Source organism: Arthrobacter ruber (genome assembly GCF_002954225.1).
Lineage (GTDB): Bacteria > Actinomycetota > Actinomycetes > Actinomycetales > Micrococcaceae > Arthrobacter_D > Arthrobacter_D ruber.
Genome location: NZ_PPTH01000006.1, coordinates 1 through 45,411 on the forward strand (window position 1 = coordinate 1; position 45,411 = coordinate 45,411).

Annotated in this window: 33 protein-coding genes and 1 pseudogene; 12 read left to right on the forward strand and 22 right to left on the reverse strand. The window is 68.6% G+C overall.

Annotated elements, in window-relative coordinates; all coding sequences use genetic code 11:
- Positions 1 to 334: 334 nt before the first annotated feature.
- The gene (locus CI785_RS00345; RefSeq protein ID WP_157940090.1) at positions 335 to 1,267 is read right to left on the reverse strand and encodes a glycosyltransferase family 2 protein; all 933 of its coding nucleotides are present in this window, start codon (positions 1,265 to 1,267) and stop codon (positions 335 to 337) included.
- Positions 1,268 to 1,363: 96 nt separating this feature from the next.
- Positions 1,364 to 2,227, reverse strand: coding sequence for a glucose-1-phosphate thymidylyltransferase RfbA (gene rfbA, locus CI785_RS00350; protein WP_105030152.1), 864 nt, complete (start codon positions 2,225 to 2,227; stop codon positions 1,364 to 1,366).
- 211 nt (positions 2,228 to 2,438) lie between these two features.
- Here rfbA and CI785_RS00355 point away from each other — a divergent pair, with 211 nt between their 5' ends.
- The gene (locus CI785_RS00355; protein WP_240614913.1) at positions 2,439 to 3,104 is read left to right on the forward strand and encodes a glycosyltransferase family 2 protein; all 666 of its coding nucleotides are present in this window, start codon (positions 2,439 to 2,441) and stop codon (positions 3,102 to 3,104) included.
- Positions 3,105 to 3,108: 4 nt separating this feature from the next.
- Complete coding sequence (locus tag CI785_RS00360; protein WP_105030127.1) at positions 3,109 to 3,462, forward strand: DUF2304 domain-containing protein; 354 nt, start codon at positions 3,109 to 3,111, stop codon at positions 3,460 to 3,462.
- A 73-nt stretch (positions 3,463 to 3,535) separates the two neighbouring features.
- Here CI785_RS00360 and CI785_RS00365 read toward each other — a convergent pair whose 3' ends face one another.
- A complete protein-coding gene (locus CI785_RS00365) occupies positions 3,536 to 4,420 on the reverse strand; it encodes a glycosyltransferase family 2 protein (RefSeq protein ID WP_105030128.1) in 885 nt (294 codons plus the stop codon).
- Between the two features lie 193 nt (positions 4,421 to 4,613).
- Here CI785_RS00365 and CI785_RS00370 point away from each other — a divergent pair, with 193 nt between their 5' ends.
- The 4 genes from CI785_RS00370 to CI785_RS00385 all read left to right on the forward strand — a co-directional run bounded on the left by CI785_RS00370 (position 4,614) and on the right by CI785_RS00385 (position 8,525).
- Complete coding sequence (locus CI785_RS00370; protein ID WP_105030129.1) at positions 4,614 to 5,342, forward strand: glycosyltransferase; 729 nt, start codon at positions 4,614 to 4,616, stop codon at positions 5,340 to 5,342.
- On the forward strand, positions 5,335 to 6,327 hold the full coding sequence (locus tag CI785_RS00375; protein WP_105030130.1) for a glycosyltransferase: 993 nt from the start codon (positions 5,335 to 5,337) through the stop codon (positions 6,325 to 6,327). Before CI785_RS00370 ends, CI785_RS00375 begins: the two co-directional genes overlap by 8 nt.
- On the forward strand, positions 6,324 to 7,238 hold the full coding sequence (locus CI785_RS00380) for a glycosyltransferase (protein ID WP_105030131.1): 915 nt from the start codon (positions 6,324 to 6,326) through the stop codon (positions 7,236 to 7,238). The genes CI785_RS00375 and CI785_RS00380 overlap by 4 nt, the downstream gene beginning before the upstream one ends.
- 78 nt (positions 7,239 to 7,316) lie before the next feature.
- On the forward strand, positions 7,317 to 8,525 hold the full coding sequence (locus tag CI785_RS00385) for a lipopolysaccharide biosynthesis protein (RefSeq protein WP_105030132.1): 1,209 nt from the start codon (positions 7,317 to 7,319) through the stop codon (positions 8,523 to 8,525).
- A gap of 54 nt (positions 8,526 to 8,579) precedes the next feature.
- Here CI785_RS00385 and CI785_RS00390 read toward each other — a convergent pair whose 3' ends face one another.
- The 6 genes from CI785_RS00390 to CI785_RS00415 form a co-directional block, all read right to left on the reverse strand.
- Positions 8,580 to 10,625, reverse strand: coding sequence for a DUF6541 family protein (locus tag CI785_RS00390; RefSeq protein WP_157940091.1), 2,046 nt, complete (start codon positions 10,623 to 10,625; stop codon positions 8,580 to 8,582).
- 33 nt (positions 10,626 to 10,658) lie between these two features.
- A complete protein-coding gene (locus CI785_RS00395; RefSeq protein WP_105030134.1) occupies positions 10,659 to 11,390 on the reverse strand; it encodes an ABC transporter ATP-binding protein in 732 nt (243 codons plus the stop codon).
- A 1-nt stretch (position 11,391) separates the two neighbouring features.
- On the reverse strand, positions 11,392 to 12,285 hold the full coding sequence (locus CI785_RS00400) for an ABC transporter permease (protein ID WP_105030135.1): 894 nt from the start codon (positions 12,283 to 12,285) through the stop codon (positions 11,392 to 11,394).
- Position 12,286: 1 nt separating this feature from the next.
- The gene (locus CI785_RS00405) at positions 12,287 to 14,188 is read right to left on the reverse strand and encodes a glycosyltransferase (RefSeq protein WP_105030153.1); all 1,902 of its coding nucleotides are present in this window, start codon (positions 14,186 to 14,188) and stop codon (positions 12,287 to 12,289) included.
- A gap of 95 nt (positions 14,189 to 14,283) precedes the next feature.
- Complete coding sequence (gene glf, locus CI785_RS00410) at positions 14,284 to 15,471, reverse strand: UDP-galactopyranose mutase (protein ID WP_105030136.1); 1,188 nt, start codon at positions 15,469 to 15,471, stop codon at positions 14,284 to 14,286.
- A 399-nt stretch (positions 15,472 to 15,870) separates the two neighbouring features.
- Positions 15,871 to 17,946 carry an acyltransferase family protein gene (locus CI785_RS00415; RefSeq protein ID WP_105030137.1) on the reverse strand — a complete coding sequence of 692 codons (2,076 nt, stop codon included), beginning with the start codon at positions 17,944 to 17,946 and terminating at the stop codon, positions 15,871 to 15,873.
- Between the two features lie 202 nt (positions 17,947 to 18,148).
- On the opposite strand from CI785_RS00415, the gene CI785_RS00420 reads away from it, so the two are divergent.
- A complete protein-coding gene (locus CI785_RS00420) occupies positions 18,149 to 22,201 on the forward strand; it encodes an FtsK/SpoIIIE domain-containing protein (RefSeq protein WP_105030138.1) in 4,053 nt (1,350 codons plus the stop codon).
- A gap of 55 nt (positions 22,202 to 22,256) precedes the next feature.
- On the opposite strand, the gene CI785_RS00425 is transcribed toward CI785_RS00420, so the two are convergent.
- Positions 22,257 to 22,679, reverse strand: coding sequence for a hypothetical protein (locus CI785_RS00425; protein ID WP_105030139.1), 423 nt, complete (start codon positions 22,677 to 22,679; stop codon positions 22,257 to 22,259).
- Positions 22,680 to 22,917: 238 nt separating this feature from the next.
- Between CI785_RS00425 and CI785_RS00430 the strand changes: the two genes are divergently transcribed.
- Positions 22,918 to 23,166, forward strand: a complete 249-nt coding sequence (locus CI785_RS00430; protein ID WP_043441485.1) for a WhiB family transcriptional regulator — start codon at positions 22,918 to 22,920, stop codon at positions 23,164 to 23,166.
- A gap of 162 nt (positions 23,167 to 23,328) precedes the next feature.
- Here the strand turns inward: CI785_RS00430 and CI785_RS00435 are convergent, their stop codons facing one another.
- The 4 genes from CI785_RS00435 to CI785_RS00450 all read right to left on the reverse strand — a co-directional run bounded on the left by CI785_RS00435 (position 23,329) and on the right by CI785_RS00450 (position 31,798).
- Positions 23,329 to 24,807: a sensor histidine kinase gene (locus CI785_RS00435; RefSeq protein WP_105030140.1), complete on the reverse strand. Its 1,479-nt coding sequence runs from the start codon at positions 24,805 to 24,807 to the stop codon at positions 23,329 to 23,331.
- A gap of 135 nt (positions 24,808 to 24,942) precedes the next feature.
- Positions 24,943 to 29,784 (reverse strand): NAD-glutamate dehydrogenase, encoded by a 4,842-nt coding sequence (locus tag CI785_RS00440; RefSeq protein WP_105030141.1) that lies wholly within the window; start codon positions 29,782 to 29,784, stop codon positions 24,943 to 24,945.
- 47 nt (positions 29,785 to 29,831) lie between these two features.
- Positions 29,832 to 31,145 carry a CpaE/TadZ family protein gene (locus CI785_RS00445; RefSeq protein WP_105030142.1) on the reverse strand — a complete coding sequence of 438 codons (1,314 nt, stop codon included), beginning with the start codon at positions 31,143 to 31,145 and terminating at the stop codon, positions 29,832 to 29,834.
- Entirely contained in the window at positions 31,142 to 31,798 is a 657-nt protein-coding gene (locus CI785_RS00450) for a CpaB family protein (RefSeq protein ID WP_240614915.1), read from the reverse strand. Before CI785_RS00450 ends, CI785_RS00445 begins: the two co-directional genes overlap by 4 nt.
- Before the next feature lie 182 nt (positions 31,799 to 31,980).
- On the opposite strand from CI785_RS00450, the gene CI785_RS00455 reads away from it, so the two are divergent.
- A complete protein-coding gene (locus CI785_RS00455) occupies positions 31,981 to 32,208 on the forward strand; it encodes a helix-turn-helix domain-containing protein (protein WP_105030143.1) in 228 nt (75 codons plus the stop codon).
- Between the two features lie 13 nt (positions 32,209 to 32,221).
- Here the strand turns inward: CI785_RS00455 and CI785_RS00460 are convergent, their stop codons facing one another.
- Positions 32,222 to 32,779, reverse strand: a complete 558-nt coding sequence (locus CI785_RS00460) for a hypothetical protein (RefSeq protein WP_105030144.1) — start codon at positions 32,777 to 32,779, stop codon at positions 32,222 to 32,224.
- A 119-nt stretch (positions 32,780 to 32,898) separates the two neighbouring features.
- On the opposite strand from CI785_RS00460, the gene CI785_RS00465 reads away from it, so the two are divergent.
- Together CI785_RS00465 and CI785_RS17395 are read left to right on the forward strand one after the other, a co-directional pair.
- On the forward strand, positions 32,899 to 33,729 hold the full coding sequence (locus tag CI785_RS00465; RefSeq protein ID WP_157940092.1) for a LysM peptidoglycan-binding domain-containing protein: 831 nt from the start codon (positions 32,899 to 32,901) through the stop codon (positions 33,727 to 33,729).
- A 238-nt stretch (positions 33,730 to 33,967) separates the two neighbouring features.
- Complete coding sequence (locus tag CI785_RS17395; RefSeq protein ID WP_240614916.1) at positions 33,968 to 34,570, forward strand: Rv3235 family protein; 603 nt, start codon at positions 33,968 to 33,970, stop codon at positions 34,568 to 34,570.
- Here the strand turns inward: CI785_RS17395 and secA are convergent, their stop codons facing one another.
- The 7 genes from secA to mtrA form a co-directional block, all read right to left on the reverse strand.
- Positions 34,571 to 37,279, reverse strand: a complete 2,709-nt coding sequence (secA, locus tag CI785_RS00475) for a preprotein translocase subunit SecA (RefSeq protein ID WP_105030146.1) — start codon at positions 37,277 to 37,279, stop codon at positions 34,571 to 34,573.
- A gap of 132 nt (positions 37,280 to 37,411) precedes the next feature.
- The gene (locus tag CI785_RS00480; protein WP_338064862.1) at positions 37,412 to 38,623 is read right to left on the reverse strand and encodes a winged helix-turn-helix domain-containing protein; all 1,212 of its coding nucleotides are present in this window, start codon (positions 38,621 to 38,623) and stop codon (positions 37,412 to 37,414) included.
- Between the two features lie 92 nt (positions 38,624 to 38,715).
- Positions 38,716 to 39,462, reverse strand: a complete 747-nt coding sequence (gene hpf, locus CI785_RS00485) for a ribosome hibernation-promoting factor, HPF/YfiA family (protein WP_105030147.1) — start codon at positions 39,460 to 39,462, stop codon at positions 38,716 to 38,718.
- A 105-nt stretch (positions 39,463 to 39,567) separates the two neighbouring features.
- Complete coding sequence (locus tag CI785_RS17320; RefSeq protein ID WP_105030148.1) at positions 39,568 to 40,671, reverse strand: ComF family protein; 1,104 nt, start codon at positions 40,669 to 40,671, stop codon at positions 39,568 to 39,570.
- 61 nt (positions 40,672 to 40,732) lie between these two features.
- Positions 40,733 to 42,487, reverse strand: a complete 1,755-nt coding sequence (locus CI785_RS00495) for an LpqB family beta-propeller domain-containing protein (RefSeq protein WP_157940093.1) — start codon at positions 42,485 to 42,487, stop codon at positions 40,733 to 40,735.
- Positions 42,474 to 44,300: an MtrAB system histidine kinase MtrB gene (gene mtrB / locus CI785_RS00500; protein ID WP_105030150.1), complete on the reverse strand. Its 1,827-nt coding sequence runs from the start codon at positions 44,298 to 44,300 to the stop codon at positions 42,474 to 42,476. Before mtrB ends, CI785_RS00495 begins: the two co-directional genes overlap by 14 nt.
- Before the next feature lie 64 nt (positions 44,301 to 44,364).
- The gene (mtrA, locus tag CI785_RS00505) at positions 44,365 to 45,042 is read right to left on the reverse strand and encodes an MtrAB system response regulator MtrA (protein WP_105030151.1); all 678 of its coding nucleotides are present in this window, start codon (positions 45,040 to 45,042) and stop codon (positions 44,365 to 44,367) included.
- A 163-nt stretch (positions 45,043 to 45,205) separates the two neighbouring features.
- Between mtrA and CI785_RS17325 the strand changes: the two are divergent.
- A pseudogene (locus tag CI785_RS17325) lies at positions 45,206 to 45,411 on the forward strand (hypothetical protein); the annotation flags it as partial.

Here is a 45,411-nt window from a genome sequence, read left to right on the forward strand (position 1 = left end):
CACCAACAACGAAACCTGCACCACCAGTCGCTGCACCCAAACCTTCCAAGGTGGCACCCTCACCTGGACACCCACCAACGGCACCACCATCCGCTACAAGTAAGTGCTCGGGGGATGCTACGGCGTAAGCCGTAGCATCCCCCGAGCAGCCTCAAGCAAAGAAGAGCACCCCTGACCTTTCGGGTCAGGGGTGCTCTTCATTCATCTCCCGGGTTCCCGGCTGTCGTGGACGACCCAGCCCGCTTCAGCGCCAGGGTCTTTGTCCATCGGCACAAGCCTCGACGAGTGACAAATCGCTCAACGAGTCGGCTGTGACCGTGGAGCCAGCGGACCGCTAGCGGCGCACCTGCGCCTGTCGATCGGCCGGCAGGGTCCCGACCAGTGTGCCGATCGACTCTTCCCGTGGCGTTCGGAAGACAGCTTCGAAAACGCCCTTGGCGACCGATTTCGCCCACAGGGTCTTATCGGCAGCGTGAGAACCCTGTTTCAAGGCGTGGACGACGTAGAACGTGGAATCGAAGATCTTCCTCGGCAACGACAGTTCCGGATTGGCCTTGATTACCCAAATCTGATTGCGAAGATGGTAAAAGAGGCGCCCCTTCATGTCCTTCGAGCCACCCGCGTTCATCGGGTGCTTGATCCTGCTCCTGCTCACCATCACGGCAGGAGCCAGCCTCGAAAGGCGAAGGGTGTATTCCATGTCGTCGATCCAGATGAAGTAGTCGCGCTGCGGCAAGTGGGTGGTCCGCGCGATGGCGACATTGACGAGCACGCCCACGAAAGTGGCAGCGCGGACTGCGATCGTGCCAATCTCCTGCGCCTTCAACTGATGCTTCATGTCGCTGCTGAGCACGGGCAAGTTGCCGGCGTTGGGCGAGCCGTCCTCATGGGTTGTCACCATGGAGGCAGCGAACGACAGTTGAACGTCGCTCGACTCGACCGCGCCCATCAGCTCTTCGAAGGAATCGAGGTCCGGCTCGCCGTCGTCATCCATGAGCCATACGTAGTCGTGACCGCGTACCGCGGCGAGTTCGACGCCCCACGCGAACCCCCCTGCTCCACCCAGATTGGCTCCCGTCTCGAACAGGAACACCTGAGGAAACAGTTCGCGAACCATATCCGGTCCCCCATCGGTGGAGCCATTGTCCACCACGATGACTTCGTCCAGGGGCCGCGTCTGCTGAGTCAGCGCGAATAGGCATTTCTCAAGCAGTTCCCTCCGGTTGTAGGAAACAACAACTGCTGCATTCGACATGATTTCCTTCACTTCTTCCCTTGCATCAACGCCTCGAGACTGTCGGGCACAGGTTCCCGACAGCTCCGGGCTGAGGGATTGCTCGTACTGCTGTTCTCGGATGCCGTCCTACTGCTCGAGCAGTCCCATCAGGTACCGGCCGTAACCACTCTTGATGAGCGGCCTGGCACGCTCCTCGAGGTCGTTGTCCGAGAGGTTACCGAGCCGCCAACTAATCTCCTCCGGGCACCCGATCGACAGCCCTTGACGCTTCTGAACCGTCCGGATGAACTCGGACGCCTCATTGAGGGAGTCGAAGGTGCCCGTGTCCAGCCAGGCCGTGCCCCTGGGCAGGATCTCGACTCGCAGTTTCCCGCGTTCGAGGTACACCCGGTTGACGTCGGTGATTTCGAGTTCGCCTCGTGGCGATGGCCGGAGGTTCGCAGCGATGTCGATGACGTCGTTGTCGTAGAAATACAGGCCCGGCACCGCGTAATGGCTCTTTGGCTGCTCCGGCTTTTCCTCGAGCGACACGGCCCGCCCGTCGCCGTCGAACTCCACGACGCCGTACGCGGTCGGATCTGCTACCCAGTAGCCGAAGACGGCTCCCCCGTCGATGTCTGCGAAGCGGCGCAGCTGCGTCCCCATCCCCTGGCCGTAGAAGATGTTGTCACCCAGCACGAGGGCGACGGGACCGGACCCGATGTGATCGGCACCGAGGATGAAGGCCTGCGCCAGCCCATCCGGCGAAGGCTGTTGCGCATAGGTGAGACTGACCCCGAAGCGGCTTCCGTCGCCCAGCAGACGCTTGAACTGCTCGGCGTCGTGCGGGGTGGTGATGATCAGGATGTCCTTGATGCCCGCGAGGATCAGCGTCGACAACGGATAGTAGATCATCGGCTTGTCGTAGACAGGGACGAGCTGCTTGCTGACGCCAAGGGTGATCGGGTGGAGTCTGGACCCGGTCCCGCCGGCAAGGATTATTCCGCGCATGATCGCCATCATCTCGGTCTTCCGCTCGGAACAGCAAGTTCGGCGCGCGCTAGCAGCAGAAGTCCGTCGCGCGCTAGCAGCAGAAGTCTGTCGCCCGTCATTCATGCACTGCTGCAGGAGACGGTCCGGCAGCCGGGGAACGGGCGGCCGTTGCAGAGCCTCCAGACGCCAGGCAGCCGGGCGAGCGCAAGCAATATGGGATACTGAGGCAGTGAATCGCACCTGGGTCGTCATACCGATGTACAACGAAGCAACCGTCGTCGGCTCGGTCATCCAGAGCCTTCGCACTGTGTTTCCGCAGGTGGTATGTGTCGATGACGGCAGTTCCGACGGCTCACAGGACATCGCCCGGACAGCTGGGGCGGTCGTCGTGCAGCACCCCATCAACCTCGGCCAGGGGGCGGCCCTTCAGACCGGCATCGAGTTCGCGCTACAGGATCCCGGGATGCGCAATGTCGTGACGTTCGACGCCGATGGGCAGCACCGCATCGTCGACGCGGCAGCGATGGTGGCGCGACTGGACGCGGGAGAAGCGGACATCGTCCTCGGGTCCAGATTCCTCGACGATAGGACGCAGATCGGGCCCATGAAGCGGCTCGTGCTCAAGACCGCCGCCGTGCAGTCCCGCATGGCGACGGGACTCGATCTGACCGACGCCCACAACGGCCTGCGAGCCATGAACCGTGAGGTCGCCTCGAAGCTCCACCTGACCCAGAACCGCATGGCCCATGCCTCAGAACTGGTCCACCAGATCGCGGAGATGAAACTGCGGTGGGTGGAGCACCCTGTCGAGATCATCTACACCGATTACTCCAAGTCCAAGGGGCAGTCGCTGCTGAACTCCGTCAACATCCTCGCCGAACTCTTCTTTAGGTGATCCCGTGCTGCTGATAGTCCAAATCGTCCTAGTTCTCGCCGTCATCCTGGTGTCGTTCGTGCTGATGCGCGGCGGAGCCAACGCCCGTCACCTGGCGATCCGCCGGATCATGCTCATGATCTTCGCCGTGGCAGCCGTCGCCTCGATCTTCTTCCCCCATGTCCTGACGTCCTTGGCGTCCTTCCTGGGGGTCGGCCGGGGCACCGATCTGGTGCTCTACGCGACGATCGTCAGCTTCTTCGTCTTCATGGCGACGACGTACCAGCGCTTCCGGCACGCCGAGAACGCCCTGACGGCACTGTCCCGGCGGATCGCGCTGGACGAGGCTCCGAAGCCCTGGGCAGACGACCGCCGCTGATCCCGCACCCCACGACGTCCCGCCCGCGTCCATCCCGCCGAGCGCGGCTCCTAGCTGTCCTGACTCAGTACGCCTAGCGGACGACGTGCCGCGTGAGGCTCGAGATCGACGCCTTGCGCCCCTTGAACAATGACGTTGCGAGCAGAGCCGCCGCGTTCAGGCGCGATGTGATGTGCAGCGACGCCGCTCGGGCTGCCTTGGGCCAGCCGAGGGCCGCGAATCGCTCGGCCTCGATCTCGAAGAACCGGCGTTCCTCGTCGAACCGTCGGCCGTCGAGCGCCCGCACGGAGGAGTCCGATCCCGAGTGGCGGCGGTACAGGAAGGCCAGCTCAGGCTGCAGCACCATCGTGCCACCGTCGGCGGCGATGTCGAGCAGGAGGGCAAGATCCTGCACGACGTCGAACTCCGGGCGGAAGCCGATCCGGGTGATCGTCCCGGAGCGCCACGCCAGGGACGGGAAGTAGTGCCAGCCGGCATGCAGCAGGCTCGTGGCGAGGCGCTCGCCCTGCAGCACGGTCGGCGTCGGAGCGCCCGGCATCGCGACGCTCTTCACCCGGTCCACGAGCGGCGCTACGGCGGTGCCGTTCTCGTCGATGACCTGCACACCCGGCTGCACGACGTCGGCGGCAGGGAATGCGGCGAAGGTGTCGACGACAGTCTGCAGGTAGTTCGGCAGCATCAGGTCGTCGGCGCCCATGATGACGGTCAAGGGCGCCTCCACCAGCTCGAGTGCGCGCCTGTAGTTCGCGTTCGCCCCGAGGTTCGACGCATTGCGCTGGTAGGAGACCCGTTCGTCGTCGAGCTCACCGAACCAGCGGGCGGGCTCCGGGTCGGGGTACCCGTCGTCCACCACGACCAGCCGCCAGTCTTGGAACTGCTGACTCAGAACGCTGCGTGCAGCCTTCTTCATGAGTTCGACATCCCCGTAGTAGGGGAACAGGACGTCAACGGAGGCCATGGAGAACTTTCTGCAGGAGAACGGACGGGACAGATACATCCCGAACAACAGTTCAACTATAGGGATGGAGATTGTATGAAGTGAAAAAGCACGTTGGGTAGACTCGACCGGGATCATCAACGGCTAGGACAGGATGGGCATGGGAGCGGGCCAACACTCCGACGAGGAGAGCAGCGTTCGCGCCAGCGTATGCATGGCGTCCTACAACGGATCGGCTCATGTGGTCGAACAGCTGGAATCGATCCTGGCCCAGCTGGGACCGGAGGACGAGGTCGTCGTGGTCGACGACGCCTCCACGGACGCCTCGGCCGACGTCATCGCGGCTCTTCAGGACGGACGCATCCGTCTCATCCGCTCCCCCGCGAACCGCGGCTACGTGAGGACCTTCGAAGCCGCGCTGACCGCGAGCCGGGGTCGGTACATCTTCCTCTCGGACCAGGACGACATCTGGCTGCCCGGACGCCTCGACCTCATGCTCGACGCACTAACCGTGTCGCCCGTCGTCGCCAGCAATTTCTCCTTCTTCGGCCAGGCCCCCCGCGCCATCGAGTCGCTCCGCCTCAAGGCGGCGGACAGCACGAGGAGGTGGACGAACCTGCTGCTGCTCTGGATCGGGGTGCGCCCCTACTACGGGTGCGCCATGGCGTTCCGTCGCGACATGGCCCCCTTGATACTGCCGTTTCCCGTTTTCCTTCAAGAGACCCATGACCAGTGGATCGCCATGGTCGGCAATCTTGCCGGTGGCATTCGGCACCTCGAACAGGACACGCTGTCGCGCAGGCTGCATGATACGAACACGACGCCGAAGACGGTCCGGTCGCCGCTGCTGATTCTTCGCTCCAGGATCATGCTCGCCCGGGCGTTCCTCGTCGCGGTGCAGCGTGTCCGGCGGTACCGGAGGCAGGAGACACCCCGTGGATGATTTCTCCGGGAGCTTCGGGATCGTGGCGCTCGCCGCCTATCGGCCACCCGAGCGGCTCTTCGCACGCCAGCTGCTGTCCATCCAGGCTCAGACGCACAGGGATTTCCGGTGCCTGATCTCCGTCGACGGGGACCACGAACAGGTCGCGAGGACCGTCGAACGGATCTGCGGCGGGGACGAGCGCTTCGAGGTGATCGGCTTCGACGACCGACAGGGCTTCTACGGCAACTTCGAGCGCGTGCTCCGGGCGGTTCCACCGACGGCGCGGTGGATTGCCCTCAGCGACCAGGACGACTACTGGTATCCCGAGAAACTGGCGGCACTGCTGCCCCACCTCGCGGAGAACTCGCTGGTGTCCGGGCAGGCGCGCGTGGTGGGCGACGACGGACGCGTGCTCACCACCTCCACCGGGCGGCGGCGGGTGCAACTCGTCGATCTCTTCACGGAGAACCAGGTCACCGGTTCGCTCAGCGTCCTTCGCGCCGACCTCCTATCCGTCGCTCTCCCCTTCCCACGGCTCAACACCCCAGCGCAGTACCACGACCACTGGCTGGGTGTCTGCGCCGGTGCCGCCCGGGGCTTCACCGTGGTCGACGCCCTCGTGCAGGACTACATCCAGCACGAGGACAACGTCGTGGGCGAGAATCGCACAGGCGTCACGCATCTCGTGTCCCGGGTCCAGGAATTGGGGCGCCGGTTCGAGGGATCGGCGTCGCCTGCGGCGCTCGCCCGGTTCCTCGCCGCGGCCGGAATCGGTTGGCGGTCCCTGATGGCCGACACGCTCGCGGCGAGGACACCGGTGAGGACTGCGGAGCTCGGCACGGCGGTGGCCGCCTACTCGTCCGGCGCACGCCGCGGCGCCGCAGCCCTCGCTGTCGCTCGCGGCGTTCGGCGGGGGACGGTACCGCTGCGGCGCGCCGCCGAACTCGCGGCGAGCCTCGCCGCTGCCGCCGTCGTCGGCCGGCGTGTCGGAGGAAGGCCGTGAGCGGCCCGGTCGTCGTCGCGGTGATCAGCAGCTTCCGCCCGTCCGAAGCCGTCCTCGTACGGTATGGGGCCCTGGTCGGCCAGGTCTCCGCCGTCGTGGTCGCGGACGACGGCTCCGGGCCGGCCGCCGAAGGAGTCCTCGGGAGCCTGGAGGCGTTGGGAGCCGACGTCGTCCGACGGGACACCAATGACGGGATCGCCGTCACCCTGAATGCCGGGATCGCCCGGGCACGCTCCCACCACGGCGCCGAGTGGATCCTCACGCTCGACCAGGACACGAGCCTGGCTCCCCACTACGTCGAGCAACTGCTGGCGACTGCCCGCGCGGCGCTCGGGGCGGGCCTGCCCGTGGGCAGCGTCTCCTACGCCGAGCAGAACGGGCGCCCGGTGGCCCGGCTCGGGACCGAGCACGGCTACGACCTAGCCTACGACCCCATGCAGTCGGGTCTCCTCCTGCCGGTCTCCACTCTCGACACCGTCGGCGGGCTCCGCGAGGACCTCTTTATCGACTGGGTGGACACCGAGTTCAACGAACGGGTGCGTGCAGCCGGCCTCTTGACGATCGTCGCCCCCGGTACCGATCTGGACCATTCACTTGGCTCAATGCGGCCCCTGACAATCCTGGGGCGCCCTGTGACGCGCCATGGGAAGCAGCTGTCGGTCGCCTATCATCCGCCCTTCAGGACCTATTACATGAGCCGCAACGCCGTGCTGGTCACCCGGCGTTCGTTCTCCCGCCATCCGCGCTGGACCGCATCACGGCTCGCCCACGACCTGATCGGGCACGCCGCAAGAGTCGTCGTCGGGCCGCAGCGCCGGGGCCACCTGCTGGCCATTGCGGCAGGCGCGCTCCACGGCCTGCGCGGTCGATCCGGCAAGATCCCGGCACCACTCCTCCAACACCTGTCCTGACCGGTCCGCGAGCCTGATGGCCCGCGTCCGACCGGTACCGCCTCCCTGAGACCCGTTAGGCACCATGTGAGACCGTTGATGGCGCGACTCGGCACGTACACAGCGGCCGTCGCTATCACCAGCATCGTCGGACTACTGGCGATTCCCGTCGTCGTCACCCAGGCCGGGGATGTGGCGTGGGGCGTCATCGCCGTCGCGCAGACCCTTGCCGGGCTGCTGGGAGTCCTCGTGTCATTCGGTTGGGGCACGACGGGACCTGCGATGGTCGCCGGCATGCCGGCCGAGGATCGACCGCAGATGTTCATGGAGTCCCTCGCATCGAGACTGTACCTCGCCGCCGTCGCTGTACCGTTCGCGATCCTGATCCCCTTCCTGCTCACCACCCCCGAGTACCGGGGGATGATGATCGCTGCCTGCTGCGCGTACCTGATCCCCTTTCTCGGCGGAGCGTGGTACTTCGTGGGTGAAGCGCGACCTCGGCGGCTGATCCTCTTCGATTCGCTGCCGATCAGCATGGGGACGCTGGCGGGGGTGGCAGGCATCCTGCTCACCCAGAACATCTACGTCTTCATCGCCTGCCAGGGCGTTTTCAACATTGTCGCCGTCGTCGGTACGGCCTTCGTAATCCGGCGGTCCGCCGGCAGGACGGCCCGCGCCGATCCCTCACCGCGCGCCGCCTTCGGCCGCTTGCCGCGCCAACTCCACGGGGTCATCACGGCCGCCACCTCGTCGCTGTATGTCGGCGCACCGCTGATCATGGTGTCCGCCTTCCTCCCCGCCTTCAGGGAGGTGTATGCGATGGCCGACCGATTCATCAGGTACGGCCAGATCGCCCTCGGACCCGTCGTCCAGGTGCTGCAGGGATCCATTGCATCGACGGACAAGGCGGTCGAACGCCACCGCATCGGGCGGACTACTCTGATGGCCCCACTGCTCGGCGTGCTCGGCGGCGCGGGCATCGCACTGGTCCTTCCCTGGGGAAGCATGCTCCTGTCGAACGGCAGGATCAGCGTGGGGCTCGGGCTCGCTCTTCCTATCGGCGTCGTGTTCGCCGGGGTCGCCGTGTCGTCCGTCGTCGGGCTCGCGTGCCTGATCCCCCTCGGTCAAGGGAGGGCGCTCGCCGCTTCGACCGTGCTCGGCGCAGCGGTCGGCGTACCGTTGATCGTCCTCGCTGCGGCCTTCGTCGGACCGGCATCGGTCGCGTGGGCAGTCGCCCTGTCCGAGCTCACTGTCGCCGGCTACCAGGTGGCAGTAGTCCGGCGGGTCCTGCGGCACGGCAGGCACTGAACCGCCGGCTGACCGGAGCGGCCGTGCGCCGCCGATCGTGGCATCCCGCCGGTACTACAGTCCGCACGATTCGATCTTGTAGACAGCGGCACCGTCGTCGCTGCTATCGACCAGGGAGAGATCCTCCGGGGCTAGCCCTGCCGCGGTCAGCCCTTCCATGTTCTTTCGGTGGATGATGTCCGGCAGGTAGCGTCCGTCGTCGTCGTAAAAGTAGGAGACGTTGTACTGCCGAATCAGTTCGCAGACGCGAGGATCGCTGTCCAGACGGTCGAAATTACGGCCGAGATACTCAGCATCCCGATCCCAGGCGCCCATCATGGTCGGAAAGACAGCATCGCGGCCGGCAAGCGAGTACACGAGGGCCGCACCCGACGTCGGGTCGCCGAGCACCACCGCATCCTCCGGCAGTTCCTCGTCGAGCCGTTCGATCATCCGCAGCTCGGACAGGCTCGCGATGCCACCACTCCATTCGAGGTGTCGCCAGTAGTCCGCGGCCAGCCGTTCGGACCGCGCATCCGCGCGCAGCTCCCCGGTGTGGGGGTACAGGACCGCGGCCAGTCCCACCACCAGTGCGAGTGTCGCGGCGCCTGCCGCCGGCGGGCGGGCGAGGACCGGAAGTCGGGCGGCGGTCACCGTGATGGTGGATTCCACCACCCGGGTGACGCAGAACGCCGCCAGGAGTGATGTGAACAGCGGCACCAGCCCCCCGAGGCGGACGGGATCGGAGTACCACAGCCCGACCACCGGGCGCAGGAACGTCTGTTCGCCCGCCGCAACGACGTACAGCAGAATGGCGATCATCCAGCTCACGGACACCCACCGGCCCTCCCTCACGGCGATCGTCAGGATGAATCCGCCGATGGCGAGGAGGCCGCCGACCCAAAACGGCTCCGTATTGCCGTGTGCGAGCGGGGCGAGCATTGTGTCGAACACCGCGGCACCGAGGGCATTGGTTGCCGGCCCGACGGGAGTGGTCTGGAAGTAGAACACCGAGCGGACGCTCGGAACGGTGATGACCGCGGCGAGGAAGAGCACGACGGCGAGCACGGGCACCACGACCAGTGCGGCCGCGAGGAGTTTCCGTCCACGGCCGAGAGCCACCCGGACGACCCCCGCGTAGCGGTGGAGCAGGAACGGCAGTCCCAGGTAGCCGGCGGCGATGGTGGCGGTGGGATGGCACAGCGTTGCTCCGGCGAGCGCGATGAGCAGCAGTAGCAGGAGCCGGACCCTGGCGGCGGGGGTGGTCCGTGTCGAGGTGACGAGGAGCAGCAGGGCGAGCAGTGCGGGCAGGATGGCCGTGCCCATCGCGGCGGGCCACACCGTGCCGTAGGACATCATCCGGGCCGGGAAGGCGATGAAGCCTGCGGCGATAACCGGGGCCAGCAACGGCATCCATGCCAGGCGCGGGAAGGCGACACGCGCGAGGTAGGCCACGGACAGGGGCCAGATGACGCAGGCCATGACCAGCGCCGCGACGTTGATGCTCACGCTGATGGGCAGGGTTCCGACCGTGAGGCTGACCAGGTCGTGCCAAGCGCCGGGGTAGAACCGGGCTGCCTTGTCGTTCGACGCGACGGCCCCTAGGCTCAGGCTCGACCCGTTCCCGGTCTCGATGATGTACCGCACCGAGCTGTGGTGGTGGACGGAGTCCCAGGTGAGGGCAGGGTAATCCGGCCACCGTATGCCGTCCTTCAACGGTGTGAAACTTACGACGGCGGCTACGACGACCCCCACCAGGGGTGCGATGCTGCCCGTTACCACCTGCCGCCAGGACCGGGTGCGCGTTTCGGCGGGGACCGCCGTCGACCCACCTGCACGCGCGGTGGCTCGTCTCCCGGGGAGGGACGCCAGCACCCGGGCGAGGACGAGGACGGCGACCGCTACCACCGCCGTGAAGCCCAGGTAGCTCCACAGAGTCCAGGTGATGCCCGTGAGGGCCAGCAGCACGGCTCCGACGCCGGCCAGTCCGAGGGACAAGGCCGGCGCGAGGGCGAAGGTGGCGAGGCTGCGGATACCCGCGGCCAGAGCCACCAGCATGCCCGGGAGGAAGAAGCAGGCCAGCGTCGCGAGCGCAACCGGGAGTGCGTCCGTCCAGGTCATCCCCATGTCCCCGTGCATGGGTCCGTGCCTGTGCTAATGACGACTCCTGAGTGTGGAGACGGCATCGTCCACGGTCGAATCGAGTACGACGCGCCCGTGTTCGAGAAGCACACCCCGCTCGCAGACCTGCGAGATGAGGTCGAGGTCGTGGCTCACGACGACCAGTGTCTTGCCCGCTGCGGCCAGCTCCTTGATCTTGGAGAGGCACTTCTTCTGGAAGGGCTCGTCACCGACGGCGAGGATCTCGTCGACGAGGAAGATCTCCGGGTCGGTGTGCACCGCCACCGAGAAGGCGAGCCGCAGGTACATGCCGGAGGAGTAGAACTTGACCTCCGTGTCGATGAACTGCCCGATCTCGGAGAACTCCAGGATGCTTTCGAAGCGCTCCTCAATCTGCTCCTCGCTCATGCCCAGGATGGCCCCGTTCAGGTACACGTTGTCCCGCCCCGACAGGTCCGGGTGGAAACCTGCACCGACCTCGATCAGCCCGGCCACCCTTCCCCTGGTCCGCACGGTCCCCGTGTCCGGCAGCATCACCCCGGAGATGTGCTTCAGGAGCGTCGACTTGCCTGAACCGTTCAGCCCGAGCAGGGCGACGGTCTCACCCTGCTCGATCGTCAGGCTGATGTCGTCGAGGGCATGGAATTTCTTGGACAGGTCACCCTTGCGTCCCTTCACGATCCACACGAACGCCTCCTTAATGGAGCGGGTGTGCCGCAGGACGAATTCCTTCGAGATACCGCGGACTTCGATCGCTGTCGTCATGTCACAGCTCCTGTGCGAAGCGGCCCTCGAGCCGTCTGAAGGTGAACTGTCCAGCCAGAATCACGAACACCGAGATCGCCACCCCGATCGGCATCCACAGGTCGAGGAGATTCGCCGGGACAGCAGCTAGCTGGTCCGTCACGCCGATCGTCGTCGTCGGCATCCAGAACGCGAAGTGGAAGAGCTCGACGGCGATGGTCAGTGGGTTGACCTGGTAGATCGTGTGCAGCACCTGTCCGGCACCAGCACCGAAAGCGTCGAACAGTCCGTCCCGCACCATGGTCCAGGAGTAGAGCACCGGCGAGGCCCAGGTGGCGATCATCAGCAGCATGTCGACGAAGTTCTCCGAATCACGGAAGTACACGTTGACGGCACCGAAAAACAGCCCCAGCCCGATCGCCAGCAGCGCAACGATCAGGAAGCCGATGAGGCCCGCCGCGATCTGCGCGAACCCGGGCTTCCACCCTGCGATGAAGCACGCGATGAGCAGGACGAGGAGCTGCGGTACGAAGTGGATCGCCGACACCCAGACGGATGCCACCGGGAAGAGCTCACGCGGCAGGTAGATCTTCTTGATTAGCCCGCCGTTCCCGACGATCGACCGTGACGCGTTGCCCAGCGCCTCACTGAAGAAGTTAATGAGCACGATTCCGGAGAACAGGTAGATCGGGTAGTTCTCGGTGTTGCGGTTCATCCCGAGGAAGATGCCCAGGGCGAACCAGAACACGACGAACTGGACGCCCGGCTTGACGTAGGACCACAGCAGGCCGAGGATGGAGCCGCGGTAGCGGACCTTCAGCTCCTTCTGCACGAGCAACTTCAGGAGGTACCTCGAACGCAGCACGTCCCTGAGGCCACCCCCGAGGCCGGGGGTGGTCAGGTTGATGGTGCTCAACTTACTTGCCCTCCCCTGAGTGCTGGTCGAATGTTTTCTTCCAGGACTCGAAGGACGTGATGTCGTCGAGCGCCGCCTTGTACTGCTCACTGAGCTGCGGCCACCTGCGGAGGATCTCGGCGTTGAGCCGGCCGGCCTCCGACAGGAGGGCGCGGAGCTGCTGGGGATCCCGGCGGTACCAGGACGCACCAGTACCCTCGGCGTTGGAGACGATGGCGCTGTCGTACTGCGACATCCGCCACCACTTGTTGTCCTGGTGGGCGACGAAGGCCTGCGGCCGCTCCTTGCTGGACGGCGCGACGGGCCTGCTCAGCTGCCGGGCGACGGTCTTCAGCGCCCATGGGACGAGTGTGGTGTAGGACGGTGCCCTGAACCCCTGTCCGTGCCGCGGGGGCTTGTCCATCTTGGGCGTCGGGAAGTCGTCGGGGTCCGGTTTCAGCTGGGCGTCCGAGTGGCCCTCGCTGAGCGCCCGGATCTCCGGGAGCTTCGTCGCCAGGATCGAGTGCAGCTGGTTCGGACCCTGCAGGACGTCGCGCATGGCCATCACTCGTCCACGGGCTGTGTAGTACTGCATGGACACGAGGTGCTTGATGTCGGAATATCCTGATTCGCGGACGACTCGTCCTCCGCGTTCGTACGGACTGTGAATCAGGGCCGCGATCATGCGGTTACGCGTGTGGAAGTAGGCCTGCCAGCCGACCATGTCGTCCTTGTCGATCCAGGAGACATGCCAGACGGCGGCCCCCGGCATCGAGACCGTCGGATAGCCGGCCTTCTTGGCACGCAGGCCGTACTCGGCGTCATCCCATTTGATGAATACGGGCAGCGACAGACCGATCTCGCGGATGACCCGCGTCGGGATCAGGCACATCCACCACCCGTTGTAGTCCACGTCGATACGGCGGTGAAGCCACGGCGTATGGCGTAGGTTGGAGCGCATGAAGTCGTGCCCCAGCGTCTGCTCGGCCACGGGCTGGTCCGGCTGGAAGCGGTAGGGATTCACAATCTCACCGAAGGTGTGCAGCACCGTACGGTTGTAGAGATCGAACATGTGGCCACCGACGATGGTCGGGGTCCTGCAGTGATCGGCGAACGTCAGCAGCCTGATGATGCTCTCGGGTTCCATGACGACGTCGTCGTCGAGGAGCAGGGCATAGTCGCTGCCGTTTTCGACAGCCTCGTACATTCCACGAGCGAAACCTCCGGACCCTCCGAGGTTGCCCTGGTCGATGATGCGCAGCTTGCCCTTGAGCGCGTCGCGGATGGCCGGGAACGAGGGCTCGTCAGCCACCTTCTTCGTGCCCTGGTCCACGATCAGGACTTCCTTCACGTTCTCCAGCACGTCCGGGTTCTCGCCCAGGATGGAGAGGTTGTTCGCGCAGAAGTCGGGCTTGTTCAGCGTCGTGATCTCGAGGGTGATCTGTCCAGGCTCGGGAGCCTCGCCCGGTGCCTGCCACTCGGCCTTGTTCAGGATTAGGGGCGCTGAACCGGCCACGAGGTCGAACCAGTACCAGCCTCCGTCACCGAACGGCTGCAGCGAGAGGTCGAACACGCTCGTGGCCGCACCGGTGACCCGCTTGGTCTCCACATGCTGGAGGGAGCCGCGGGCATTTGATTTGTAGACGCTGATGCCGCCGGCGCCGGAGGTCCCGACGGACAGCCGGACGTTCCGGACGTCCGTCCAGCGACGCCAGTAACTCGCGGGGAAGGCGTTGAAGTAGGTGCCGAACGACACCCGCTCACCAGGACGGACGGACGTGGACCGCCGGGAGCGGAAGTCCTCTACGTGGAGCTCCTGCCCCGGCGACGCGAGGCCGCTGCTGTCGGAGGTGCTGCCGTCGTTCGTGTTCACCCTGACGCCGACCGCACTGCCCGTGTCGACGTAGAGGGCCGCAGTGTCCATCTGGCTCTGGTTCGGAAGGACGACACGTTGGATGGTGTGCCAGGTATCGGTTCCCTCGGCCCTGTCGGCGACCGGGCGGGCCAGCGTCGCCTCGCTCACGCGTCCACTCCGCCGCTCTCGAGCTTCTGGCCACTGGTGAAGTGGGGGGCGATCTTGTTGTCGAACATGGAGAGCGCCGACCCGATGGCCATGTGCATGTCGAGGTACTTGTACGTGCCGAGCCGCCCGCCGAAGAGCACCGACTTCTCGCCCTTCGCGAGATCGCGGTAGGCCAGCAGCTTCGCCCGGTCGTCGGACGTGTTGATCGGGTAGTACGGCTCGTCGTTCTTCTCGGCGAAGCGCGAGTACTCCCGCATGATGACCGTCGCATCCTTGGTGTAGTCCCGCTCGGGGTGGAAGTGGCGGAACTCGTGGATGCGCGTGAAGGCTGCGTCCTCGTCCGGGTAGTTCATGACCGAGCAGCCCTGGAAGTCCTCCATCGGGAGCACTTCCTCCTGGAGGTCGATGGTCCGCCAGGAGAGGTCACCCTCGGCGAAGTCGAAGTACCGGTCCACGGGGCCCGTGTATATGACGGGTACCTGTCCGAGCGTCGACGACCGCGAGTACTCCTGGCCCTCGTCAAAGAAGTCCGTGTTCAGGTGCACGTCGATGTTGGGGTGATCAGCCATCCGCTCGATCCAGGCGGTGTAGCCGTTGACCGGCAGTCCTTCGTACTTGTCGTTGAAGTACCGGTTGTCGTAGTTGTAGCGCACGGGCAGGCGCGAGATGATCTCGGCCGGCAGGTCCTTCGGATCGGTCTGCCACTGCTTGCCCGTGTAGTACTTGATGAACGCCTCGTAGAGCGGGCGCCCGATCAGCTGGATGCCCTTGTCGTTCAGGTTCTGCGGATCCGTCCCGGCGAGCTCGCCGGCCTGCTCCTGGATGAGGGCGCGGGCCTCGGCGGGACCGAGGGCGGCGCGGAAGAACTGGTTGATCGTGCCGAGGTTGATCGGCATCGAGTACACCTCGCCCTTGTGGCGGGTGTAGACCTTGTGGACGTAGTTCGTGAACTCCGTGAAGTTGTGGACGTAGTCCCAGACTCGCTCGTTCGAGGTGTGGAACAGGTGCGCGCCGTAGCGGTGCACCTCGATGCCGGTCCGGGCCTCGTTCTCGCTGTACGCGTTGCCACCGATGTGGTGGCGACGGTCGAGCACCGCGACCTTCAGGCCGAGCTGGGCCGCTGCCCTTTCTGCGATCGTGAGTCCGAAAAATCCGGAACCGACGACGACGAGATCAACGTTCACAAAGTCTCCTGGGTTGTTTTGGGCAGACACCAGCGACGGCGACCTGCGGCTTAAGGCTACCCGACGTTCCTCGGTGCCCTTTCTACCGACAGGCCACTGCCACGAAACGCCGGGCGGATTCGGGGAGACGCGTGCTCGCCCGCATCGTCCTGGCCCGCCGTCTTGAGACGGCGTCGTGAACCGGGGTCAGGTGGGCACATCGCACCAGGCGTAGGTCTGCCGCTGCCCGAGTGGGACCGTCGGGGTGATCAGGAGAACCGTCCGGAGGACCGGCGCGACGATGCCCGGGCTTCAGCCTGTGACGAGGAGGGGTTCAGGACCCGCCACCTATCCCGTCCCTGTAGTCCCCCGGTTCCTGCGGGAAGTTCGCCGGTGGTGACGCGCGATGGTTCGTTGCTCCTATGGTCGCGCCTTCCGTGCCGTAACGCTCCGTGAGGTCACCGCTTCCCACTGTCGTCCGAACTCTCGTGTCAGCGTTTCAAGGTAGGTTCTCGTCAGATGATTCGTGTCCAAGTACACGTAGACGTTGCCGATCACGGCGGGACACGTGTCCGGGAGACAGATGGAATCGCTGAGGTCGAGGACCGCCATGCCCGGAACCAACCGCTTCAACTCGTCCGTCTTGACGGGCGCGGGCAAGTGCAGAGCCCGGTCCCTGTTGCATTCGGCAGCATGCACCCCCTCCTTCTCGACGCATTCTCTCGGGCTGAAGTCGAAACGGGGATTGTCCCGGACGGCAACGACGTCGATCCCCGCTCCCTCCATCGCCCGGGCCGCCTCGGGAAATCCGGGGAGCACGTCTTCCATGCCCGCCGCGTTCACTGCAGTTCCCACCGCCACGACGTAGTCGGGGTCCTGCTCCTCTATGTATTCCTTGGCGAGCTCGTTCCACTCATCACACTCGGGGATGCGCCCGTAGCCCTGTTCGCCGAACGAGCAGCCTCCTTTGAAGATGAGGCTCACCACCGCACCCTCGTCCTCCGCGATGTGGCGCAGAGGCACACCCCATTGCTGTGAATGGGAGTCACCCACGACGATGATTTTCTTGTTCCCCGTACCCTTGGGCCGGATTTCTCCACAGCCACTCGCCAACAGATCGCTGGCCGGCCTGTTGTCCTCCGAACAGGGTCCGTCAAGTTTCACGGCCTCATCCTCGAAGCGGGCGACGGCAGGGATGACGGGCGCGTCGTCATCCGACCGGTCCACGAATCCCGGCTCGAGGGCGATCGCTCCCGGATTGTTGCGCAACGCGTTCGCGGCGATGCGCTCAGCCTCGACGCGGAGGCTCTGCTGCCACCCGGTCAGCGGGGCCGCAACCAGACCTAGGCACACGGCGAGGACGATGACAGCACGACGGCGACGCCGGTCCGCCCAGGTGAGTGCTCGCAGCGGCCGTTCGACGAAGCGCATCGTGAGATAGGCGAGACCGAGCGAGAGGGCGATGACGACGAGTCCGCCGAAGACACCCGGCGCCGGCGCGTCGCGCCAGATCAGGAAGAGCACAAGCACCGGCCAATGCCACAGGTACAGGGCATATGAGAGGTCCCCCACCCTGACGAGCGGTTTGGAGGACAGTAACCGGTCCGCCCCCACAGGGCTGCCGGTCTGCCCGGCAACGATGATCAATGCGGCGGCGATCAGGGGCCACAACGCGACGTAGCCGGGGAACTCGCCCTGGACGTCCAAGAGGAATCCGCCGCTCACCATCGCTGCCAGGCCCACCCAGCCCGCGACGATGCGCAGGAGGCGCGGCAACCGGATATAAGGGAGCGCGAGCGCCAGAAGAGTGCCGAAGGAGAATTCCCACAGGCGGGCTCGGGTATCGAAGTAGGCATAGGCCTGGTTCGTGTACGTTTCCCAAATCGAGAAGCCGAGCGACGCACCGAAGAGGACACCGAAGACCAGCAGAACGACGCCACGAACGCGGAGCCGGTAGCGGCGAGCGAGAAGGGAACTCGTGAGAAACAGGAGCGGCCACAGGATGAACACCTGACCCTGCACGGAGAGGGACCAGAAGTGCTGGAGAGGGCTGACCAGACTGTGATCATCCGCGTAGTAGTCCACAGCGTTGGACGCGAGGACCCAATTCTGAACGTAGAAAAGGGACGCCCACGACTGCTCGATGATGTCCGTCCATCTAGACTTCGGAACGAACAGGTAGGTGGCTCCCAGCGTCACGAGGATCACGACGACGACTGCGGGCAGCAGGCGTTTGAACTGGTGCAGCCAGTGCCGGGCGAGATCCAACGGTTTGCCAGAATCCACCTTGCGCAGGAACGACAGCGCCAGCAGGAATGCTGATATCAGCAGGAAGACATCCACTCCGCCGGACACCCGACCGAACCAGATGTGGTAGGAGACCACCATCAGTACAGCAAGTGCCCGGAGGCCCTGGACTTCGGGCCGGAACCGAGGATTTGCACCCTCAGCAATTACGCGTGGAGCCGCTGGACGACTAGCTTCAGCGACGGGCATGAGGGACTTCCGGGGTAGACACGATGATCAAGTGTAGCGGGAACACCTGCATGCACCCGTGATACCGGACCCCTCGGCGACGTGCTCGTGCAGGTCCCGCGCGCAGGGCCAGGCAACCTTTCTCCACAACGCCGCACTCCCCAACCCGATGACACCCGTTCCGCTTTAGTCTCGGAGCCAACCATCGTCCGAGGAGGCCGCCGTGGATCTGCACGTCACGCTCGCGAGCGCTCCCCCGTCCGGCTTTGCCTCCCGGGAGATCGTCGTCGACACCACCCGACTGCCCACCGGGGCCGCACTCGCGGAACGGCTGGAAGCCGCCGGATATCAGGGGCCCTTCTCGATCGACGACACCCCGCTGGAGACGGCGACGGCGCACGCAGGAGCCCTGACGGACGGGGCCATCATCGTCTGCGGACCACGCCCGGCTCCCGCGGATCCGTCCCGCCTGCCGCATCTGCTCTTCGTCGTCCATTCCGGCCCGGACGCGGGACAGGTGATCCCTCTCACACGTGGCGCGTACATCCTCGGACGATCGGCCGGCGGTATCGCCATCGCCGACCCCGGGCTGTCACGGCGTCATGCCCTGCTCACGGTGACCGGGGACGCCATCATCCTCGAGGACCTCGGGTCGGCGAACGGCACGTTCGTCGACGGCGAGCGCATCGACGCCACGGAGATCACGGTGTCCGCGGATCTTCGATTCGGCACGAGCCGGTGTCGCATCGAACTGCTCGACGACGACGGCTGGCGACACGTCTCCCCCGCAGAGGTCCTCGAGGCCCTGCCCGTCGGACCGGATCCACCCAAGCGGCCGTCCCGCCTCCTGATCCTCACCGCCTTGCTGCCGCTCGTCCTCGGTGTCGCCCTGGTCCTGACGACCGGCATGTGGTTCCTCCTCGCCTTCAGCGCCCTCTCGGCGGCCACCGGGGTCGTCCCCCTGCTCACCTACCGGAAGGAAGCACGAGTCTTCGGGGAGGCGGTCCGGGGCGCTGCGGGGCGGGACCGGGAGCGTCGGATGGCATCCGTCCCCGACCCCGGGCAGACGGCGCTCGACGTCCTGCGTGCCCGCCGGGACGCCACTGCAGGACCGACAGTGGGAGCACCGTCCTCACCGGTGATCCTGCTGAGACTGGGCACCGCGGATCAGGCGGCGAACCTCCGCATCGGACGCGACGACGGGTCGCTCGCCCTCCCGATCCTCCCGGACCTGCCACTGGTGCTGCCGTGGCTGCCGGACACCGCGACCTCGAGCGTCGCCGGCACCTCGGGCAGGACTTTCACCATCACGGGTGAGACCGCACCGGTGCTGGGTCTTCTGCGCGCCATGCTGCTTCAGGTGGCGCATCCTGGCCAGGTATCGATCCCCGTCGTGTGCTGGGGATCGGTCCGGCATCTCCCGATCCACGCCCGCTTCCTCCCGAACGTGCGACTCACGCAGGACCCGCTCGTCCTGGCCCTGATCCTCGAGCAGACCGATGCGCTGCTCCTCCTCCACGTGTCGGGGGAGCTTCCCGAGGTCGCCCGACGACGGACCGTCCTCATCGTCCGCTTCCTGATGGAGCAGGCCGGTTCCGCCGGGACCGCCGTACCGGACGACGGGATGACGATCACCGCCGACGGGGCCCTGGCGCGCGTGAAGGGGCGGGAGTACCGCGTCGTTCCGGATGGCGTCTCGGCCTCGTCGTTCGAACGGACGGCGAGGCTGCTCGGCCGCGTGGCCGGTGCCCGCCCGGCGCCCCAGGCAATCCGCCCCGGTGCAGGGGGGCGCCCCGGCGGAGCCCTTCCGCCGTCCGTCTCCCTGTGGTCGGAACACTTCAGGCCGGACACCCTCGCGACGTCGATCCCCGGGCGATGGGCTTCGGCCGATGCGGGGCGCCCGACCGTGTTCATCGGACTCTCGACGACCGGCGCCGTCTCGATCGACCTCGTGAGGGACGGGCCGCACCTGCTGGTCGCCGGCACGACGGGGTCCGGCAAGTCCGAGTTCCTGAGGACCCTCGTGCTCGGGCTGGCCCTCGATCAGCCTCCCTGGCACCTCACCGCGCTCCTCGTCGACTACAAGGGCGGATCAGGGCTCGGCGCACTCGCGTCCCTCCCTCACTGCGTGGGATGCCTGACGGATCTGAGCCCGGAATCGACGGCACGCGCCCTGACCTCACTGCGCGCGGAGCTGCGGCGCCGAGAACAGCTCTGCGCGGATCATGGCGCCCGGGATCTCGACGAGCTGCGCACCGCCTCGCCGTCGTCGTGTCCTCCCCGGCTGGTCGTCGTGATCGACGAATTCCGGATCCTGGGCGACGACGTGCCGAGCGCGGTGCCGGACCTGATGAAGATCGCCGCTCTCGGCCGGTCCCTGGGCATCCACCTGATCCTTGCGACGCAGAGGGCGCAGGGGGCGGTGACCCCAGACCTCCGTGCGAACATCACCTCGTCGGTCCTCCTGCGGGTCCAGACGCCGATGGATTCGCACGACATCCTCGGGTCCGGGGTGGCCGCCGACATCCCCGTGGATGCTCGGGGCAGGGCCTTCCTCCGGCGCGGGACGGAACCACCCGTGGGCCTACAGGTCGCGGCTGCCTCACACCTGCCGACGACGGACGGGTCCCCGGGCTGGCAGGACGTCGCCGACTACCTGGGTGAAGACACGGGCAACAGGCACCGGCACACGGCCGAAGGGGACCCGGCAGGTTCCGAGCGGGACCTCCTCGAGCGGGCGGTGGCCGGTCTCGTCGCCGCACACGAGGTAGCCGGTGGATCACGCAGCGGAGCAGCCGGCCGGGCTGACGGCCGACAGCCGTCCCGCCCGGTACTGCCCCCACTTCCGACACAGATCTCGGCCGCGGGATGCGCCGCTTTCGAGCCCGCCGACGCGGATGTCGAAGATCGTCCTGTCCCCTCCTCCGAGACCCGCGTACCGTTCGGAGTCGCCGATTTCCCCGAACGCCAGGCCCAGCGGCTCCTGTGCTGGCGCCCCTCGGCCCACTCCCACCTGGCCCTCGTCGGCCTGCCCGGCAGCGGGGCGGCCGAAGCCCTCGCAGCGGTCGCCTCCTCACTCCCGGCCTGCGACCCCGACATACATCTGTACGTGCTCGACGGCGACGGCACTCTGGGGCGGTGGTCCGCGCTCCCGCAGGTGGGCGCATATGTCCCGTCCCACGAGACGAAGCGGGCTTGTCGCGTGCTCGAACGGCTGGCGGCCGTGCCGGACACCGCCCAGGGCGGCGCTGCATCCATCGTCCTGGTGCTCACCGGTTGGGGCCGGTGGAGCAGTCGGTTCCGCGACGGACGCCTCGCACGGGCGGAGGATGCCCTGCATGCCATCGTGCGGGACGGTGTGCACAGCGGCGTCGCCGTCCTCATCGCGGGAGACCGCGAGCTGACCGCCTCACGCTTCTTCGCACTCCTGCCCAATCGCGTATACCTTCCTCTCGGCGCTCACCAGGAGACCACGCTGACGTGGCCCAAACTGCCGCAGATCAACGCTGTCCCCGGTCGCGGCTTCGCCCAGGGACGCATCACCGGCGCCTGGGGGGACGGCACGTGCCAGCTGCTCGCGGCCACGGGGTCCGGCACGCCGCCGGCCCGGCCTCCCGCTCGTTCCCCGTTCCCGGTGCATCCCCTGCCCCACGAGGTGCAGCTGAGGGACATCGTTCCCGCCGACACGTCCCCGGCACTGGATGATCTCCTGCTCGGGGTGCACGACGACGACTTGCGGCCCTTCACCGTCACCGTTCGTCCGGGTGAGGTCTACCTCGTGCTGGGACATCCGGGGAGCGGGCGTACGAACGCACTGCGGGTGCTCCGGGCCTCGGCGGAACACGTGAATCCCGGGCGCACCATCCTCGCCCCACCCGCGGGCGAGGCGGGGTCGGCGGCGTCCGCCTACTGGCGGGGCCTGGGCGAGCGCAGCGCGGGACGGGGTTCGGCGGATGACTGCCTCCTGCTGGTCGACGACGCGGACCGGCTGTCCGCGGACGTCCACCAGGTGCTGTCGGGCCTCGTCGCTCGGGGCGCCGCCGCGGCACTCTCCGCCGTCCCCGGTCCTGCGCTCACGGTGCGCGTGCCGCTCGCCCTCCAGGCCCGCGCGGCGGGCCGTGGGCTCGTCCTCGCGCCGAGGACCGCGGGCGACGGCGATGTCTTCGGTGTACGCCTCGACCTGGACGGGTCGCCGATTGCCGGCCGTGGCTACGCGTGCGAACCAGGCGTAGTCCTCGAGGTGCAGGTTGCCCGTGCGTCGGGTGATCGGCCCTGATGGGGCTCCGGTTCATACAGCCGGCCGTCGGGCTCCCAGGGGGATCCGGGGGAGCCTACAGAGCCTTGCCCGTTCTACCCGTCCGCACGGTGTACCGCACGACGGGTGCGGAGAACAGCGTGACGATGACGGCGGCGGCAGGTACCAGCAGTGCCAGTCCGATGAGCGGCGAACCCAAGGAGAAATAGGGGAATGCGAGGATCACCAGGAACAGCTGCACGACGAGCGAGGGTGACCGCGGCCAGCGGAAGCCCGCCATCAGTTGGCGTGCCATCGCAGCGAGGCCCGCTCCGACCAACAGCAACAGGACCGCCATGAAGACCGACCCTCCGACGGAGAGTGCGTCGGCGCTGAAGATCGTGACCACGAATCCGACCGCGATCACGAGCAGCGTGATCGCCTCCAGGACCAGGACAGCTGCGATCAGGAGGACGCCCCGGGGCCTGCCCGCACGGGGAGGAGCTTGATCTGGAACCACCCTCGAACCCTACCCGAAGCACCGCACGCGCCCAGGGCCATCGTGGAACGGCATCGCTGTGACTAACCCCTCACGTGTCGGATCAATCGGACGCGTAAAACCCTTGTTTACCCGTTGGTAACGTGACAGCCTTAAAGAAGTGGAAACCCGGGGGGCCCAAAGTCGGCCCCCTTTACTATGAGCCCCCTCGTGAATATTTTCACAAACGATGAGGAAGGCTGAAGGAGAATGTGATCACATGGATTGGCGTAGTCGCGCGGCCTGTCTGGACAAGGACCCGGAACTGTTCTTCCCGGTCGGCAATACCGGACCAGCGCTCCTCCAGATCGAGGAAGCGAAAAGCGTCTGCCGCCGCTGCCCGGTCCAGGACACCTGCCTGCAGTGGGCCATCGAGTCCGGGCAGGATGCCGGAGTGTGGGGTGGACTGAGTGAGGACGAGCGCCGTGCGCTCAAGCGTCGGGCTGCACGGGCCCGCCGCGCCTCCTGATCGACGCCGGGCGTGAGCCCGGCCCCGATCCGGCAGAACGAGAAGAGGCCGCCCGTCGGGCGGCCTCTTCTCATTCCCGGGAACGCCCCAGCGGCAGGATCCCCGTCGACGGACACCCGGCGGCGGCCGCCGAATCGGGGGTGCTCCCCTGGTCAGGCGTGGTCAACTCCCCTGGTTCAGGCGCAGACCGAGCTCGATCGTGACCGACGTCCCGCCACCACCACGCGTGCGCCACTCGATGGTCCCGCCCAGCTCGCTCGTGACCAGGGTCCGGACGATCTGCAGCCCGAGCCCCTCCGCGTGCCCGCCCGCGGGCAGGCCGACGCCGTCGTCCGCGATGGTGACCCTGAGGATCTCCTCCCCGCCGGCCTCCATGCGCCGGTTGGCCATCAGCCAGACGGTCCCTGCACGCCCGGACAGGCCGTGCTCGACGGCGTTCGTGACGAGCTCGTTGATCACGAGGGCCAGCGGGGTGGCGAGATCGCTCGGAAGCTCGCCGAAATCGCCGCTACGCTCGGTGCGCACGGCCTGCGACGGTGATGCGACCTCCGCGGAGAGTCGGAACTGCCGCGAGATGAGCTCGTCGAAGTCCACGCTCTGTGCCAGGCCCTGGGAGAGCGTCTCGTGCACCAGGGCGATCGTCGACACGCGCCGCATGGCCTGCTCGAGTCCGAGCTTTCCCTCCTCGCTGACCATCCTGCGGGACTGCATCCTCAGCAACGCGGCCACGGTCTGCAGGTTGTTCTTGACCCGGTGATGGATCTCCCGGATGGTCGCGTCCTTCGACACGAGCTCCATCTCCCGCCGCCTGAGCTCCGAGACGTCACGGCAGAGCACCAGGGCCCCGAACCGCTCCTTCTCGTCGCGCAGGGGGATGGCCCGCAGGGAGAGGCTCACGCCGCGCGAACCGATCTCGGTGCGCCACGGCATGCGACCGGTGACCACCAGCGGGAGCGTCTCGTCGACCATCCTGCGGTCCTTGAGGAGCGCCGTCGTGATCTCCGCGAGCGGGCGCCCCTCGAGGGTCTCGACGTCGCCCAGGCGGCGGAACGCCGACACACCATTCGGGCTCGCGTACTGCACGATCCCGTCGACGTCGAGCCGGATGAGCCCGTCCCCCACGCGGGGGGCGCCGCGCCGCGACCCGGTGGGCGTCGCGAAATCGGGCCACAGGCCCAGCGTGCCCATCCGCAGGAGGTCGTACGCGCACTGCCGGTAGGTCAGTTCGAGCCGCGACGGCATCCTCGAACTGGACAGGTCCATGTGGGTCGTCACGACGGCGAGCGTGCGGCCGTTGCGCACCATGGGCACGGCCTCGACGCGCATGGCCATCTCGGTGGTCCAGTTCGTCTCGCCCGAGCGCTCGATCTTCTGGGACTCCCAGGCGACGTCGACGAGCGGTTGCAGATCGGCCCGGATCCGCTCGCCCACGAAGTCGCTGTGGAAGACGGTGTGCGACGTCGAGGGACGGGCGTGCGCCAGCGCTACGTACCCGCCGCCGTCGAGCGGGAACCACAGGGCCAGATCCGCGAACGCGAGGTCGGCCACCATCTGCCAGTCCCCCACCAGAAGGTGCAGCCACTCGGCGTCGCCGGGCTCGAACCCGGTGTACTCGCGGATGGGGTCAGTGAAGATTGCCATGGGATCTCTCTGTTGCTCGGGTCGAACGCGGCATCACGGTCCGGTGCCGCCGCCAGGACGGACCGGACCTGCGGCATCCAGTACCGCAGGTCCAGTCTGTCACTCACGGGCGACGGCGACGGAACAGGCCGCGCCCTACCGGACGATGGACCGCAGGAGCCGCAGCGCCACGGACAGCGATGAGATGTCGTCCCGTTCCAGCTGGTTGACCTCGGCGAACATGTTGCTGGCGCGCTGCAGCTGGTCGGCGTTCTGATCCTGCCAGGTCTGCAGCCTCTCCCCCGCATCGCCTGCCTGCATCTCGGGTGTCGCGCGCAGGACGGCCACGGTGATGTCGGCGACCGTCGAGTAGAGGTCGTCGCGCAGGGCGGCCCGGGCGAGGGACTGCCAGCGGTCCGTCCGCGGGAGCTTGGTGATCCGCTCGAGCAGGTTGTCGACCTCGAAGCGGTCGTACACCGCGTAGTACACCTGGGCGATGTTCTCGACCGGCTCCTCGACCCTGCGGGTGCTGTAGGCGATATCCAGCAGCGCGAAGGACTCGAACTGCTCCGCCCAGTGCCGGCCGAGCTCCTCGGGAAGGTGCCAGGCCGTCGCCGTCGCCGTCGCCTCCCGCGCCCGCTCGAGGTCGCAGCCGCGCAGGTACTCGGACAGGCGCGTCCGGATCGGTGCGACGAGGGGCTTGAAGGCGTCGATGTCCTGGTTCACCGTCGTGCCCTGCTCGACGTGGTTCACGAACCAGCGGACGGCCCGGTCGAGGAGCCGGCGCAGGTCCAGGTGCAGCGTGGTCCAGTGGTCCGTGGGGAAGTCCGCGGGCAGGGCCGCGAGCGCGTCGACGGTCTCGCCGAGGGAGTAGATCTCGCGCAGGGCCACGAAGGCCCGGGCGATCACCGGCTCGGCTACCGAGGTCTCCTCCATGACGCGGAACGCGAAGGTGATCCCGCCGAGGTTTATCATGTCGTTGGCGATGACGGTGGAGATGATCTCGCGGCGCAGCGGGTGCGTGTCGAGCTCGTCGTCGAAGCGCTCCACGAGCTGCTGCGGGAAGTAACGCCGCAGCGTCCCCCTGAAGTAGGGGTCGTCGGCGAGGTCGCTGGCGGACAGGACCCTCGTCAGCTCGATCTTCGCGTAGGCGGCGAGCACGGACAGCTCGGGCGAGGTGAGTCCCTGCCCGGCGTCGATCCTCCGGCGCAGCTGCGCCGTCGTCGGCAGGGCTTCGAGGGTCCTGTCGAGGTCCACCTTCTTCTCGAGCCAGTCCATCATCCGCTCGTAGCTCGGGCTCGCCTCGATGATCCTCTGGCGGTCGTTGAGCAGCAGCACGTTCTGGTCGATGTTGTCCTGCAGCACGAGCCGGCCGACCTCGTCGGTCATGGAGTGCAGGAACTCGGCGCGCTCCTCGGGCAGCAGGCGCCCGGCGCGTACCATCCGGTCCACGAAGATCTTGATGTTGACCTCGTGGTCGGAGCAGTCGACGCCGGCGCTGTTGTCGATGGCGTCGGTGTTGAGGATGACCCCGGCGAGGGCCGCCTCAATCCGGCCGCGCTGCGTCATGCCGAGGTTGCCGCCCTCGCCGACCACCCGGGCACGCAGCTCGCTGCCATTGACCCGGATGGCGTCGTTGGCGCGGTCGCCGACCTCGCCGTGCGTCTCGTCGGTGGCCTTGACGTAGGTGCCGATGCCGCCGTTGTAGAGCAGGTCCGCCGGGGCGCGCAGGATGGCCTTGAGCACCTCGGGAGGGCTCAGCTTCGTGACCGACGCGTCCAGCCCCAACGCCTCACGCACCTCCGGGGAGATGGGGACGGACTTGGCCTGCCGCGGGTAGACACCGCCGCCGCGACTGATGAGGGTGGCGTCGTAGTCCTCCCAGCTCGACCTCGGGAGGTCGAACAGCCGCCGGCGCTCGGCGAAGGAGGTGGCCGCGTCGGGGTTCGGGTCGAGGAAGATGTGGCGGTGGTCGAACGCGGCCAGGAGGCGGATGTGCTCGGACAGGAGCATGCCGTTGCCGAAGACGTCGCCGCTCATGTCGCCCACGCCCACCACGGTGAAGTCGTCGGTCTGCGTGTCGACGTCGAACTCGCTGAAGTGCCGCTTCACGGACTCCCACGCGCCCCGGGCCGTGATGCCCATGGCCTTGTGGTCGTAGCCGACCGATCCGCCGGAGGCGAAGGCGTCACCGAGCCAGAAGTCGTACTCGGCCGAGAGGGCGTTGGCGATGTCGGAGAACGCCGCGGTGCCCTTGTCGGCCGCCACCACGAGGTAGGTGTCGTCGTCGTCGTGCCGGACCACACGGGCGGGAGGCACCACCGACTCCGTGGCGCCGTCGGTGGCCACGTTGTCCGTGATGTCGAGCAGCCCCCGGATGAACGTACGGTAGCTCGCCTGGCCCTCGGCGAGCCACGCCTGCCGGTCGGCGGTGGCGTCGGGAAGCTGCTTGGCGAAGAAGCCGCCCTTCGCGCCGGTCGGCACGATCACGGCGTTCTTCACGGTCTGCGCCTTCACCAGGCCCAGCACCTCGGTGCGGAAGTCCTCACGTCGGTCGGACCAGCGCAGGCCGCCGCGGGCCACCTTGCCAAACCGGAGGTGCACGCCCTCGACCTGCGGCGAGTAGACCCAGATCTCGAACTTCGGGCGCGGGAACGGTGCACCGTCGATCCGTGAGGTGTCGAACTTGATGCTGACGTGCCGCTTGTCCTGGAAGTAGTTGGTGCGCAGGCTCGCCTCGATGAGGTTCGCGAACGTGCGCAGGACCCGGTCGGCGTCGAGGGTCGGGACGTTCTCCAGTCCCTCGTCGAGCGCCGTCCGTGCCGCATCGGAGGCGACGGTGCGATCGCCCTCGAGGTCGGGGTCGAAGCGGGCGGTGAACAGGGCCACGAGCGCACGGCTGACCACGCCGTTGCGCAGCAGCGTGTCTGCCACGAAGCCGTACGAATTGGTGTTGCCCATCTGCCGCATGTACTTGGCGTAGGCGCGGAGGATCAGCACCTGGCGCCACCCGAGCTCCTCGCTCAGCACGAGCCGGTCGAAGGCGTCGGACTCGCTGGACCCCGTGACGGCCGCACCGAACGCGTCCTGCAGCAGGGCCGCAGTGCCGAGCGGCGAGAGGCCGGCGGGGTACTTCAGACCGAGGTCGTACAGGAAGAAGGCGCGCCCGTCCGATCGCGTGATCTCGAACGGTCGCTCGTCCAGCACCTCGAGGCCCAGGTTGTGGAAGTACGGGAGGATCTGAGTGAGGCTCTTGGCCTCCATCAGGTACAGCTTGAGGCGGGCGTCCTCCGCGTGGGCGGAGTCCGGTCCGTGCTGCGGCACGTACACGTGCACCTGCGGCGCCCCGGTGCCCGAGGCGGCGAGCTCCTCGAACCGGGCGATGTCCTCCAGTGCGTCCTCGACCTCGTAGTCCACGCGGTAGCCGGCCGGGAAGGACTCCGCCCAGAGTGCGGCGAGCCGGTGCGCGGTGTCCTGCTCGAATCTCTGCTGGGCGACCTCGATGATGCCCTCGGGCCATGAGCGGGCTGCGCGGACGAGGCGGTCCTCGAGCTCGGCGGCGTCGACGGCGGGGATCTCCGCGCCGCGCTGGAGCCGGATGCGGAAGAACAGGCGAGCGAGGGCGGACTCGCTCATCCGGGCCTCGAAGTCGATGGAGTCGGCGTCGAGCGCGGCTCGCAGCTCCTCCTCGATCCGGAGGCGGACGCTCGTCGTGTAGCGGTCGCGCGGCAGGTAGACGAGGGCGGACATGAAGCGGCCGTAGACGTCCGGCCGCAGGAACAGCCGTGTGCGGCGACGCTCCTGCAGGCGCAGGATGCCGAGTGCGGTGGCCACGAGGTCGGCCACCTCGATCTGGAACAGCTCGTCACGCGGGTAGGTCTCGAGGATCGAGAGGAGGTCCTTGCCCGAGTGGGAGTCGGACGGGAAGCCGCAGCGGCGCAGCACCTCGTCGACCTTGTCGCGCACCAGGGGCACGTTACGGACCGAGCCGGTGTAGGCGCTGGTCGCGAACAGGCCGATGAAGCGCCGCTCCCCGTTGACGTTGCCCTGGGCGTCGAAGCTCTTGATGCCGATGTAGTCGAGGTACGCCGCGCGGTGGACGGTGGACCGGGAGTTGGCCTTCGTGATCACGAGGGCCTGGCGCTCCCGCGCCTTCGCGCGCCCGGCCTCGGTGAGCTGCTGCACCTGCCCCACCCCGCTGCCGTGCCGCAGCAGTCCGAGACCGCTGCCGTCCCGCACCCGGAGGGCGTCGGCGCCCGCCTCGTCGGTCACGAGCTCGTATTCCTTGTAGCCCAGGAAGGTGAAGTTGCCGCCGTCGAGCCATTGCAGCAGTTCCTGTGCCTGCCGCAGGTCGGGGATGGCGTCCGCGCCGGCGATCGAGTCCAGCGAGGCCTCGGCGGAGCGGACCATGTCGCGCATCGCCGGCCAGTCCTCGACGGCGGAGCGGACGTCGCCCAGCACCCTGTGGAGGCCGTCGATGACCGACGCCTTGGCCGCGGCGCCGGTCAGCCTCGAGACCTCGACCGAGATCCATGACTCGATGTGGGTGGTGCGTCCGTCCAGTCCGGCGAACTCGGCCACGTTGGGCAGCGCAGCGGTGTCGCCGCTCGAGGCACCCGCCGTCGACGGCACGCGCCGGAGCGCCGCGAGGGCGTGGGATCCGTCCTCGCGGACCGCGAGGAACGTGGGGTGGACCACGAGCTGGATGGCCGCTTCCTGCCGCACCAGCTCGGCCGTGACGGAGTCGACGAGGAAGGGCATGTCGTCGGTGACGATCATGACGACGCTGGAGTTGCCCTGGTCCATGATGCCGACAGCGGCGGTCCCCGGCTCGCGGGCCTCGGCGAGGTCCCGGTGGGCGAAGGCCCGTTGCCGGAGGTCGGTGGGACGGTACCCGACGGCGTCCTCGCGTGCGAGATGCTCGAAGTAGTGCTCTACGAAATCCTCCCGCGACGTGTCCGAGCTTGACTGATCCGTTGTCCTGGATCCAGACGACATGGGGAGGGCCTCCGTAACGAAATTAAAGGCCGCGTCATTGCGACCTCTTACCGTGGAAGCCTATCGGTGTTGCCAGAAAATCTCACGTCGCCCAGGCGCCGTCCCGGCGCGCGGCCACGCCCTCCTCGGACGGGTACCCCGGCGAGTTCGGCGATGGCCAGCCGCAGCGACGATCCGGGCGCCGTCTCCAGCAGTGCCGTGCCCGCCAGTAGGGCCCGGTCGGCGGCAGCGGGGTCGGCGGGCAGGAAGGCGGAGATGGGCGTCGACGGCCCGAAGCGCTCCCACGCCTCGCGCAGCTGCGCCTCGGGGGTGTGGCCCACGGCCGCTGCGCGCACCCTGTTGAACACCACGCGCGGCGCGGCCGTCGGGACCGCGTCGGCGAGCTCTGCCAGTGCCTTCACCAGACGCGGGACGCCGATCGTGTCCGCACCCCCGACGGCGATCACCGCGTCGGCCGCCTCGAGGCATCGCAGCGTCGCACCGTTGCGGCGCGGCGCGAGAGTGTCGAAGCTCAGTTCCTCGTCCGCCTCGAGGCAGAAGCCGCAGTCGACGACGGTGACGTCCACGAAGGAGCGCGCAGCATCCAGCACCCGGCCCAGGGCTACTGGACGCAGCTCGGGCCAGCGGTCCGGCCGGGTGATACCGGTCAGGACCCGCAGTCGGCCGCCCTTGATGGCCACGCTCACCGCCACCCGCCCCAGCGCACGGGTGGAGAAGCCGCCCTGGTCGGCGATCCTGCAGGCCTGGGCGAGCCCGGCGGACTCGTCGAGCAGGCCGAGCGACGCGCCGATGCTCGCCCCGTAGGTGTCGGCATCGATCAGCAGGACCGAACTCCCGGCTGCGGCCAGCTCAGCGGCCAGGTTGATCGCGACGGTGGTGCGACCAGGACTGCCCGATGGTCCCCACACGGCCATGATCCGCCCGTCGCCCGGACCGTCGGGCACCTCCACCGGGGGCGGCGCAGCGGCCACCGGCAACTGCAGCGGGCCGGCACCGGCGCGCGACCGGGCGGCGTCGTCGTCGAACCGATCGACGGCCCGGGAGACCGCCTCGGCGAGCACGGCGGGCTCGACCGTGGACGCGACGTACTCGAGCCCCTCGAGCGTCTCCCCGGCGGGGGCACCGTCGGTCAGCGCGATCACGGCGACGCCGACGGACCTCAACCGGTCCACCAGGGAGGCGGTCAGGTCCGTGGTCCCGGGGCCGAGGATGGCAGCCCGTGCGAGGCCCGTCTGGCACGCAGCGACGAGCTCGGGCAGGTCCTCGCAGCGGCGCACCACCGTCACGGGCCCGCGCAGCCGTTCCAGGCCCGGGACGTAGGCGCTTGCCACCGGTCCGAGCGTGATGACCGGGATGCTCACGAACCGGCGCCGGGATTGAGGACGACGGCGATGCGCGCATCGTTGGAGAGGGCGTTCAGCAGGTCGGGCATCGAGGCGTCGTCGACGAGCACCTGCACGCGCGTCGCCGCGCTCGCACCCAGGGCCGACTCCCCCACGGTCAGTTCGGCCACCTCGGCGGCCTCGAGCAGGAGCCGGGGCTCCTCGTACGTATTGGTATCCGTCCGGAGGGACACCCAGACGTCGACGCGGTCGCCTGCCGCCGTTCCGCTGGGCAGCGGGTCCTCGACCGAGAGACCCACCGGCTTCCGGTCCAGCGCGTCGGCGCTCCCGAGGACGGAGGAGGGGACGAGCTCGCCCTGCGGCACGAGGCGCGTGGCGACGGAGCCCTCGGGGATCCCCTCGGAGACCGGCAGGTATGCTCCGGACGAGGCCCCGAGGCGGACCGGGACGGCCACGAGATCCTCGGAGGTCACGGAGGAGCCCACCGCGATGTCCCCGCGGGCCGCGAACACCTCGGTGGTGGTGTTCTGGCTGTCCAGGAGTGTTATGACACCCACCGTGGAGGCCAGGACCAGGAGCAGCCCGACGAGGAGCCGCGGGTCCTTCCAGGACGGCTTCTTCAGGCGCGGAGCATCGGCTGGCAGCTGTGTGGCGCGTGTGTCGGTAGTCACCTGTTGTCCCCCGTACCACCGGCGCCTCCCCTCTCGGGCGGCGTTTACCGGCAATTCTTGTCCACGAGGGGACCGAAAGGAACCGACGCGGCCCGAATCCGTCCAAAGTGTGGATATCACCCTCGGGCATCACGGGCGGTGGCAGACTTGTCGTACACCGAACAACCAGGAAAGGCGGACCCGTGACCGAGCGGCGTTTCCTCACCCTCGCCGATGTGGGCGAGGTGCTGAACATCAGTTCGTCCCAGACCTATGCCCTCGTCCGGTCCGGTGAGCTGCCCGCCATCCAGGTGGGCGGACGCGGCCAGTGGCGCGTGGAGACGCGGATCCTCGAGGAGTACATCGCGAAGGCCTACGAGAAGACTGCCTCTGCCGTGAGGACCGACGCCGAGAGCACGCCCATCCTCTGAGCCGGTCCCCCGCTCATCCGGCCGGTCCGGCCGCCTCGAGCGAGTCGACGGCGTCGAAGGGCACCGTGAGCACGTCGCGGATATTCGCCGCGCGCCTCTCCTCCCCGGGGACCACGAGCGCCACCTCGAAGAAGTCCGCACCGACCCGGTCGATCACGCCGTCGTAGCGCGACGGCGACGTCAGCCACAGCGACACATGGGCCCGGTCCCGTGACAGCGCCCGGAGAGCGGTCCCGAGCCCCAGCTTCGCCCGAACGCCCGCCGGCGCCGGCGCCACTCCGCGTCCCAGCCCGCGGAGGGACTGCAGCGACGAGAACGGCACGATGACCGACCTTCCCTCCACCGTCAGCGAGATCCACCGCGAACCGACGTGGGCCAGGGTGCCGGAGAGGAAGCGCCCGGCCCTGGTGGAGACCTCGACCGGCAGGCCCACCGAACCGAGGAGTCTCTGCACGAGCGTCAGGCGGGACTGCTCGACACGCGTCCGATCCCGGATCTCGCTCTCCTGCCCGGCCTCGACAGCCGCCTGCAGTTGCGACTCCAGGTCGTCGAAGAGGGCATCCCAGCGCATTCCCCCAACCTAGGACGCACTCACTGGTCGGTCAACAGACCCAGTAGGAGCCCAGTGAAAGCAAGTATGGACAAATCTCCTCAAATGGCATCAAACTCATGCCAGAAGGGAGAATGACCATGAGGAGCAACGAGGCCGTACCGGCCGGACTGGCGCTGGCCTGCGGAGTGGTCCTGGCGGTGGCAGGACAGGCCCTGACACACGGGCATCGGCCGGTGGATGCCATCGGCATCGAAGGTGTCGTGGGACTGGCACTCTCGGCGCTCGGGGTCGCGACCATCGTCCTCTGGGTCCTGTCGCTCACGGTCGCCGTCCTGGCCGAGGTGCTGCAGCGGCACGGCCCCTCGACGGTCGCGACGCTGGCGGCGCGCTGCACGCCCGCCTTCATGAGGCGACTCGCGGTCGCCCTCCTCGGTCTGAACCTGCTCGCGGTGCCCGCCCTGGCCCAGGCAGTGCCGGGCGCACCGGCGGGCGATGGACCCATGCCACCTGCCGCCGGGGCGCTCGTCCCGGGGACCACGGGACCCCCGGAAACCGGCGAAGGTACGACGTCCGACGCCGCCGAGCCGACGCCGCCGCCTGGATCACCCTATTGGTCTCCGATGGACCTCAGCGGGACCGACGGGGAGGCCCGTTCCCCCGGCCCGGCCGCCACCCCAGCACCCGCCGGGGGTGTGCCTCCGGTGCCGTCGGCATGGACACCCGCCCCCATGCCTGCCGACGGAGGGCTCCTGATACGGGCGGAGGCCCGGCCGGCGGCGGGTGGGGCGGAGGTCGTGGTGGCACCGGGCGACTCCCTCTGGTCGATCGTCGCCGGCCGGCTCGGGCCGCTCGCCACCGCCGCCGAGGTCGCGGAGGCCTGGCCCGCCTGGTACCACGCGAACCGGACGACCATCGGCGGGGACCCGTCGCTCCTGCTGCCGGGGCAGATCCTGACGAGTCCGCCCTAGGCCCGACCCCCGGGGTGGCGCCCGGCGTGCTCGACATCCACCTCCCGACATGCGCCGCGTGCGACGGGCCCGCCCCCGGCCGGCGCCGGCGGAGGAACCGGCGGCGCACCCGAACACGACACCTGAACAAGGCACCCGGACGGCGCGAGGACGCACCGGGCGACACACCAGGCTCACCGCCTCGGCGACCGGTTCACCCGCACCGGAATCCTGCACAGCACCCTGGAGAGGACATCTCATGCATGCCGTAACGCAGCTCCACCGCACCGCCACCGAGCAGCTCGCCGAGGTTAGCGGATCCCCGCGTCCTCTCCTCGCCGCGCCACCGCGAGGGGCGGCTACCGGGCCGGCTCCCGTCATCGACCTCCACCCGGCCGCCGACCCGTACGGGCCGTCCAGCCGTGAGGAGGCGCCAGAAGCCGGGGCGGCAGGCGTACCCGGCGGGCATGCACCGGACGGACGCCAAGCCGCCGCGGACCAGGAGTCCGTCCGACGGATCTCGGCCATCGCCCGGTCCGTGACGCAGGGCGCCCTCGAGGTCCTGGGCGGTTCACGGCCCCTGCAGCAGCTGTCGCGCTGGCTGGATCCCGAGAACTACGAGCGGCTGCAGCTACGGGCCAACCTCGTCCGGTGCATCGCCGACACGCCCTCCGGCCGGGCCGCCACGACGGCGAGTGCGCACCGCCGCGTCGTGGTGCGCTCCGCCAGGGTGTGCCCCGTCAGCCACGGTATCTACGAGGCGTCGGTCGTCGCCTACGACCAGAAACGGGTCCGCGCCGTCGCCCTACGGATAGAGCAACGGCGCGGAGCGTGGCGGGTGACCGCCCTGGAGATCGGCTGACTACTTCCGCTTCGCCTTCTTGCCGCCCGTCGGCGCGGCCTGTTCCCTGTTGCGCTCGACGTGCACCTCGGCCTCGCCCTGCGCATTGGGTGCGATGAAGTTGAGCGTGGCGGGCTTCGCAGGGGCGTCGAGTCCGGCTGCTTTGATGGTCGGCGTCTGGACGACACTGCGTCCGTCGGTGACGCCCGGGAGCCCGGTCTGCGCGGGGGCCGTGGTCTCGACCTCGAGGTTGAACAGGTAGCCGATGCTCTCCTCGCGGATCGATTCCATCATCGCCTGGAAGAGGATGAACCCCTCACGCTGGTACTCGACGAGCGGATCCCTCTGGGCCATCGCACGCAGCCCGATGCCCTCCTTCAGGTAATCCATCTCGTAGAGGTGCTCCTGCCACTTCCGGCCGATGACCGAGAGCACGACGCGGCGCTCCAGCTCCCGCATCGCCTGCTCACCGAGCGCCTCCTCGCGTGCCTGGTAGGCGAGCTTCGCGTCCGAGAGGATCTCCCCGTGCAGGAAGTCGCGGGTCAGCTTCGACTTCCCGCCGGCCTCCTCGATGACCTCGTCGGCGGTGAGCGTGATCGGGTACAGCGTCTTCAGGTTCGTCCACAGCAGCTCGTAGTCCCAGTCGTCCCCGTGGCCCTGCTCCGTGGCCTCGTCGACCATCGCGGTGATGACGTCCTCGAGGAAGTACTGCACCTTCTCGTGCAGGTCGCCGCCCTCGAGGATCCTCCGGCGGTCGCCGTAGATGGCTTCGCGCTGGCGATTGAGGACGTCGTCGTACTTCAGGACGTTCTTGCGCTGCTCGGCGTTCCGACCCTCGACCTGGCCCTGCGCACTCTCGATCGCCTTCGACACCAGCTTGGACTCGAGGGCGACGTCGTCCGGCATGGTGGCGCCGTTCATGATGCGCTCGGCTCCCCCGGAGTTGAACAGCCGCATGAGGTCGTCCGTGAGCGACAGGTAGAAGCGTGAGCGGCCCGGATCGCCCTGGCGCCCGGACCGGCCGCGCAGCTGGTTGTCGATGCGCCGGGACTCGTGGCGCTCGGTCCCGAGCACGTACAGGCCCCCGAGGTCGCGGACCTCGTCCTGCTCGGCCTTGACCGCTTCCTTCGCGGCCTCGAGGGCATCGGGCCACTTGGCCTCGTACTCCTCGGGGTTGTCCGCAGGATCGAGCCCCTGCTTCTCCAGTGCCGCGACGGCGTTGAACTCGGCGTTGCCGCCGAGCATGATGTCGGTGCCTCGACCGGCCATGTTGGTGGCGACGGTGACCGCTCCCTTGCGGCCGGCCTGCGCGATGATGGCCGCCTCCCGCGCGTGGTTCTTCGCGTTCAGGACCTCGTGCCGGACCCCCGCCTTCGCGAGCTGCTTGGAGAGGTACTCGCTCTTCTCGACGCTGGTGGTGCCGACGAGCACCGGCTGGCCGGTCTCGTGGCGCTCCACGATGTCCTTGACCACGGCGTCGAACTTGGCGACCTCGTTCTTGTAGATGAGGTCGGAGAGGTCCTTGCGGGCCATCTCCCTGTTGGTGGGGATGGGCACGACGCCGAGCTTGTAGGTCGACATGAACTCGGCCGCCTCGGTCTCGGCGGTACCCGTCATGCCCGAGAGCTTGTCGTAGAGGCGGAAGTAGTTCTGGAGCGTCACGGTGGCGAGGGTCTGGTTCTCCGCCTTGATCTCCACGCCCTCCTTCGCCTCGATGGCCTGGTGCATGCCCTCGTTGTAGCGCCGGCCTGCGAGGATGCGGCCGGTGTGCTCGTCGACGATCATGACCTCGCCGTTGAGGACCACGTAGTCCTTGTCACGCTTGAACAGCTCCTTGGCCTTGATGGCGTTGTTCAGGAAACCGATCAGGGGGGTGTTGGCGGACTCGTACAGATTGGAGATGCCGAGGTAGTCCTCGACCTTCTCGATCCCGTCCTCGAGCACGCCCACGGTGCGCTTCTTCTCGTCCACCTCGTAGTCGGCGTCCACGGAGAGCTTCTGGACGACCTTGGCGAACTCGTTGTACCACCGGTTGACGTCGCCCGACGCCTGGCCGCTGATGATGAGGGGTGTGCGGGCCTCGTCGATGAGGATCGAGTCGACCTCGTCCACGATCGCGAAGTTGTGACCGCGCTGCACGAGTTCGGCGGCGCTCCACGCCATGTTGTCGCGCAGGTAGTCGAAGCCGAACTCGTTGTTGGTGCCGTAGGTGATGTCCGCCGCGTACTGCTCGCGGCGCATCGCGGGATCCTGCTTGGAGAGGATGCAGCCGCTCGTCAGGCCGAGGAAGCGGTAGACGCGGCCCATGAGGTCCGACTGGTACTCGGCGAGGTAGTCGTTGACCGTGACGACGTGGACGCCCTTGCCGCTCAGCGCGTTCAGGTAGGCGGGGGCGGTCGCGACGAGGGTCTTGCCCTCGCCCGTCTTCATCTCGGCGATGTTGCCCAGGTGGAGGGCCGCGCCGCCCATCAGCTGGACGTCGAAGTGTCGGAGGCCGAGCGTGCGGCTGGACGCCTCGCGCACGGCGGCGAAGGCTTCCGGCAGCAGGTCGTCCAGCGTGGCGCCGTCGGCGTAGCGCTTCTTCAGACGGTCCGTCTCTCCACGCAGCTCTGCGTCGGACATCTCGCGGAATTCGTCCTCGAGGACGTTGATCGCGTCAGCGTAGTTCCGGAGTCGCTTCAGTGTCTTCTTATCGCCGGTGCGTAGAACTCGTTCAAGAAGTGATGGCACTGGTATCTGCTCCCAATCTGATGCTGCCCAAAGATGGCGTGTCTAGTCTACGTGAGTGACGTCCGGTCCCCCGCTTTGGTTCCCCGGTCCGCTGCCGCGGCGCGGCACCGCGCCGCGGTACCCCGTGTCCGCTCAGAGTAGCGTGCGGACCTGCACGGCGAGCGCGGACGCGAGGTTCCCCCGAGCCTCGACGACCACGTCGTCCAGGCGCAGCCACCGCGCCAGCAGGGACAGCTCGTCGGCGAGTTCGGCCGCGGTGTCCGAGGGCGCCCCGGGTTCCGCATGCGCGGCACGCACCAGCAGCCGGTTCGCGGCACGGTCCGCCTTGAGGTCGACGCGACCCACGACGGCGTCGCGCAGGAGGAAGGGCAGCACGTAGTAGCCGTGGACGCGCCGCTCGGCGGGGGTGTAGATCTCGATGCGGTAGTGGACGTCGAAGAGCCTGTGCAGGCGGTCGCGTTCGAAGACGAGGGAGTCGAAGGGGCTGAGCAGGGCCCTCCCGCGTGCCTGCCGGGGCAGGACCGCCGCGGGATCGAGGAACCACGGCTCCGGGCCGCCGTCGACGGTCACGACGTGCAGGGCACCCGCGACCACGAGGGCGTCGAGGACCGCGCGTGTCTCGCGTACCGGCGTGCGGAAGTAGTCGGCCACGGAGCGGGCGGGAGCGACGCCGAGGGCGCGGGCGGCCCGGCCTGCCAGCACGGTCAGTGCCTCGGTCCTGTCCACCTCGACGGCGGCGAGCGCGGGGTCCGGGAGCACCGCCGCGATCGGCGCGTAGAGGCGCTCGAACTGCGCCGTCCTGCCGGCCGACCCCACCTCACCCCGCGCGAACAGGTCCTCCAGGACCCGCTTGGCCGCTGTCCACCGCCACCCCCAGCCGTCGTCCGGCCGCGAGGCGTCCCCGCCGAGCAGCCGCTGGACGGCGACCGCGGTGAGGGGCGTGCCGCGGGCGAGGAGGCCGAGGATCTCCGTCTCGAGGCTGCGGCGCAGCGCCCCCGGGACGCTTGCGGCCCCCATCCAGGTCCGGCGCTGCCATACGCGCAGGTGCGGGAACAGCTCGGGCGGGACGAGGCTCGCCTCGTGCGCCCAGTATTCGACAAGTCGGCGCGGCCTCCTGGAGTGCAGGGCGTCGAGGTCGGCAGGGTCGTAGGCCCCGAGGCGCGAGAACAGCGGCAGGTAGTGGGACCTGGCGAGGACGTTCACGGAGTCGATCTGGAGCACCTGCAGGCGCTGCGCCGCGGTGTTGACGGCGCGCCGTGACGTCGGGGCATCCACGCGCGGACGGTGCAGCCCCTGGGCGGCGAGGAGGATGCGCCGCGCCTGGGCGGTGGTGAGGTTCGACATGATCTCCTGCACGGGACTGCCTCCGCGCTCGGGCGCGGAGGCAGTCCTCGATCGGTTCGGGAGACGCGGTGGCGCTCCCGGGCAGTGGGCGTCTAGACGGACGCTGCTGCGTTGGCGCGGTAGGCCAGGAGTTCCTCGTGCGGCTCCTCGGTCCCCTCGGCGCACTTCGAGTCGAGGGTGATGACGCCGTAGGTCCACCCCTGGCGCCGGTAGACCGCCGAGGGCGCGCCCGTGGCGGCGTCGACGAAGAGGTAGAAGTCGTGGCCCACGAGCTCCATGTTGTCGACGGCGTCGTCCACGGTCATCGGGACCCCGGAGAAGACCTTCCGGCGGATCAGCACGGGCGAGTCACCCGCCGGGACGTCGTCCGGGGAGGAGTAGGCGTCGGTGTCCTCCGGCTGGACCGGGGCTTCGGCCGCCGTGGCGTCGACGGTCGGTTCGATCACCGGTGTCTCGAGGTAGAGGGGCTGGGCGGGATCGGCCGGCTCGAGATCGGCCGTGGCGACCCGGACGGCCACGGGGGTGTGGCGGCCATGGTGGACCTTCCGCCGGTCACGGGCACGGCGCAGGCGCTCGAGGAGCTTCCCGTAGGCGAGGTCGAAGGCTGCGAACTTGTCGGCCGCGGTAGCCTCGGCCCGGACGACAGGGCCCCTGCAGAGGACGGTCAGCTCGACCGTGAGCGAGGTCTCGGCCGCGCGCGCACTGGGCTCCTTGGTGATCTTCGCGTCGATGCGCTGCACCTTGTCGCCGAGCTGCTCTATCTTGTCGATCTTCTCCGTCGCATACTCACGGAAACGGTCGGATATCGCCAGGTTTCGGCCATTGATCACAAATTCCATGGTGCCCTCCACATCGCTAGATGACGCGGCGACGGCCGAGGCATGGAGCAGAGCCGCCACCGACGGGTACCGATACCTGCCCGGTACCCGTCCCTTCACCGTAGTTCACCCCTGCCCTTTATTCACCCAGCCGCGCTCCGGAACTTGCGGTGGCGTGGGGCCCGCTCGGTGGGGCACGCCTGCGGAACGACGGTCGGCACCCGACGGCCGGGCGCACGGTGCATCCGCCGCACGCCCGGAACCGCCTCCTGCGGGCGGGGACGTGGCCGCGACGACGACGGCGCCGAGTACCCGCGCCCCCTGTGCGGTGAGGACGCGGTGCACCTCGCCGATCGTCGCACCCGTGGTGAGGACGTCGTCGACGATGATGCACTCCCTGCCGGCCAGGGCGCCCCGCGTGCGTCCGACTGCGCCCATGGAGTTCATCACGTTGGTCCGCCGGCGCCGGCGGCCGAGGCCCTTCTGGCCTCCCCGGACGCCGGTCAGCGCCGCCGGCAGGGCCGTCCGGAGCAGTGCGGGCAGCCCGCCCCGCGCGAGGGCTCCCCGCAACCGGGTGATCACCGGAAGGTGCCGCACCGCGGGGGCCAGCACGGTACCTGCGGGCAACCGCCCGCCGCGGTCCAGGCGTGAGAGGAGCAGCATCAGGGGGTCGTAGCCCCGCCGACGCCGGGACGACGCCCGCGTAGGGACGGGCACCAGCAGGACAGGCGGCGACCGGACGGGCGGCGACCGGACGGGCGGCGACCGGACGGGCGGCGACAGGACAGGCACCGGAGACGGCGGTGCCGCCCTGAACTCGGACACGGCGGCGTGGAGCGCTCCGCCCAGGGCCGCGGCGACGGGTGCCAGCACGTCGACGTGACCGTGGTTCTTGAAAGCCAGCAGCACCGCGGCTTCCGTGCGCCCGTACCGCCCCGCGGCGAGGACGGGCAGCGGACCGAACGCCGCACCCGGACGCTCGGCAGGACCTGCGGGGAGATCGACGTCCGGCAGCGACTCCGCGCCGGCTTCAGCGCGGTACGGCCGCACCGTCGCGGTGCGGAACCTCCCGAGGCAGTCCGGGCAGAGGGAGGTGTCCCACCGGCCGCAGACCACGCACGAGGAGGGCAGCAGGAGTGCGGCGAAGGCGCAGAGGGCCCCGGCGAGGCGCCGATAGGCCCGGCCGAAGACCACGCCGTCGAGCAGGGGTGCGAGAGCGGTGAGACGCATGCAGCCATCGCATCGTGCCGGATCGCCATCTCGCCGTCGGGTGGCGGGTATGTGGACATCCCTAGCCGGGGAAGGCGGGGTCCCGGACGTCGAGCTCCTCGTCCACCCAGCTGTTGCCGATGCGCCGGTAGAGCGTCGCACCGGCCTGGGCGTAGAGCGTGTCCTCCGCGTCGGACCCCGCGCTGATGCCGAGGACGCCGGGAAGATCGGCCATGCTCTCCTGGTCGCCGTCCAGCTGCAGGATCACCGGAGCGGCCTCCTCGTCGGCGCCGAGGGAGGAGACGGCGATCATGCTCTGGCCGGCCCACACCGCGGTGTCGACGGAGGCGTCCACGGGAAGGGTGAGCGGAGTCGTGAGCGCCTGCGGCGTGCCCTCCGTGGTCCGCCTGATCCCGGCCAGCAGCAGCTCGCTGGTCCCGCTGCGGTCGGCCACGATCAGCGCGCGCGAGCCGTCCCGCGAGACGCGCAGCTCCTCCACCCGGCGGTCGCCGAGCCAGCCCGCCTCCAGGACTGCCGCCTCCGCCGCTGTCCCGCCCGGCGGGACGGCGAGGATCTCGCTGCGCCCTCCGGCGTCCCTGCTGGTCCACACCCAGTTCTCCGGGTCGAAGGAGGGCCGGGTCAGCGCGCTGCCCTTCACGATCTCCCGGGCCTCGCTCCCGGGCGCGGTCATGTAGAGTGCGCCGGCGTCCGCGTTCAGGAAGGCGTAGGCACTACCCGAGAGCGAGGCCGCCGGTTTCCTCGGCCTCAGCGCGGCGACGCTCGGCACACCCTCGATGGACACGGTGGCGCCGTTGCGGAGTCGGACCAGCTCACCTCCGGCGACGGCCACCTGGTCCCCTCCCACATCGGGCGTCAGCTCGGGCACCACCAGGTCCTGGGCCGGGGCACCGAGCTCGATGGGCTGGCCGCTCGTCATCTCCACGGAGGTGACGTCGTTCAGGCCGAGCAGGTTGACCTCCAGCTGCTGGTTCATCTGCTGCAGGCCGAGGCTCGTGGCGTTCTCCAGGACCTCGGCAGAGAACTCGACGGAGGCGTTCCCCGACGTGATGGGTACGGAGTCGCGGGCCAGCGTGACCCCTTCCGGGAAGGCGCTGGTCACCGCGCCCTGGAGGTAGGGTGCCGGACCCGCCAGCATGGCACTGACGATCCTGGCGGTCACCCCGGTCCGCCGGACGAACCAGCGCGCATCGGGCACCCAGTAGCGGTAGTTGCTGCTGTAGTAGTAGAGGTTGTGCGAGATCAGGAGGTCCTGCGCACTGCTCTGCGCCAGCATGATGCCGTCGGGGATCTCGTCGATCCTCCACTCGCCCGCCTCCTGCACCATCCGCACGCCCAGCGTCTCGGAGGCGGGGACCGCGCTGTTGGTCCGCAGCCCCCGCGAATCGACGATGCCCGTGGTCTCCAGCTGGATCTGGTAGATCCCCTCCGTCTCCCGCTTCTCCACCCGCGGGTCGGACCGGAAGAGGACGATCCGCTCCTCGGGCTTCCACGTCTTCGCCAGCTCCGTGGTCAGGAACTGGCGAGCCACGCTGTAGCCGTCGCCGGCCCCGGTCCCGGCGATGATGAAGTCGAGCAGGATCCGCTCGGGAGTGGCTCCCGCGGACGGACCCTCCGGATCGAAGGCCGGCGCGACGGCGTCGGTCTCGGCCTCCGCTGCCGGGATCACGCCCACGGGACCCCTGGTCGGGATGGCGGAGCAGGCCGTGAGGGCCAGGAAGCAGGCCACCAGCACCGCGGCGACGAGGGCCGTGGGCAGCCTGCGTGCAGTGCGGCGTCGGACGGTCCCGCCGCGTGGCGTCGTGTTACTGCGTCGCATTGCTCTCCCTCGCTGAGCTCCCGGCGTCGCCGCTCGCCTCGTACCCTGCATCCCGTGCCTCCCGGCGAGCGTCCTCCCGGGACGGCTCGGTCGACGGCTCCTGGGCTCCCTGGACTGCAGGGTGCGGGCCCGTCGCCGGCGGCAGCGCCAGGGGCGACGACGTCAGCACGGTCCCCTGGCGCCGCGGAAGCGTCAGGCGGAAGCACGCCCCCGAGCCCGGCATCCCCCAGGCCTCGAGCCATGCCCCGTGCAGTCGGGCGTCCTCCATGGCGATGGAGAGCCCGAGTCCGCTGCCTCCCGTGGTCCGGGCTCGTGCCGGGTCGGCCCGCCAGAAGCGGTCGAAGACGCGCGAGGCCTCCAGCGGCGTCATCCCGATCCCGTGGTCGCGCACGGCGACCGCCACGGCGTCGGGGCTGCAGGCGATGTGGACCTCCACCGGCCTCCCCTCGCCGTGCTCGAGCGCGTTGACGATCAGGTTGCGGAGGATCCTGTCGATGCGGCGACCATCGGCGTCGACGATGCAGCTGAACTCGGAGGACACGATGCGCAGATCGGTGTCCAGCCGCTCGGCGAGCGGCCGCGCGCCGTCGATGGCGTGCTGGACGAGCTGGACGATGTCCGCCGACTCCGCTTCGAGGGTCGCCGCACCGGCGTCGAACCGCGAGATCTCGAGCAGGTCGGCGAGCAGCGCCTGGAAGCGCTCCACCTGATCGAAGAGGATCTCCGCCGACCGCTTGTTCACCGGGTTGAAGTCCTCGCGGGCGTCGTGCAGGACCTCGGCCGCCATGCGCACCGTGGTCAGGGGCGTCCGGAGCTCGTGCGAGACGTCGGAGACGAAGCGCTGCTGCATCTGCGACAGCTGCGCGAGCTGCGTGATCTGGTCCTGCAGGCTCGCCGCCATGCGGTTGAACGAAGCACCGAGACGGGCCACCTCGTCCTCCCCGGTGACCTCCATGCGTTCCTGCAGCTGCCCGGAGGCGAGCTTCTCCGACACCGACGCCGCGTAACCGACCGGCAGCACGACGCTGCGGGTGACGTACCAGGTGATCGCGCCGATGACGAGCAGCAGCACCACGCCCACCAGCCACAGGACACCGTGGATGTCCTCGAGCGTGGACTGCATAGAGGAGAGGTCGTAGTACACGTACAGGGCGTAGGGGGTGCGCTCCGGAGGCAACTGCACCTGCGTCCCGAAGACCAGTCCCGGGGCGTCCGGCTCACCGTCCTGCGTCACCGGGATGGTGATCGGCGCCCAGTAGACGTCCTGCCCCCCGGTCACGGCCCGCTGCAGGTCATCCGGCAGCATGCCCGCCGTCGCCCCGTCCTGGCTCACCGTGGTGGGGACGAACAGGTCCTCGCCGCCGGCGATGGGCACCAGCATGGCCTGCCGTGGCGCGTTCGTCTTGCTGCCGACGATGGCGTTGACGGAGTCGAGCACCAGCCGGCTCGTGGTGTTCCGGTCCGTCGCCGAGGAGTCCCTGAAGACGGCCTTGGTGGACGTCAGGGCGGAGCTGGCCTCCGCGCTGAACTGGTCGAAACGCTCCTCGTAGAGCGCGCTCGCGATCTGGTTGGACAGGAATCCCCCGACGGCCACGAAGGACACGGAGGTGAGCAGCATCGTCGCGACGACGGTCCGGAACTGCAGCGATCGGCGCCAGCTGCTCGCGATGGCACGCAGCAGGACGCGCACCCGGGATGCACCGCCCCTCAGCCGGGCGGCCGCGGACCGCGGACCAGTGGCGTCGACGGCGCCCACCCGATCGGGCGGGCCGGAGGGGAGGCCGGACCCGCGTCCGGGATCGGGATCGGTCATCGTGAGCTGCTCGTGGACGGGAGCGTCGTCGGCCTCGGGAGCGCGGCCGTCCGCCCCCTCCGTGTCAGCCCTGTCCGGCCTTGTAGCCGACACCACGCACCGTCAGGACGATCTCGGGGGCCTCGGGGTCACGCTCGATCTTCGAGCGCAGCCGCTGCACGTGGACGTTGACGAGCCGGGTATCGGCGGCATGGCGGTAGCCCCACACCTGTTCGAGGAGCAGCTCACGGGTGAACACCTGCCACGGCTTCCGGGCGAGGGCGACCAGCAGGTCGAACTCGAGCGGCGTGAGCGAGACACGCTGGCCCGCACGCGTCACCTCGTGGCCGGCCACGTCGATGCCGACGTCGCCGATCCGCAGGGTCTCGGGGGCCTTCGACTCGGCCGGACGCAGCCGGGCGCGCACGCGCGCCACCAGTTCGGCGGGCTTGAAGGGCTTGGGCACGTAGTCGTCGGCACCGGACTCCAGACCGCGGACGACGTCGGACGTGTCCGACTTCGCAGTCAGCATCACGATGGGGAGGTCCGACTCCGCGCGGATCTGGCGGCACACCTCGATGCCGTCGATGCCGGGGAGCATCAGGTCCAGCAGCACGAGATCCGGCTGGGTCGAGCGGAACACGCCGAGTGCGGCGGAGCCGTCGGCGCAGAAGACGGGGTCGAACCCGTCGTTGCGGAGGACGATGCCGATCATCTCGGACAGGGCCTCGTCGTCGTCGATGACCAGTATGCGAGCCTTCATACCCCAATACTGTCCCATCGACGGCACAATGTCCCATCAGCCCCACCGTGCGGCGCCCGGGCGGGCCGGCAGGGCGCACCGCCGGGAAGGGCAGAGCCCGGCCTATGATGCTGGAGGGGATGCTGATCGTACGCCTCCCGGGAGTATCGACCGAGGGGACGCCATGAGCGATCAGGTGAACGGGCAGCCGAACGACGGGCCGTCCGCCAGCCGGCCGGATGGCCAGGGCGAACGGCAGGGCGAGGGCGGGCCAGGCGCCCCCTGGCAGGCGCCCGGCGTCCCTGCCGCCGGGACCGGCGCCCCGGGAGGGCGGCCGTGGCAGCCCCCGACACCGCAGGCCGCCCCCGGCAGCCCCTACGCGGCACAGGC

Coding starts and splice junctions, on each gene's coding strand:
- hpf (WP_105030147.1), bottom strand. CDS start 39,462: ATGGAATTTGTGATCAATGGCCGAAACCTGGCGATATCCGACCGTTTC.
- CI785_RS00480 (WP_338064862.1), bottom strand. CDS start 38,623: ATGTCGAACCTCACCACCGCCCAGGCGCGGCGCATCCTCCTCGCCGCC.
- CI785_RS00440 (WP_105030141.1), bottom strand. CDS start 29,784: ATGTCGTCTGGATCCAGGACAACGGATCAGTCAAGCTCGGACACGTCG.
- CI785_RS00495 (WP_157940093.1), bottom strand. CDS start 42,487: ATGCGACGCAGTAACACGACGCCACGCGGCGGGACCGTCCGACGCCGC.
- CI785_RS00390 (WP_157940091.1), bottom strand. CDS start 10,625: ATGACCTGGACGGACGCACTCCCGGTTGCGCTCGCGACGCTGGCCTGC.
- CI785_RS00395 (WP_105030134.1), bottom strand. CDS start 11,390: ATGACGACAGCGATCGAAGTCCGCGGTATCTCGAAGGAATTCGTCCTG.
- CI785_RS00415 (WP_105030137.1), bottom strand. CDS start 17,946: ATGCCCGTCGCTGAAGCTAGTCGTCCAGCGGCTCCACGCGTAATTGCT.
- rfbA (WP_105030152.1), bottom strand. CDS start 2,227: ATGCGCGGAATAATCCTTGCCGGCGGGACCGGGTCCAGACTCCACCCG.
- CI785_RS17395 (WP_240614916.1), top strand. CDS start 33,968: ATGCATGCCGTAACGCAGCTCCACCGCACCGCCACCGAGCAGCTCGCC.
- CI785_RS00435 (WP_105030140.1), bottom strand. CDS start 24,807: ATGGCAATCTTCACTGACCCCATCCGCGAGTACACCGGGTTCGAGCCC.
- CI785_RS00385 (WP_105030132.1), top strand. CDS start 7,317: ATGGCGCGACTCGGCACGTACACAGCGGCCGTCGCTATCACCAGCATC.
- CI785_RS00460 (WP_105030144.1), bottom strand. CDS start 32,779: ATGCGCTGGGATGCCCTCTTCGACGACCTGGAGTCGCAACTGCAGGCG.
- CI785_RS17320 (WP_105030148.1), bottom strand. CDS start 40,671: ATGCGTCTCACCGCTCTCGCACCCCTGCTCGACGGCGTGGTCTTCGGC.
- CI785_RS00430 (WP_043441485.1), top strand. CDS start 22,918: ATGGATTGGCGTAGTCGCGCGGCCTGTCTGGACAAGGACCCGGAACTG.
- CI785_RS00365 (WP_105030128.1), bottom strand. CDS start 4,420: ATGGCCTCCGTTGACGTCCTGTTCCCCTACTACGGGGATGTCGAACTC.
- mtrB (WP_105030150.1), bottom strand. CDS start 44,300: ATGACCGATCCCGATCCCGGACGCGGGTCCGGCCTCCCCTCCGGCCCG.
- CI785_RS00405 (WP_105030153.1), bottom strand. CDS start 14,188: ATGGACACTGCGGCCCTCTACGTCGACACGGGCAGTGCGGTCGGCGTC.
- CI785_RS00370 (WP_105030129.1), top strand. CDS start 4,614: ATGGCGTCCTACAACGGATCGGCTCATGTGGTCGAACAGCTGGAATCG.
- CI785_RS00465 (WP_157940092.1), top strand. CDS start 32,899: ATGAGGAGCAACGAGGCCGTACCGGCCGGACTGGCGCTGGCCTGCGGA.
- mtrA (WP_105030151.1), bottom strand. CDS start 45,042: ATGAAGGCTCGCATACTGGTCATCGACGACGACGAGGCCCTGTCCGAG.